49 protein-coding genes and 1 pseudogene (2 of these 50 only partly in view) are annotated in these 57,671 nt (G+C 67.5%); 9 read left to right on the forward strand and 41 right to left on the reverse strand.

Features of this window, described 5'->3' with window-relative positions; genetic code table 11:
* The 7 genes from IB230_RS08375 to IB230_RS08405 all read right to left on the reverse strand — a co-directional run.
* Positions 1-547 carry the beginning of a septal ring lytic transglycosylase RlpA family protein gene (locus tag IB230_RS08375; protein WP_192270857.1) on the reverse strand. Its footprint begins 620 nt before the window's first position, so 547 of the gene's 1,167 nt are visible here — the first part of the coding sequence; its start codon is at positions 545-547; its stop codon lies beyond the left edge, outside the window.
* Positions 544-1,683 carry a lytic murein transglycosylase B gene (mltB, locus tag IB230_RS08380; protein WP_192270859.1) on the reverse strand — a complete coding sequence of 380 codons (1,140 nt, stop codon included), beginning with the start codon at positions 1,681-1,683 and terminating at the stop codon, positions 544-546. Before mltB ends, IB230_RS08375 begins: the two co-directional genes overlap by 4 nt.
* A 72-nt stretch (positions 1,684-1,755) precedes the next feature.
* Entirely contained in the window at positions 1,756-2,892 is a 1,137-nt protein-coding gene (gene rodA / locus IB230_RS08385; RefSeq protein ID WP_192270860.1) for a rod shape-determining protein RodA, read from the reverse strand.
* On the reverse strand, positions 2,889-5,039 hold the full coding sequence (gene mrdA, locus IB230_RS08390; protein WP_192270862.1) for a penicillin-binding protein 2: 2,151 nt from the start codon (positions 5,037-5,039) through the stop codon (positions 2,889-2,891). The genes rodA and mrdA overlap by 4 nt, the downstream gene beginning before the upstream one ends.
* A 3-nt stretch (positions 5,040-5,042) precedes the next feature.
* On the reverse strand, positions 5,043-5,528 hold the full coding sequence (gene mreD / locus IB230_RS08395) for a rod shape-determining protein MreD (protein WP_192270864.1): 486 nt from the start codon (positions 5,526-5,528) through the stop codon (positions 5,043-5,045).
* Positions 5,525-6,676 carry a rod shape-determining protein MreC gene (gene mreC / locus IB230_RS08400; protein WP_192270866.1) on the reverse strand — a complete coding sequence of 384 codons (1,152 nt, stop codon included), beginning with the start codon at positions 6,674-6,676 and terminating at the stop codon, positions 5,525-5,527. The genes mreD and mreC overlap by 4 nt, the downstream gene beginning before the upstream one ends.
* A gap of 138 nt (positions 6,677-6,814) precedes the next feature.
* On the reverse strand, positions 6,815-7,861 hold the full coding sequence (locus IB230_RS08405) for a rod shape-determining protein (protein WP_192270868.1): 1,047 nt from the start codon (positions 7,859-7,861) through the stop codon (positions 6,815-6,817).
* Between the two features lie 318 nt (positions 7,862-8,179).
* Between IB230_RS08405 and IB230_RS08410 the strand changes: the two genes are divergently transcribed.
* Complete coding sequence (locus IB230_RS08410) at positions 8,180-9,112, forward strand: carbohydrate kinase family protein (protein ID WP_192270870.1); 933 nt, start codon at positions 8,180-8,182, stop codon at positions 9,110-9,112.
* Between the two features lie 133 nt (positions 9,113-9,245).
* Positions 9,246-10,691 carry a GGDEF domain-containing protein gene (locus tag IB230_RS08415; protein WP_192270875.1) on the forward strand — a complete coding sequence of 482 codons (1,446 nt, stop codon included), beginning with the start codon at positions 9,246-9,248 and terminating at the stop codon, positions 10,689-10,691.
* Between the two features lie 150 nt (positions 10,692-10,841).
* Here IB230_RS08415 and IB230_RS08420 read toward each other — a convergent pair whose 3' ends face one another.
* The 8 genes from IB230_RS08420 to IB230_RS08455 all read right to left on the reverse strand — a co-directional run bounded on the left by IB230_RS08420 (position 10,842) and on the right by IB230_RS08455 (position 21,285).
* On the reverse strand, positions 10,842-11,504 hold the full coding sequence (locus IB230_RS08420; protein ID WP_192271410.1) for an HAD family hydrolase: 663 nt from the start codon (positions 11,502-11,504) through the stop codon (positions 10,842-10,844).
* Positions 11,501-12,226 carry a hypothetical protein gene (locus IB230_RS08425; RefSeq protein ID WP_192270878.1) on the reverse strand — a complete coding sequence of 242 codons (726 nt, stop codon included), beginning with the start codon at positions 12,224-12,226 and terminating at the stop codon, positions 11,501-11,503. The genes IB230_RS08420 and IB230_RS08425 overlap by 4 nt, the downstream gene beginning before the upstream one ends.
* A gap of 11 nt (positions 12,227-12,237) precedes the next feature.
* The gene (locus tag IB230_RS08430; protein ID WP_192270879.1) at positions 12,238-13,215 is read right to left on the reverse strand and encodes an alpha/beta hydrolase; all 978 of its coding nucleotides are present in this window, start codon (positions 13,213-13,215) and stop codon (positions 12,238-12,240) included.
* Positions 13,216-13,218: 3 nt separating this feature from the next.
* A complete protein-coding gene (locus IB230_RS08435) occupies positions 13,219-15,132 on the reverse strand; it encodes a M1 family metallopeptidase (RefSeq protein ID WP_192270881.1) in 1,914 nt (637 codons plus the stop codon).
* Positions 15,133-15,193: 61 nt separating this feature from the next.
* Complete coding sequence (gene ubiE / locus IB230_RS08440; protein WP_192270884.1) at positions 15,194-15,955, reverse strand: bifunctional demethylmenaquinone methyltransferase/2-methoxy-6-polyprenyl-1,4-benzoquinol methylase UbiE; 762 nt, start codon at positions 15,953-15,955, stop codon at positions 15,194-15,196.
* Between the two features lie 37 nt (positions 15,956-15,992).
* Positions 15,993-17,603 carry a hypothetical protein gene (locus IB230_RS08445; RefSeq protein WP_192270886.1) on the reverse strand — a complete coding sequence of 537 codons (1,611 nt, stop codon included), beginning with the start codon at positions 17,601-17,603 and terminating at the stop codon, positions 15,993-15,995.
* Between the two features lie 186 nt (positions 17,604-17,789).
* Positions 17,790-19,394, reverse strand: coding sequence for a hypothetical protein (locus tag IB230_RS08450; RefSeq protein WP_192270888.1), 1,605 nt, complete (start codon positions 19,392-19,394; stop codon positions 17,790-17,792).
* Between the two features lie 334 nt (positions 19,395-19,728).
* Positions 19,729-21,285, reverse strand: a complete 1,557-nt coding sequence (locus IB230_RS08455; protein ID WP_192270900.1) for a hypothetical protein — start codon at positions 21,283-21,285, stop codon at positions 19,729-19,731.
* Between the two features lie 34 nt (positions 21,286-21,319).
* On the opposite strand from IB230_RS08455, the gene IB230_RS08460 reads away from it, so the two are divergent.
* Positions 21,320-21,610 carry a hypothetical protein gene (locus tag IB230_RS08460; RefSeq protein WP_192270901.1) on the forward strand — a complete coding sequence of 97 codons (291 nt, stop codon included), beginning with the start codon at positions 21,320-21,322 and terminating at the stop codon, positions 21,608-21,610.
* 15 nt (positions 21,611-21,625) lie between these two features.
* Here the strand turns inward: IB230_RS08460 and IB230_RS08465 are convergent, their stop codons facing one another.
* A complete protein-coding gene (locus IB230_RS08465) occupies positions 21,626-23,242 on the reverse strand; it encodes a hypothetical protein (protein WP_192270902.1) in 1,617 nt (538 codons plus the stop codon).
* A gap of 141 nt (positions 23,243-23,383) precedes the next feature.
* Between IB230_RS08465 and IB230_RS08470 the strand changes: the two genes are divergently transcribed.
* Positions 23,384-23,839, forward strand: coding sequence for a nucleoside deaminase (locus tag IB230_RS08470; RefSeq protein ID WP_192270903.1), 456 nt, complete (start codon positions 23,384-23,386; stop codon positions 23,837-23,839).
* A 13-nt stretch (positions 23,840-23,852) separates the two neighbouring features.
* On the opposite strand, the gene IB230_RS08475 is transcribed toward IB230_RS08470, so the two are convergent.
* The 13 genes and pseudogenes from IB230_RS08475 to IB230_RS08535 form a co-directional block, all read right to left on the reverse strand.
* The gene (locus tag IB230_RS08475; protein ID WP_192270904.1) at positions 23,853-24,317 is read right to left on the reverse strand and encodes a DUF2269 domain-containing protein; all 465 of its coding nucleotides are present in this window, start codon (positions 24,315-24,317) and stop codon (positions 23,853-23,855) included.
* Positions 24,317-25,633: a DoxX-like family protein gene (locus IB230_RS08480; RefSeq protein ID WP_192270906.1), complete on the reverse strand. Its 1,317-nt coding sequence runs from the start codon at positions 25,631-25,633 to the stop codon at positions 24,317-24,319. The genes IB230_RS08475 and IB230_RS08480 overlap by 1 nt, the downstream gene beginning before the upstream one ends.
* A gap of 39 nt (positions 25,634-25,672) precedes the next feature.
* Positions 25,673-26,011, reverse strand: coding sequence for a zinc ribbon domain-containing protein YjdM (locus IB230_RS08485; protein WP_192270908.1), 339 nt, complete (start codon positions 26,009-26,011; stop codon positions 25,673-25,675).
* A gap of 94 nt (positions 26,012-26,105) precedes the next feature.
* Positions 26,106-27,494, reverse strand: a complete 1,389-nt coding sequence (gene hslU / locus IB230_RS08490; RefSeq protein WP_192270909.1) for an ATP-dependent protease ATPase subunit HslU — start codon at positions 27,492-27,494, stop codon at positions 26,106-26,108.
* 46 nt (positions 27,495-27,540) lie between these two features.
* A complete protein-coding gene (hslV, locus tag IB230_RS08495; protein ID WP_192270910.1) occupies positions 27,541-28,092 on the reverse strand; it encodes an ATP-dependent protease subunit HslV in 552 nt (183 codons plus the stop codon).
* Between the two features lie 74 nt (positions 28,093-28,166).
* A pseudogene (xerC, locus tag IB230_RS08500) lies at positions 28,167-29,057 on the reverse strand (tyrosine recombinase XerC); the annotation flags it as partial.
* Positions 29,058-29,074: 17 nt separating this feature from the next.
* Positions 29,075-29,749 carry a DUF484 family protein gene (locus IB230_RS08505; protein WP_192270913.1) on the reverse strand — a complete coding sequence of 225 codons (675 nt, stop codon included), beginning with the start codon at positions 29,747-29,749 and terminating at the stop codon, positions 29,075-29,077.
* Positions 29,746-30,576 carry a diaminopimelate epimerase gene (gene dapF, locus IB230_RS08510; RefSeq protein ID WP_225589303.1) on the reverse strand — a complete coding sequence of 277 codons (831 nt, stop codon included), beginning with the start codon at positions 30,574-30,576 and terminating at the stop codon, positions 29,746-29,748. The genes IB230_RS08505 and dapF overlap by 4 nt, the downstream gene beginning before the upstream one ends.
* Positions 30,577-30,601: 25 nt before the next feature.
* Positions 30,602-30,811: a lipoprotein gene (locus tag IB230_RS08515; protein ID WP_192270916.1), complete on the reverse strand. Its 210-nt coding sequence runs from the start codon at positions 30,809-30,811 to the stop codon at positions 30,602-30,604.
* Positions 30,812-30,852: 41 nt separating this feature from the next.
* Entirely contained in the window at positions 30,853-31,314 is a 462-nt protein-coding gene (locus IB230_RS08520) for a YbaN family protein (protein WP_192270918.1), read from the reverse strand.
* Between the two features lie 194 nt (positions 31,315-31,508).
* On the reverse strand, positions 31,509-33,680 hold the full coding sequence (locus tag IB230_RS08525) for a S9 family peptidase (protein ID WP_225589309.1): 2,172 nt from the start codon (positions 33,678-33,680) through the stop codon (positions 31,509-31,511).
* A 66-nt stretch (positions 33,681-33,746) separates the two neighbouring features.
* Positions 33,747-35,852, reverse strand: coding sequence for a prolyl oligopeptidase family serine peptidase (locus tag IB230_RS08530; RefSeq protein ID WP_192270920.1), 2,106 nt, complete (start codon positions 35,850-35,852; stop codon positions 33,747-33,749).
* A gap of 76 nt (positions 35,853-35,928) precedes the next feature.
* The gene (locus IB230_RS08535; protein ID WP_192270922.1) at positions 35,929-36,243 is read right to left on the reverse strand and encodes a hypothetical protein; all 315 of its coding nucleotides are present in this window, start codon (positions 36,241-36,243) and stop codon (positions 35,929-35,931) included.
* Between the two features lie 140 nt (positions 36,244-36,383).
* On the opposite strand from IB230_RS08535, the gene IB230_RS08540 reads away from it, so the two are divergent.
* The gene (locus IB230_RS08540; protein ID WP_225589311.1) at positions 36,384-36,968 is read left to right on the forward strand and encodes a lipocalin family protein; all 585 of its coding nucleotides are present in this window, start codon (positions 36,384-36,386) and stop codon (positions 36,966-36,968) included.
* A gap of 108 nt (positions 36,969-37,076) precedes the next feature.
* Here the strand turns inward: IB230_RS08540 and IB230_RS08545 are convergent, their stop codons facing one another.
* Complete coding sequence (locus IB230_RS08545) at positions 37,077-38,048, reverse strand: YafY family protein (RefSeq protein WP_192270924.1); 972 nt, start codon at positions 38,046-38,048, stop codon at positions 37,077-37,079.
* Positions 38,049-38,371: 323 nt separating this feature from the next.
* Here IB230_RS08545 and IB230_RS08550 point away from each other — a divergent pair, with 323 nt between their 5' ends.
* Positions 38,372-38,989 (forward strand): hypothetical protein, encoded by a 618-nt coding sequence (locus IB230_RS08550; RefSeq protein WP_192270926.1) that lies wholly within the window; start codon positions 38,372-38,374, stop codon positions 38,987-38,989.
* Between the two features lie 141 nt (positions 38,990-39,130).
* Positions 39,131-40,048 carry a DUF481 domain-containing protein gene (locus IB230_RS08555; RefSeq protein WP_225589313.1) on the forward strand — a complete coding sequence of 306 codons (918 nt, stop codon included), beginning with the start codon at positions 39,131-39,133 and terminating at the stop codon, positions 40,046-40,048.
* 6 nt (positions 40,049-40,054) lie between these two features.
* Here IB230_RS08555 and hemC read toward each other — a convergent pair whose 3' ends face one another.
* The 4 genes from hemC to IB230_RS19905 all read right to left on the reverse strand — a co-directional run bounded on the left by hemC (position 40,055) and on the right by IB230_RS19905 (position 43,499).
* Entirely contained in the window at positions 40,055-40,963 is a 909-nt protein-coding gene (hemC, locus tag IB230_RS08560; protein WP_192270928.1) for a hydroxymethylbilane synthase, read from the reverse strand.
* Positions 40,964-41,000: 37 nt separating this feature from the next.
* Positions 41,001-41,732 (reverse strand): LytTR family DNA-binding domain-containing protein, encoded by a 732-nt coding sequence (locus tag IB230_RS08565; RefSeq protein ID WP_192270930.1) that lies wholly within the window; start codon positions 41,730-41,732, stop codon positions 41,001-41,003.
* A gap of 96 nt (positions 41,733-41,828) precedes the next feature.
* On the reverse strand, positions 41,829-42,515 hold the full coding sequence (locus tag IB230_RS08570; protein WP_192270932.1) for an alpha/beta hydrolase: 687 nt from the start codon (positions 42,513-42,515) through the stop codon (positions 41,829-41,831).
* Positions 42,516-42,551: 36 nt separating this feature from the next.
* Positions 42,552-43,499 carry an energy transducer TonB gene (locus tag IB230_RS19905; protein WP_192270934.1) on the reverse strand — a complete coding sequence of 316 codons (948 nt, stop codon included), beginning with the start codon at positions 43,497-43,499 and terminating at the stop codon, positions 42,552-42,554.
* Positions 43,500-43,834: 335 nt separating this feature from the next.
* Between IB230_RS19905 and IB230_RS08580 the strand changes: the two genes are divergently transcribed.
* Positions 43,835-46,039 carry an EAL domain-containing protein gene (locus IB230_RS08580; protein WP_343227273.1) on the forward strand — a complete coding sequence of 735 codons (2,205 nt, stop codon included), beginning with the start codon at positions 43,835-43,837 and terminating at the stop codon, positions 46,037-46,039.
* Here the strand turns inward: IB230_RS08580 and IB230_RS08585 are convergent.
* The 7 genes from IB230_RS08585 to IB230_RS08615 all read right to left on the reverse strand — a co-directional run bounded on the left by IB230_RS08585 (position 46,014) and on the right by IB230_RS08615 (position 56,225).
* Positions 46,014-46,874 carry an NAD-dependent protein deacetylase gene (locus IB230_RS08585; protein WP_255430488.1) on the reverse strand — a complete coding sequence of 287 codons (861 nt, stop codon included), beginning with the start codon at positions 46,872-46,874 and terminating at the stop codon, positions 46,014-46,016. The genes IB230_RS08580 and IB230_RS08585 overlap by 26 nt on opposite strands.
* A gap of 17 nt (positions 46,875-46,891) precedes the next feature.
* The gene (locus IB230_RS08590) at positions 46,892-48,400 is read right to left on the reverse strand and encodes a tryptophan halogenase family protein (RefSeq protein WP_192270936.1); all 1,509 of its coding nucleotides are present in this window, start codon (positions 48,398-48,400) and stop codon (positions 46,892-46,894) included.
* Between the two features lie 25 nt (positions 48,401-48,425).
* A complete protein-coding gene (locus IB230_RS08595; RefSeq protein ID WP_343227291.1) occupies positions 48,426-49,442 on the reverse strand; it encodes a cupin-like domain-containing protein in 1,017 nt (338 codons plus the stop codon).
* Complete coding sequence (locus IB230_RS08600) at positions 49,429-50,136, reverse strand: SapC family protein (RefSeq protein WP_192270940.1); 708 nt, start codon at positions 50,134-50,136, stop codon at positions 49,429-49,431. Before IB230_RS08600 ends, IB230_RS08595 begins: the two co-directional genes overlap by 14 nt.
* A 12-nt stretch (positions 50,137-50,148) precedes the next feature.
* Positions 50,149-51,702, reverse strand: coding sequence for a tryptophan halogenase family protein (locus IB230_RS08605; RefSeq protein ID WP_192270942.1), 1,554 nt, complete (start codon positions 51,700-51,702; stop codon positions 50,149-50,151).
* A gap of 128 nt (positions 51,703-51,830) precedes the next feature.
* Positions 51,831-54,875 (reverse strand): TonB-dependent receptor, encoded by a 3,045-nt coding sequence (locus IB230_RS08610; protein ID WP_192270944.1) that lies wholly within the window; start codon positions 54,873-54,875, stop codon positions 51,831-51,833.
* A 339-nt stretch (positions 54,876-55,214) separates the two neighbouring features.
* Positions 55,215-56,225 carry a LacI family DNA-binding transcriptional regulator gene (locus tag IB230_RS08615; protein ID WP_192270946.1) on the reverse strand — a complete coding sequence of 337 codons (1,011 nt, stop codon included), beginning with the start codon at positions 56,223-56,225 and terminating at the stop codon, positions 55,215-55,217.
* A 355-nt stretch (positions 56,226-56,580) separates the two neighbouring features.
* Here IB230_RS08615 and IB230_RS08620 point away from each other — a divergent pair, with 355 nt between their 5' ends.
* A protein-coding gene (locus IB230_RS08620; protein ID WP_225589466.1) for a glycoside hydrolase family 30 protein crosses the window boundary here: on the forward strand, positions 56,581-57,671 show its 5' portion. 301 nt of this gene lie beyond the right edge of the window; 1,091 of the gene's 1,392 nt are visible here — the first part of the coding sequence; the start codon lies at positions 56,581-56,583; the stop codon falls past the right edge of the window.

Raw genomic sequence — 57,671 nt, forward strand, 5'->3', positions numbered from 1 at the left:
GATCATTCACCCGCACGACCACGGACTGCCCGTTGTCCAGGTTGGTGACCCGCGCGAAGCTCGGCAGTGGCAGCGATTTGTGCGCGGCGCTGTAGGCGTACATGTCGTACACCTCCTGGTTGGAGGTGCGGCGGCCATGGAACTTGTTACCATAGTAGGAAGCTGTGCCCTGCTCCACGTAGCCGTCGACGCGGTCGAGCACCTTGTACTGCTTGCCCAGCACCGAATACGGCGACTTGTTGCCCACGCGCGAGCGCGCTTCGGCGGTAACGACGGGTTCGCGGATGCAGTCCAGGTCGGGCACGTGGTCCGGGGTGGTGTCGGAGACGCCCGGCTTGTAGAGGCCGCCGGCGGTGTAGTCGCCGCGCGTGGACAGGTCTTCCTGCGCGGGTGCGTAACGCGAGCAGTCCTTGCCGGCGATGCCGGGCAAAGGCGTTGCCGGCGACGGACGGGTGATGCCCCCGGTCGATGGCGACGGCGACTTCTTCGGCGCCGTGCTGCACGCGGCCAGGGCCACCGCCAGTAGCGGCAGGACCAGCCACTTCATGCCGGCGGGATCTCGCGGCCCGCGATGGCCTGCGACAGCTGGTGCACCGCCATCGCGTACATCTTGGAATTGTTGTAACGGGTGATTGCGTAGTAGTTCTGGAAGCCCAGCCAGTACTGCTTGCCGTCGGCGCCATCCAGCTGCACCAGCGTCGCCGTCGCATCGGGCGCCACCGGCTCGAGCGGCCGGTAGCCTTTCTCGGCCAGCTGCGCCAGCGTGTAGTCCGGCGTCCACGTTTCCGGATTGAACTCGGCGAAACCGTCCTGCAGCTGCGCGCGTGCGACCACCGCACCGCCCGGGACCCAGCCGCCGCGCTCGCCGCCCTTCTTGCGGAAGTAGTTGGCGATCGACGCAAAGATGTCGGGATACGTGGTGAACAGGTCGCGGCGGCCGTCGCCGTTGCCGTCCACCGCGAATTCGCGGTAGCTGGACGGCATGAACTGGCCCAGCCCCATCGCACCGGCGTAGCTGCCGGTCAGCGAGGCGATGTCCAGGTTCTCCTCGCGGCCCAGTGCGAACAACTGCGCCAGCTCGTCGCGGAAGAACTGCTCGCGGCGGTGTTCATAGGCGGCGCGTTCGGGATTGCCGGTGCGCGGATAGCGGAACGCCAGCGTGTACAGCGCATCCAGCACCTTGTGCCGGCCGGTGAAGCCGCCGTAGTTGGTTTCCACACCGATGATCGAGACGATCACCTCGGCGGGCACGCCGTACTGCTGCTCGACGCGGGTCAGTTCGTCGCGATGCGCGGCGATGAACTTGCGGCCGCCATCGATGCGCGTCTGGGTGAGGAACCCGACGCGGTACTCGCTCCACGGCTTCACGCGTTCCGCGGGGCGCGACATCGCCGCGACCACGCTGTCGAGGAACTGCGCCTTAGCCAGCGTCGCCTCGATCTCGGCCGGTGCGATGCCGTACTTCGCCGCGGTGTCCTTCACGAACTGCGCGCGCGCAGTAGGGAAGTCGACCGGCTTCAGCGCTTCCGGCGGCACGTCGGCGACGCGTTCGACCGAGGTTTCGGCGGGCGTCGTCGATGCAGGTGTGGAAGGCGTCGCCGAAGCAGCCGGCGGCGGCGGTTGCGGTGTGGCACAGGACGCAAGGCCCAGCACCAGCAGACAGGAAAGTGCGTTTCGCATCATCGGCGCGAGGGTAGCACGCACCTTTCGCGGCAGGGTGAACAGCTCACGCGATGCAGACGTGAGGCGACGGACTCAGTAGCCATGCACCGGCCGGTGCGCGCGCACCGCCATCACCAGCCCCAGTCCCGCGAGCAGCGATACCGCCGACGTGCCCCCGTAGCTCAGCAGCGGCATCGGCACGCCGACCACCGGCAGCAGGCCCGACACCATGCCGCCGTTGACGATGACGTAGACGAACAGCGCCATGCCCAGCGTGCCGGCGATCAGCCGCGAATAGGTGTCGCGCGCATCCATCGCGATCCACAGGCAGCGACCGACGACGAACAGATAGAGCAGCAGCACCACCATCACGCCCACCCAGCCGAATTCTTCCGACAGCACCGAGAAGATGAAGTCGGTGGTGTGCTCGGGCAGGTAGTCCAGGTGCGATTGCGAGCCCTCGCCCCACCCCTTGCCGCTCCAGCCGCCGCCGCCGATGGCGATCTTCGACTGCAGGATGTTCCAGCCCGCACCGAGCGGGTCGTTCTCCGGGTCGCGGAAGGTCAGGATGCGGTTCTGCTGATACTCGCGCAGGAACGAGAACCACGAGATCGGTGCGAACATCACCAGGCCCACCGCCGTGCCGCCGACCACACCGGCGGTGATGAACCACCACCAAGACAGGCCGGCGAGATACAGGCCGAACACGCCGCTCGCCGCGACCAGCATGGCCGTGCCGAAGTCCGGCTGCAGCAGGATCAGGCCGGTCGGCAGCCCGATCAGCAACGCCGACACGATCGTGGTGCGCCAGCCCGGCGGCAAGGGTTCGCGGTGCAGGTACCACGCCAGCATCATCGGCAGCGCGATCTTCAGCAGTTCCGAAGGCTGCAGGTAGAAGAACTTCAGGTCGATCCAGTGCGCACCGTGCTTGCCGGTGCCGATGAACAGCACGAGCACCAGGGGCACCAGCGCCACGGCGAAGACACCCGGCGTCCATGCGCGCAACCGCACCGGCGTCACCCGCGACAGCGCCCACATCGCCACTAGGCCGACGCAGAAGCGCACGCCCTGCGCCAGCACCAGGCGATCGCCCAGCGCCTCGCCACCGGCGCTATACAGCACCGCCAGGCCGATCCCCATCAGCGCCAGCAACGCGCCCAGCAGCAGCCAGTCCACCGTGCGCAACAGGTGGCGCAGCAGGTCGAAGCCCCAGCGCAGCAGGTCGGTCATGCCGGTGCCCCCGGTGCGCGCTTAAGCCCCTCTCCCGCCGGGAGAGGGGTTGGGGAGAGGGTCTGGAAAGGCGCGATGGCCGGCAAAGAAGAAGAGCGCGGCGCGAGCGCGGCCGAGTTGTTGGAACTCGTACCCACACGACCTTCGTTGCCCCTCACCCCAACCCCTCTCCCGGGGGGAGAGGGGCTCGTGCCCTGGCTCGGATTCGCGCCCTGCGTCGGATTCGCCTGCGGCACCGTCGTCGGCGCAGCAGGCGTCGGCGTCACACCCGCGGGCGCGGCAGGCGCGGCTTCCTCGCCTTCCTTCTCCGGCATCTTGCCCAGCAGGTAGGCATCGAAGATCTTGCGCGCCATCGGGCCGGCGGTGCTGCCGCCGTAACCGCCGCCTTCCACGGCGATGGCGATCGCGATGGTCGGGTTGTCGGCCGGCGCGAAGCCGACGAACAGCGAGCGGTGGCGCAGGTGCATCGGCAGGCTGCGCGGGTCGACCGCGGCCGTGCCGCGACGACTGATCACCTGCGCGGTGCCGGTCTTGCCCGCCATCAGGTACGGCGCACCCAGCGCGGTACGCCAGCCGGTACCGCCGGGCTGCATGGTGTCCTGCATGCCGAGCCGTACCACCTCCACGTTCGCCGGATTGGGGCTGATCGCGATCGGTGCGGGCTGCGGCATCGGTTCCCACGGGCGGTCGAAACCGACACGCGCTTCGCTGACCAGGTGCGGGCGCCGCATCTGCCCGTTGGCGATGCCGGCCGTGGCGCGCACCAGCTGCAATGGGGTGACCTTCCAGTCGCCCTGGCCGATGGCGACGTTGACGGTGTCGCCGGGATACCAGCGCTCCTTGCGCGCCTTCAGCTTGGCCGCCGGCGACGGCAGGATGCCGCCGATCTCGCCGCGCAGGTCCACGCCGGTCGGCTGGCCGAAGCCGTAATGCTCCATGTAGTCGTCGAACTGCGCGATGCCCAGGTCCAGCGCGAGCCGGTAGTAGTACGTGTTCACCGACTGCGAGATCGACTTGCGCAGGTTGGTCACGCCATGGCCGCGCCGGCTGGCGTCGCCCCAGCCGCGGCTGGTGCCCGGCAGATAGAACATGCCGGTGGAGACGACCGAGTCTTCCGGCTTACGCTTGCCGCTGTCCAGTCCGGCCAGCGCGATCAGCGGCTTCAGCGTCGAACCCGGCGCCACGCCGCCCAGCACGAGGCGATTGAACTGCGGTCGCGACGGATTGTCGTTGAGCAGCTTGAAGTCCTTGCTCGAGATGCCGTTGACGAACAGGTTGGGGTCGTAGCTCGGCAGGCTGACCATCGCCAGGATTTCGCCGGTGCGCGGATCGACGGCGATCGCCGAGCCTTCCAGCTCGCCGAAGGAATCGACGATGGCCTGCTGCAGCTTGGCGTCCACGCTCAGCCGCAGATCCGTGCCCGCCTGCGCTGGCACGCGACCGACCACGCGCAGCGCGCGGCCTTCCACGTTGGTCTCGACCTTCTCGTAGCCGATCTTCCCGCGCAGTTGTTCGTCGTAGTAGCGCTCCAAGCCGGTCTTGCCGATGTGGGTCAGCGCCGAGTTGATCTCGCCCAGCGTTTCCAGGTCCTTCTCGTCCACGCGGCCGACGTAGCCGACGATGTGCGCGAACAGTTCGCCGTACGGATAGCGGCGGGTGAGGTACGGCACCAGCTCCACGCCGGGATAGCGCCAGCGGTCGACCGCGAAACGCGCCATCTCCTCCTCGCTGACGCGCAGCTTCAGCGTGATCGGGCGGAAGCCGCGCGTGGCCTTTCGCGTGGCCTCGAAGCGTTCGATGTCCTCGGGCGAGAGGTCGATGATCTTCGCCAGGTCGGCGACCAGCTTCACCGGTTCCTTGACCTTGTCGGGGGTCACGTCGAGGCGGAACGCAGGGACGTTCTCCGCCAGCAGCAGGCCGTTGCGGTCGTAGATGGTGCCGCGGCCGGGCACGACCGGCCGCGGGCGGATGCGGTTGGCTTCCGAACGCGTGGCGTAGTCGGCATGGTCGATGACCTGCAGCTTGAAGTACCAGGCGCCCAGGCCCAGCAGGCAGAGCGCCACCACGACGAAGCCGGTCACCGCGCGGCGGCGGAACTGATCGGCTTCGGCATGCGGATTCTTGCCGCGCCGGCGGTGTCCGATCATCGCTCAGCCCCGCCGGCGGCGACCCAGCCGCAGGGCGTCCATCAGCACGAACAGCGGCGGCCAGAACAGCATGCCCAGCAGCGGCGCCCACCAGTACTGCCACGGCAGCGTGGGCTCGCCCAGCGCCAGGTGCACCACCGTGGTGACGATGCGGTCGTTGAGCAGCAGGCCGCCGATCGCCAGCGCCTGCTGCGACATCGGGAAGAAGCGCAGCCGCGCACGGAAGCGCTGCAGGATGAAGGCCATGATCAGCAGGCGCAGCGCCTGTTCGCCCAGCAGCGTGCCGAACATCAGGTCGGCGACCAGGCCGACGATCACGGCGAACCCGAGGCCCGCGCTGTCCGGCGCCTCGATCACCCAGTACGCCACCACCAACGCCAGCCAGTACGGCCGCAGCGGCTGCAGCAGGTCGGGCAGCGGCAGCAGGCCCAGCAATAGGGCCAGCAGCAGGCTCAGCGGCATCAGCCAGCCGGTGCGCGCGCGGCTCATCGTTGCGGCTCCGTTGACGGTGGCGTCGAAGCCGGTGCGTTCGGCCCCTCTCCCGCCGGGAGAGGGGTTGGGGTGAGGGTCGGGACGTTTGCAGGGCGTGGCGCTTGCGGGGAAACGGTCGCAGGCGCGGTTCCCGTTCCCGGCGTTGCACTATTCCCACCTTCGTTGCCCCTCACCCCAACCCCTCTCCCGGCGGGAGAGGGGCTCTGGGTCGTCGGCGCGGCAGGCGGCACCTGCTCACCCGGCTCCTGTACTGGAGCGGTGCTCTCAGGCAGGAACCGGCTCGGATCCGGCGGCGGCAAGGGCAGCGGCGGCGCGGACTTCAGCAGCAGCACGTCGCGGCCCCGGTCCAGGCGGGCGGCCGGGGTAACGTCGCCGACCAGGAAGGCGTGACTGTCGTCCGGCCGCAGCGCGGCGATCGTGCCGACCGGGAAGCCGGCCGGGAAACGGCCGCCCAAGCCCGAGGTCACCAGTACGTCGCCCACTTCCACGCCGCTGTTGAGCGGCACGTCGGCCAGTTCCAGCAGGTCGCTGCGGCCACGGCCGTAGACGATCAGGCGCACGCCGTTGCGCGCGACCACGACCGGGACGGCGTGGTCCGGATCGGTCAGCAGCAGCACGGTGGAATGGACTGGCGTGGTCTCGATGATCTGGCCCATCAGGCCACCGGCATCGATGACCGACTGGCCGACCAGCGCGCCGGCGCGACTACCCGCATCCAGCACCAATCGCTGGCGACCGGGCGCCAGGTCGATGTCGAGGATCGGCGCCAACTGCACGTCGAGGCCGCGCGAGGTCTTCACGCCGAGCAGCGCGCGCAGCTGGGCGTTGTCGGCCGCGGCCGTCTGCAGCCGGGCGAGCCGGGCGTTGGCGACCAGCATGTCGTTGCGCAGGCGCTGGTTCTCTTCGATCAGGCCGGTGCGGGTGGCCGCATCGTCCTGCACGCGGGTCGTCACACGGCCCGGCAGGCCCGCCACCCACCACAGCGGCTGGGTGACCACGTTGGCCTGCGCCCGCAATTGCGACAACCAGCCGCCGCGGTGGTCGAGGATCACCAGGGCGATGGTCAGCGCCAGGTAGCCCAGCAGCCGCAGCGTGCTGGCGACTTCTCCGCGGGTGGCGACAGGAGGACCGGCGTAGGAAGGCACGTCAGGGCCGAAGGGAGGTGGATCGGAAGGGAACGCCCGGCAAGGGCGCGGCGCGGAGGAGCTTCAGCGTGCCCGCAACGGCATCGGGGCGTCGGAGCGGCGTGGCCGCTCCCGTTCGCCGATGCCGGATGTCTGGCTTCATTCCGGCGCGAAGAACTCGTTGCCGTGCATGTCGACCAGCTCCAGCGCGCGGCCACCGCCACGGGCCACGCAGGTCAGCGGATCGTCCGCCACCTGCACGTGCAGGCCGGTTTCCTCGCTGATCAGGCGGTCCAGGTCGCGCAGCAGGGCGCCGCCACCGGTCAGCACGATGCCGCGCTCGGCGACGTCGGCACACAGTTCCGGCGGGGTCTGCTCCAGCGCCAGCTTGACCGCGCTGACGATGCCGGACAGCGGCTCGTGCAGCGCTTCCAGCACCTCGTTGGAGTTGATCTTGATCATCTTCGGCACGCCCTCGGCGAGGTTGCGGCCGGAGATCTCCATCTCCTGCACGTCCGCCTGCGGGTAGGCGCAGCCGATCTCCAGCTTGATGCGCTCGGCGGTGGCTTCGCCGATCAGCATGCCGTGGTTGCGGCGCACGTAGTTGGTGATGAATTCGTCGAAGCGGTCGCCACCGATGCGGACCGACTGCGAGTAGACGATGCCGTTCAGCGAGATCACGGCCACCTCGGTGGTGCCGCCGCCGATGTCGATGACCATCGAGCCGCGCGCCTCGGTCACCGGCATGCCGGCGCCGATCGCGGCCGCCATCGGCTCCTCGATCAGGTAGACGTCGCGGGCGCCGGCCTCCTCGGCCGACTCCTTGATCGCGCGGCGCTCCACCTGGGTGCTGCCAGCAGGCACGCAGACCAGCACGCGCGGGCTGGGGCGCAGGAAGCGGGACTTGTGCACCTTCTTGATGAAGTACTTCAGCATCGCCTCGGTGTAGGTGAAGTCGGCGATCACGCCGTCCTTCATCGGGCGGATGGTGGTGATGTGGCCGGGGGTACGGCCCAGCATCTGCTTGGCCTCGGCGCCGACTGCGGCGACCGAGCGCGAGCCGCCGATGGCGCGGTCCTGGCGCACCGCCACGACCGACGGCTCGTTCAGCACGATGCCCTGCCCGCGCACGTAGATCAGGGTGTTGGCCGTGCCCAGATCGATGGACAGGTCGTTGGAGAACATGCCGCGGAGCTTCTTGAACATCGGGGGACGGGTTCCTGCTGGGGGCTGGAAAATCGCGCGGGGCTGGCGATTTTTTGGGCAAAAAACAAGTCGGCTAGCCTAACAATCCGGCATGGAGCGGGCAAGGAAAAATCTCGTGAATCCGCGGGGAAAAACGCCGTTCGCAGCGCGCATGCACAACGTTCGACGGCGCCGCCCCGCAGGCGGGCGCTCCCGATCAAGACTGGCCGCCGGCCGGCCCAGCCGGTAACCTTCGCACCGGCGCGCCGGGAATGGGGCGCACGTCCCGCTTTTCCTGCGGCCCGGGACGGCCGCTTCCGTCTCCAGCCGAGTCTGCCGATGTCCGCACTGATCTGTGGTTCCCTTGCCTACGACACCATCATGGTGTTCCCGGACCAGTTCAAGAACCACATCCTGCCGGACAAGGTGCACATCCTGAACGTGTCGTTCCTGGTGCCGCGCATGCGCCGCGAGTTCGGCGGCTGCGCCGGCAACATCGCCTACAACCTGAAGCTGCTGGGCGGCGATCCGATCCCGATGGCGACCGTGGGCCAGGATTTCGGTCCTTACCGCGAGCATTTCGTCGAGCAGGGCATCAATCTCGACCAGGTGAAGGTGATCGACGAGCTGTTCACCCCGCAGGCGTTCATCACCACCGACCACGACAACAACCAGATCACCGCGTTCCATCCCGGCGCGATGATGCGCAGCTACGAGAACCATGTGAAGGACGTGCCGGGCGTGACGTTCGGCATCGTCAGCCCGGACGGACGCGAGGGCATGATCCAGAACGCCGCCGAATTCGCCGAGGCCGGCATCCCCTTCATCTTCGATCCGGGCCAGGCGATGCCGCTGTTCAACGGCGAGGAGCTGCGCCATTTCATCGAACTGGCCAACTACGTGACCGTCAACGACTACGAGTCCAACCTGCTGCAGGAACGCACGGGCTGGAGCGAGGCCGACATCGTCAAGCGCGTGAAGGCCTACATCACCACCCGCGGCCCGCACGGCTCGCAGATCCACACCCCCGAGAAGACCTACGACATCCCGCCGGCGCACGAGCGCCGCGTGACCGATCCGACCGGTTGCGGCGACGCCTTCCGCGCGGGCCTGATCTTCGGCATCGAGAAGGGCTACGACTGGCTGACCATCGGACGCATGGGCAACCTGATGGGCGCGCTGAAGGTCGAGCACCCGGGCACGCAGAACCAGCGCTTCGATTTCGACGGATTCAACGAGCAGTTCAAGCAGCAGTTCGGCTACGCGCTGTAAGCCTGCCGCGCTTCCATACGGTCCGGGCGGCCGGACACTTGCACGACGGTCATCCCCCTGGCGTAAGGTAAGTCCCGGGGGAACGGGATCCGCGATCGCGCACCCTCATGCAGTCGTACTTCGCAGGGGCAGCATGGTCGCGCAACATCGGCAATCCATTCCGCAGGACGCGCGCGTCCCGTCGCCCCCGGTGCCCACGGCTCGCCAGCTGCTCCTGCAGGCCCTGCTGGTCGTCGCCGTCGTCTTCCTTGCCTGCGGCCTCGGCATCCTGACCCGGCCAGAGCACCAGCTGGCGGCCTTCTGGCCGACCAACGCGCTGCTGCTGGGACTGTTCGCCCGTCGCCCCGCCCTCGCCTCCCCGGCCGGCTGGGCCGCCGCCGCCCTCGGGTATGTCGCGGCCGACCTGCTGACCGGCAGCTCGCTGCCGACCACCCTGCGCCTGACCGCCGCCAACCTGGCTGGCGTGGCCGCCGGCTTCCTGGTCTTCCAGCGGGTGCGCCACGAGGACCGGCAGCTGCAGCATCCGCTGTCGATGCTGTCGGTACTGGCGGTGTCCGCCGCCGCGGCCCTCGCGGCGGGACTTGCTGGCAGCCTCAGTTCTTCCATGAAGCTGGGCTTCCTGACGACCAGCGGGTTCTGGTTCTCGGCCGAGCTTGTCTGTTACGTCGCCATCCTGCCGGTGGTGTTGTTGGCCCCGGCGCCGTCGACGCTGCCGCAGGTGCTGCGCGAGCGGCTTGCCCGCCTGCGGCGGCACCCGCGTACCGTGCTGCCGCTGCTGGCGTTGTTGCTGACGATCCTGCTCGGCGTGGTGATCGGGGGCCCGGGGGCCATCGCCTTCCCCGTGCCCGCGCTGTTGTGGTGCGCGCTGGCCTACCGCCTCTTCACCACGGCCCTGGTCACCCTGCTGTTGTGCATGTGGACGCTGATCGCGATCGCCACCGGCGTCATCGACCTGCAGCTCCGGGACGACGGTCCGTTGCCGGTGATTTCACTGCGGATGGGCATGGCACTGCTGGCGGTGGCGCCCCTGACCGTGGCCAGCGTCAACGCGGCGCGCAACCGCCTGCTGGCCACGCTCAACCACGCCGCCGACCACGACGCGCTGACCGGCACGTTGAACCGGAGCGCGTTCATGCGCCGAGGCCGCGAACTGGCCGAGCATGCGCAGGCGACAGGCAGGCCCGTCGTCGCGATGATGCTGGATATCGACCACTTCAAGTCGGTCAACGATCGCCACGGACATGCCGCCGGCGATGCCGTGCTGACGATTTTCGCCCAGCGTATGCGCGAGCATCTGCGCCAGGATGGCCTGTTCGGGCGGTTCGGTGGCGAGGAGTTCGCGGTGTTGCTGCCGGACCTGGACACCGACGACGCAAGCACCGTCGCCGAGCGCCTGCGCCATCTGGCCAGCGAACCGATCCCACTGAACGATGGCCGCATGCTCGACGTCACTGTCAGTGTCGGCCTGGCTTCCCTGTCATCGCCGATGCGGGTGGACACGCTGGAGCAGTTGCTCAGCCAGGCCGACGCCGCGCTCTACCGCGCGAAGGCGATGGGTCGGAACAGGGTGATCGCCTAGCGATCGTCCACACCCTTGAGACCCGCCCGGCATGCCGGTGCCCCATGGACGAACCGCCTCGTGGGACGGTGCGGCGCCGGGCAGCCGAAGCGCCACCCCCGGCAGCCGCAGGATAGCCTGCTCGCGGGCTGCGGCGGGGTGATGCGCGCTTCACTCCACGCGGTCGCGTTGGCCGCCTTCCACCTGCGTGGGGCCGAGTCCCGCCAGGATCGTCGCGCAATCGGCCAAGCGCCACGTGGCCTGCGTCGACCACGTCTCTTCCCTGCAGTTCACCAGCACGGTCCGCGTGCCGGCAGCGATGCCGCACTCGATGTCGAAGCGGTAATCCCCGACCATCACCATCTGCGCCGGCGGCACGTTCCAGCGCGCCGCGAAGTAGTGCAGGCCGTCCGGCGCGGGCTTGGGCGCCGCTTCGTCGCGCCCGATGATGTCGGCCTCGTCGAACACGTCGGCCAGTCCGATGGTCGCCAGCGTCACCCAGGCCAGTTCGCGCGCATTGCGGGTAAGGATACCGAGACGACAGCCCCGCGCATGCAGGGCGCGCACCAGTGCGACCGCACCTGCGGCGGCCGTCGCTGCTTCGGCCAGGCCACGCTCGTGCCGCATCAGCCACGCGCGCTTGTCCTGCGCCTCACTCGCCGGCAACGCCGCCAGATGGGCCAGGATGTCGTCTTCCAGCGGGATGTCCAGCGCGCGCCGTATTAGCACGAAATCATGCACCGCTTCGGTCAGCGTGCCATCCAGATCGAACACCCAGTGGCGCAGCGCCGACAGCGACGGCGCATCGACACCCGTCGCCGACACCGCGATCAGTCCCAGCCAGGCATCTGGCTGCCATCCAGTCCACCGGTTTCGAACACCGCCTTGCGCGGGCTGCCATCCTTCACCAGGAACTCGACTTCAAGCACCTTGGTCTTGCGCACGAGGCGCCACAGGGCCTTGTTGTCGTCGATGAACATCGCCGTGGCTTCGTCGGTGTCAGGACGATGTGCGGCCATGCGCTTCGGTGCCGCCCCGTCGGCCACCACCGTCACCTGGCAGCGGCTGTAGCACGCCTTGGCGAAGTCGCTGGCCTGCAGCACCAGGTAGCTGCTGCGCTTCCACTCCGGGTGATCGCGGAACACCAGCTGCACCGGCTTGGCGCCGGTGCCGTCCACGTCCACCGGTTCCTTGCTGTAGATCATCGCCGAACGCTGGCTGCCGCCACCGATCGCCACCTGTGCATAGGCCCACAGCGCTTCCATCCTGCGCTGGTCGCGCACCGCCTCGGCCTTGCCCTTCACCTCGTCGAGCGTCGGGCCGATGCGCGTGGCCGCCGTGCTCTGCGGGTACTGGTCGAGCAGCGCGACGCCGTGGATGCGCGCCATGTCCCAGTCGCCGGAGGCCGCCGCACTGTCGTACTTCTTCGCCAGTTCATCGGCCTGCTGCTCGATGGCAGCCGCCTGGGCCGCGGCGGCGGCGGCGCGTTCGGCCTCGCGGTCGCCGCAGGCCGACACGGCCAGCGCGCAGGCGATCGCCAGCAACAGGGGTTTCATTGCGTTCTTCTTCATCGTGAGGCGCCTCGCTGGATCAACTGGGCGACCGCAGCCGCCACGTCGTCGGGTTTTTCCATGATGGACATGTGGCCGCAACCGTCCAGTGAAACCTGGATCGCCTGCGGTATCTGTTTGGCGTACAGCGCCATCGCGCTGGGGTCGATCACGCGGTCCTGCCGGCACCACAGCAGCAGCGTGGGTTGCCGGATCGAAGCGGCCCTCTCGCCGGGCAGGAAGCGCTCGTCGCTGCGGCCGATGCGGTCCAGCACCCGCTGCTCGAACGGCGCCTGTGCGATACGCCAGTCGATCACGGCCTTCGACGCTGGCCATGGAATGGCGGGCTGCGCGGCGCGATCGTGGAAGACGGTGTCGAGGTAGCGCTGCAGCGAAGTGGCATCGTGGACCGCGAACGGATTCTGCCCCTCCAGCACCTCGATGCCGAAGGCGTTGTCGTTGAAGCGCACGCCCGCGGCGTCGATCAGGGCCACGCGTGCGACCAGCTCGGGGTGCTCCGCGGCGGTGATCGCGACGATGCCGCCGCCCATAGAATGGCCAAGCAGCACGATGGGGCTGCCATCGCGGCGGATCGCGCGCAGGAAATCCGCCAGCCGTGCAGCCTGCGCCTTGAACCCATAGTCCGCCCCGTCGATGCGCTGGCTTTCGCCCCAACCGGGCAGGTCCGGGATCACCAGTCGGTAACGGTCGCGCAACCGCGCCGCCAGCGGATACCAGTTCTCCTTGCTGCCGGTGAAGCCGTGCACCATCACCACCGTCGGCGCGGTGGGATCCTTCGCCTCGCGTTCGTCGTAGGCCCAACGATGGTCATCGACGACCACGCGACGCTCCACCAGTCCCGCCCACCAGCCCTGCACCGCCATGCCGTTGCGCAGCGGCACCATCGGATCGCGCCAGATCCACACGGCCAGCACGCAAACAAGAACGGCCGCCACCAGGGCGACCGTCCGTGTGCGGGTGAGGCGCAACGCCATGCGTTACGGACTTGCCGGCGCCTTCGCCAGCAGCGCCTCGACCGATCCGGTCGTGATCGGGTGGTAGCCCGGCTTGGCGCGCGCGAAGCTTTCCTTCGCCAACGCCAGGCCTTCCGGCGTCTTCACCAGTTCCTCGTAGATCGGCATGATCAGCTTGCGGCGGCCGACGCGCTCGATGAACTTGGCGATCTCAGGCTGCGCATCGACATAGCCGCTGCGGATCGTCAGCGGATACCAGCGCATCGCGATCTCGCCGTTGGCCGTGCCGGTGAAGTGGTAGGCATCATCCAGCTGCTTAAGCTGTTCGACCGTCAGCGTCTGGCCCATGCCCTCGAGGAAATGCACCCACTGCTGGGTCACCCAGGCACTGGTCAGCTGCGCATTCGGCAGCTGGCCACTGCCCTGCCAGGCGATGCGCGCGGTATCGGTGTTGGAGAAGCCACGCGACTGCACCTGCGGCGCGTTGGCCGGGATGCCCGTGCCGTACACCCAGGCCTGGATCTCGGCGTCGGTGACCAGGTTGGGATGCTTGTCCAGCAGGTTCTTCTTCGCGTAGTCGAGGAACTGCTCGGTGGTGATGCTCTGGAAGGCGAAGTGGTCGAAGTAGCCGCGCAGGAAGGCGTCGAACTCCTGCCGGCCGAAACGCTCCTCCAGGAACTGCAGGAACCACGCGCCCTTGTCGTACGACACCGCACTCAGCGCGTCATCGGCATCCAGCTGCGTGCCCGGCTTGACCGCCAGCGACTGGGTCGCTTCCGGCATCGTGCCGATTTCCTTCTTCAGGCTGTTGCGGGCGATGGAGTACTCCATGCTCGCGGTTTCCTTGCCGTACAGCGCCTCGACGATGCGGTTCTCCACGTAACTCGTGAAGCCTTCGTTGAGCCAGCCGTGCTTGGCGCTGGAGAAGGTCACCAGGTTGCCCGACCAGCTGTGCGCCAGTTCATGCGCGATCAGCGAGACCAGCGTCTTGTCGCCGACGATCACGGTGGGCGTGATGAAGCTCAGGCGCGGGTTTTCCATGCCGCCGTACGGGAACGAGGGCGGCAGCACCAGCATGTCGTAACGGTCCCAGCGGTAGGGGCCGTACAGCTGCTCGGTGGCGGCGATCATCTTCTCGGTGTCTTCGAACTCCTTGGTCGCGCGGTCGACCATCGCCGGCTCGGCCCATACGCCGCTGCGCGCGGAGATCGGCTTGAACACCAGGTCGCCGGCGGCGATCGCCATCAGGTACGACGGGATCTTCTGCGGCATCTTGAAGCTGTAGTCGCCGTCGCGTGCGGCGGCCGGGTCGTTGTCGGCGCTCATCAGCACCATCACGTCCGGACGCGAGGTCACGTGCGCGCTGTAGGTGTAGCGCACCTGCGGCGTGTCCTGCAGCGGCACCCAGCTGCGCGCGTGGATCTGCTGCGACTGGCTGAACATGAAGGGCAGCTGCTTGCCTTCGGTCATTTCCGGCGTCAGCCACTGCAGGCCCGAGGCCTCGGGCGAGCTGGTGTAGGTGACCTTGACCTTGGCGTTGCGGGCCGGCGTCTCGATGGTCAGCTTGCTGCCCAGCACCGCGTCCTTGTCGGCCAGCGCGTACTGCAGCGGCGCCCAGGCGCCGTTGGCTTCGCCTTCGACCTTGGCGATGGTCAGATCGCGCGTGTCCAGCACCAGCTGGGTGGCGGCCTTGTCCTTCCAGTCCAGCGTGTAGGTCGCGGTGCCGCCGATGGTCTTGGCGTCGAAGTCGACCGCGATATCCAGCGCCAGGTCGTCGATGGCGACCTTGCGCGGTTCGGCGTAGGAGTGCTCGTCCTGATCGACGGGCGCTTCGACGGCGGGCGGGGGCGTGGCGGCCACGGGAGCGGGTTCGGGTTCCTTGGAACAACCGGCCGCCAGCACGGCGGCGCAGGACAACAGCAAAGCCAGAGAACGCATCAGGGGACTTCCAGCGCTACGGGGGAAGTGCCCAGTTTACCGCGCCGGGGCCCGGCCGCCCCTAGACCTTGTAGCCGGTATGGATCGCGACGATGCCGGCGGACAGGTTCTTGTAGCTGGTCCGGGCGAAGCCGGCCTCGTCCATCATGCCCTGCAGTTCGGCCTGCGGAGGATGCTGGCGGATGCTTTCGGCCAGGTACTGGTAGCTGCCGGCGTCCTGGGCGAACAGCTGGCCCAGCTTCGGCAGCACCTTGAACGAATGGAAGTCGTACACCGGCTTGAACCAGTCCACCGTGACCTCGGAGAACTCCAGCACGCGTGCCTGGCCGCCGACCTTCAGCACACGGTGCATGTCGCGCAGCGCGGCGGCCTTGTCGGTGACGTTGCGCAGGCCGAAGGCGATCGTGACCAGGTCGAAGCTGGCGTCCGGGAAGGGCAGCGCCTCGGCGTTGCACTGCACGTATTCCAGGCCCTGCACCACGCCGCGGTCGGTCATACGGTCGCGACCGACCGACAGCATGCCGGCGTTGATGTCGCCCAGCACGATCTGGCCGGTGTCGCCCACCCGATCCTTCAGCAGCGCGGCGATGTCGCCGGTGCCGCCCGCCAGATCGAGCACCCGGTCGCCGCGCTTCACCTGGCAGGTGCCGACGAAGTAGCGCTTCCAGACCCGATGGATGCCGAGGCTCATCAGGTCGTTCATCAGGTCGTACTTGCCGGCCACCGAGGTGAAGACCTCGCCGACGAGCTTCTGCTTGTCCTTGGCGGCGACGTCGCGGAAGCCGAAATGGGTGGTGCCGCGTTCGTAGGGGGATTCGCTCATGGCCGGATTATCGCACTACCCGCCGGCCGCGGTCCGTTCACCGTTCGGACGACGCGCAGGCCGCCGATGCCGGCCATCGCCGTGCCAGCAGGCCGCAGATGCTCCCCATGTGCGGACGCTTGCCCGCTGGTATGCCGGCATCCATGCGTCCCGTCGCCACAGGCGTGGCGGACAAGGCAGGCAGGCTGCGTTCCAGCGCAGGCGCGGGCGTGCTCATGACGCGTGGACGTGGCCCGATACGCACCCGGAAACCCGTGGGTGTCGAGGCCACCACCGAGACCCAGTGCCGGCCATCCGGTGTATTCCATTGCTCTCCCACCTTCAGCATCGAGCCTTCGTTGCCCGACAGGTCGGCAGGCGGTGTGTCGGTGTCGACACTGTAGGCCACACCGTTGCCGCCTACCCGATGCAGGATCACTGCATCGCCGGCCAGCGAGGACTCGTAGGCTCCGCTGCGACGCCTGGCTTCCACCGTGTAGAACTCGGCCTGGTAGGGGTCGGGCTGTGCCGCACCGGCCAGCACCACCAGCTGCACCTGGCTGGATGCCGCCACACTGCCCGCCTCCAGCACGATGTCGTGGGTCGCCTCGTTGTCCGCCGGCACGACCTGCTTGCGTGCCGCTGGAACCCATCCCAGGCGATCCCGCTGGTGCATAGCCAGGTGCTTGGGCAGCAGGCCCAACACAGGATCTGTGGTGGCATGGCGCCAGGCATCGCTCATCAGGTCCCACGGGTTGTCGTGGGTATCGGCATCGCCATCGGAGTTGTCCGAATGCGGCAACCCGTAACCGTGCCCCATCTCATGCGCCAGGCTGGCGATGTTGTCCGACGCCCACGGCGGACTCCAGGTCGCACGGGTGCAGGCATACACGCCCTCGAGCAGGCCGCAGGCCCCGCCTCCCCATGCGCGACCATCGAGTTCGCCGTTGAACACCAGATTGATGCCCTGCACGTGGCGGAAATCGACATCCGCTTCCGCCTGTGCGACGCAGTCGTTGAACAGGCGCGACAGGTCGGCGCGAGGCTTCCCCGCAATCCCGGTGATGTAGTCGGACCTCACCGCCGGCAACGTGTACCACCCGTATGCCGCGCTGCCGGCCAGATCGATGGCGCCCTGGGAGACTTCCGACCAGTAGTGGCCCAGTTGGCCCGGCGCGTTGCCGTACTGTGCCTGGAAGAACGCACGCGTTTTCGGTTCCACCGCCATGTCGGCGAACTTGCACATCAGCGTCACCCAGCGGGTGCCGCCCACCAAGGGCTCGGCCATCGCAATACGTCCACCGGCGTCGCGTGCGGTGGCGCGTTGCGGCAGGCGTCCGACCGGCACGATCGCCTCGATGGCGGGATCCGCCGCGATGCTCCCCCGCGGCCGGTAAGACACGGCCACACGCCGGTTCGACAATGCGGAAAGATCGCCCGCCGCGCGCGTGGCCTCGGCCTCGTCCAGCCGATAGCGCAGGCCCGGCCCGAGCTCCAGCCAGGCCTCAATCGTGGGTGGCACCGTCACATGGCCCTGGGGCGCAGCGCGTGCATCGCCCCACCGCAGCTGCAGCGTGCCCTGCACGATGTCGCGCGCCATGGCGTGCGTGTTCAGACAGGCACCGACCACCAGCATCACGACACCTGCGAGGGCCGGACGGACGGTCATTTTCCCAGTTCGCTGCGATCCCACGTCGGTCTCCCTGTCGTGACATCACACTCACGATCTAAGCTTTATCGCGATCCGGCGTCCAAGCAGGAAACCGGTCGCATGACCGGTGCCACCGCTTGTTCCAATCCGCGATGCAGCGCACGTTCCGACGGTTTCCGCCCACCCCACACCCCTCCAGATCCATCACCGGGTCAGCAAGGCGCACACCATCGGCATCCGCAGGAGACGTGGCATGCGCTCGCATCCGCGTGATCGTGGCGCCGAAGCGGCTGCGGTGCGCGTGACGACCGCAGACGATGCCGCAGACGGCAGCGTCCTGAGCGCCGCGCCCGTCTGCGGCTTGCCGGCGCCTTGCAGCAGGGCAGGCGTCGGGGCGCTCATCGCGCGCGGACGCGGCCCCACCCGTACCACGAAACCTTGCGCCGTCTCCGAGACCACCTGCACCCAGTGGCGCTCATCGGGGGTACTCCATTGCTCGCCCACCTTCAGCATCGAACCTTCGTTGCCGGAGAAATTCGCCGCCGGCGTGTCGGTATCGACACTGCGGGCGATGCCGTAGTCCTCGATCCGATGGATGATCACCGCATCGCCCGCCAGCGCAGACTCGTAGAGGCCATGACGACGACGCGCCTCCAGCGTGTAGATGACGGTCTTGTAGGGATCCGGTTGCGCCGGCATCGCCAGTACCAGAAGCTGCACGCCACCGGTGCCTTCCATGCCTGCCGCGTCCAGCACGATCTCGTGCGTGTCGCGGTTGTCCGAGACGAGGACGTGCTTGCGATCCGGCGCCACCCAACCCAGCCGTTCGCGCTGGTAAGCGCTCAGGTACTTCGGCAGCAAACCGTAGGTCGTATCGGTGACGGCCCCGCGCCAGGCATCGCTCATCAGGTCCCAGGGATTGTCGTAGGTGTCGTTGTCGCCGTCGGAGTTGTCCGAGTGCGGCAACCCGTAGCCGTGCCCCATCTCGTGCGCGAGCGGTGCCAGGTTGTTGAACGACCACGGCGGATTCCACGTCGCACGCGTGCAGGTGTAGCTGCCATCGAGCATCGCGCAGGCGCCTCCGCCCCATGCACGGCCATCGAGTTCGTCGTTGAACATCAGGTTGACGCCCTGCGCACCACCGAAATCGACCGCCGCATCGGCCTGTGCGGTGCAGTCGGCGAACAGCAGCGACAGGTCCGCCCGTGGCCGGCCCTCGACGATCGCGACATAGGCCGATCTCGGCTTCGGCAGCGTGTACCAGCCGTGCGCACTGCTGCCTTCCAAGTCGATCGCGCCTTGCGAAACGACGGACCAGTAGTGGCCCAGCTGGCCCGGCGCGTTGCCGTACTGGGACTGGAAATAGGCGCGTGGCTTCTGCTCGGCGGCGACATCGGCGAACTTGCACATCAGCGTGATCCAGCGCGTACGGCCGATCATCGGCGCCGCCGCCATCACCCGACCATCCTTGCCCACGGCCAACGCGCGCTGCGGCACCCGATCCGCCGGCACGATGGCGCTGATCGCCGGTGCGGGGCCGGAGACGGACATCAGCTTGTCCGCTGAGGCCGTGTTCCCGCGCGTGTCGTAGGACACCGCGACCCGGCGGTTCGCCAGCGCATACAGGTCGCCTGCCGCCCGTCGGGCCTGCGCCACGTCCAGCCGATAGCGCTTGCCGGGGCCTGCATCCAGCCATGCTTCGAACGGCGATGACGACGGCGCAACGCCTTGCGGTGCGCGCGGTGCGTCGCCCCACCGCAGTTGGAGCACGCCATGCACGACATCGTCCCGCTGCGTGTCGATCGCCATCGCCCCACCCGCAAACAGGCACGCCACGAGCGCACAGCACCGCGCGACCGCGCGCCGCGCGGCCCCATTGTTCACGCCCATCATTCACTCCGAGTTCGCGCAGTGACGCGCGACTACTCGGGACATCGCCAAGACGCGTCCAATGCGGCAAGCGGATCCGCGTTTTCGGCGGCGACATTCCGTTTCTGGAATGCACGTCGATCTTCGTCTGCGCTGCTTTGCGCATTCCGTCGGAACGCATACGAATGCGGCCGTGTCCGCTCCTCGCACGTCCTGTCACATGGGAATGCGATTACATCGACACTCTCTGCTCAAGATCGAAGCCACGCCACGCTCAGCGCTCGAGCAGCGCGCAGACAGGGGCCAGCCGCAACAGGGTCGGCAACGCATCGCAGCCGCGCCGACGCGCCACCTGCGGCCGGGCAGCCGGCGCGGGGCTGGAAGGGCGTGGCGTCGCGGGAGACGACGACGCCACCGGCGTCGGGCGCACCAGCACGGGAGCCGGGGAGCTCATGGCGCGCGGACGGGGACCGACCCGCACCACGAATCCCTGCGCGGTGGCGGACACCACTTCCACCCAGTGCAGTTCGTCCGGCGTGCTCCAGCGCCCTCCCACCTTCAGCATCGAGCCTTCGTTGCTGGAGAAGTTCGCGGCCGGCGTATCGCGGTCGACGCTGTAGGCGATGCCGTAGTCCTCGAGCCGGTGGATGATCACCGCATCGCCCGCCAGGTTCGCTTCGTACGTGCCGGTGCGGCGGCGTGCCTCCAGGGTGTAGATCACGGTCTTGTACGGATCCGGCTGCGCCGGGAGGGCGAGCACCACCAGCTGCGTGTTGGCCGTCTTCATGACGCTTCCCGCATCCAGCACGAACTCCAGCGTCTCGCGGTTGTTGGCCGCCACGATGCGCTTGCGCGACGCCGGCAGCCAGCCCAGGCGCTCGCGCTGGTACATGTTCGGATGCTTCGGGAGCAGGCCGTAGGTCGCATCGGTGGTCGCGTGGCGCCACGCATCGCTCATGACGTCCCACGGATTGTCGTAGGTATCGCTGTCGCCGTCTGAGTTGTTGGAATGCGGCAGTCCGTAGCCATGACCCATCTCGTGCGCCAGCGGTGCGAGATTGGCGAACGACCACGGCGGACTCCACGTCACCCGCGTGCACGTGTAGGTGCCGTCCAGCGTGGCGCAGGCACCGCCGCCCCACGAATTGCCGTCGAGTTCGCCGTTGAACATCAGGTTGACGCCCTGGATGCCGGCGAAGTCGACGTCGGCATCGGCGGCCGACGCGCAATCGGAGAACAGTTCCGACAGCTGCGCCTTCTGCTTGCCGTTGACGTCCGCCAGGTAGGCCGAGCGCGGCTTCGGCAACGTGTACCAGCCGTGTGCGGAACTGCCCGCCAGGTTGATCTGCCCGTAAGAAACCTCGGCCCAGTAGTGGCCCAGCTGTCCCGGTGCGTTGCCGTACTGGTCCTGGAAGAAGCTGCGCGGCTTCTGCTCGGTCGCGATGTCGGCGAACTTGCACATCAGGGTGACCCAGCGGGTCGCACCGAGTATCGGTGCCGACGACATCACGCGTCCGTCCGCACCCATCGCGAGCGCACGTTGCGGCAGCCTGTCCGTCGGCACGATGGTGCTGATCGCCGGTAGCGCGCCGGAGGCGGACATGACCTTCGACGACGTCGCGATGCTCGTGCGCGTGTCGTACGACACCGCTACGCGGCGGTTCGCCAGCGCATACAGGTCGCCCGCCGCGCGCTGCGCCTGCGCCACGTCCAGCGCCACGCGCTGCCCGGGGCCCATGTCCAGCCAGGCGTCCAGCTGCGGCTGCGCCTGCACACGCCCCGGCAGCGCGCGCGGAGGATCCGCCCACTGCAGCTGCAATGTTCCCTGCACCACCGTTTCCGCCTTCAGAGGAAGGACGGGGAGGATGCATGCCAATACCGACATTCCAGCGACGAAGAGCGCCCGAACGCTCCTGCATCGCGTGTCGGCTGATCGGTGTTTGACCACGCGCGACCCCATTTGCAGCCGGCGGGTCGAGATGACGCCGCCATGGTCGGGGTGTCGGCAGGAAGCAGGAGGTCTTGAGGGGACTTTCGCGCGAATCGCGCTGGATGTTCCGAACTGCGATGCAGGTCAGGAATCGATCGCGAACATCATCGTCTTCCGTCCCGACAACGCGCACTCACGCGATGTCGGGGCGCACCGGAACATGTAGGGACATCCCCTACAGTCAGCGTTCGCGGATCGCACATGCGATGACAGGCGAGCGCATGCCGCCCGCGGTGCAGTGCGCGACGGTCGGCGTGCGCTCGCGTGCGCCGCCGGATACCGGCTGCGCGGCCGGCAAGGCGAGGGAAGATGGCGACACGGCATCCGGCTTCAATCGCGGCGGCAACGGCGTACTCATCACCCGCGCCTGCCCGACCGTCAGCACGAAGCCGGTCGCCGTCTGCGCCTTGACGGTGACCACGTGCGAACCCTCGGGCGTAAGCCAGCGCTCGCCTACCTTGAACATCGATCCTTCGTTGTTCGAACGGTTGGCGGGCGGCACGTCGGCATCGATGCTGTAGGCCGTCCCGGACCGCTCGACCTTGTGGATGATCACCGCATTGCCCGCCAGGCTGCCTTCGTACGGCCCCTCGCGCTTTCTCGCTTCCAGGGTGTACACCACGGTGGCATAGGGATCGGCCTGCGGCGACAGCGAGAGCACCAGCATCTGCACGTTCGTCGATCCGGCAATGTGCGCGTAATCGAGGGCGACATCGCGCGGCGCCTGGTCGCCGAGCGCCACGATCTGCTGGCGCGGTGCATCGACCCAGCTCAGCCGGTGGCGCTGAAAGATGTTGATGTGCTTAGGACGCGTACCGTACGTGGTATCGCCGACCGCATTCGACCAGCTGTCGCTCATCACGTCCCACGGATTGTCGTAGGTGTCGTCGTCTCCGTCGGAATTGTCGGAGTGCGGCAGGCCGTAGCCGTGCCCCATCTCGTGCGCGAGTGGCGCGAGGTTGCCGAACGACCACGGAGGATTCCACGTGACCCGCTTGCACAGGCGCGCGCCACGCACCGTGGCGCAGCTCTGTCCGCCCCAGGCGTAACCGTCCAGATTGCCGTTGAACATCATGTTGATGCCCACCGGCGCGGTGAGGTTGACCGTGTCCGGCGCGGCCGACGCGCAGTCGGCGAACAGTTTGTTGAGGTCCGCCTTGTCCTTGCCGTCCACCGTCGTGACGTAGGTGGATCGCGGATTCGGCAGCGTGTACCAGCCATGCGCCGTGCTGCCCGTTAGGTTGATCTTGTTGTACGACACCTCTCGCCAGTAGTGGCCCAACTGGCCCACGCCCTCGCCGTACTGGGACTGGAAGAAGGCCTGGTCCTTCTGTTCGTCCGCGATGTCGCTGAACTTGCACATCAGCGTCACCCAGCGCGTGGTGCCGCTGATCGGCGCCGCCGCCATCACGCGCGCGTTGGCGGCCTGCACGGATGCGGACGACGCCACGCGATCGGCGGGCACGATCGCCTCGATGGCCGGCATGGAGGACATGATGCGTCCTGCGGGCGCGAAGGCCACGGCGACGCGGCGGTTGGCCAGCACATACAGGTCGCCCGCGGCGAGCTTCGCCTGCGCCGGGTCGAGGCGGATGCGGGTCCCGTCGTCCTTCAGCAGCGAGGCGTTGAACTGCGGCGCAAGCCGCGGCTGTCCTTTCGCCGCAGGGGGTGGATCGCCCCATTCGAGGTGCAGCAATCCCTGTTCGATGGTCTGTGCGCGTGCGGCCGACATTGCACACATGACCAGCACCGCCATCGCCCACGCGCGGCACGGCGCCGCCCTGGCATCCTTCCCCATGATCTCCGACTCCCCGGGTTCCGGTGCGCCTTCCGCACCGCGTCCTGCGTTCTAACCGCTCGCCGGCGTATCCGCCGTGAGTGGCATCACATTCTCCAAGTGTGTGATCCTGCGCGCCCGACGTCGCCGACTTTCTTCCGCATGGACCACGCCATCGACTATCGCGCCCTTCTCCAGACCGCCATCGCCGAAGCCCGGCAGGGACTCGCCGAAGGCGGCATTCCCATCGGCGCCGCTCTCTACCATCAGGATGGGCGCCTGCTCGGCTGCGGCCACAACCGGCGCGTGCAGGAAGGCGACCCCTCCGTGCATGGCGAAACCGACGCGTTCCGCAAGGCCGGCCGTCAGCGTCGCTACCGCGACACGATCATGGTCACGACGCTGGCGCCCTGCTGGTACTGCAGCGGACTGGTGCGTCAGTTCAACATCGGTACCGTGGTGGTGGGCGAATCGGTGACGTTCCGGGGCGGCATCGACTGGCTGCGCGAGTCCGGCGTCAACGTCGTCGACCTGCAGAGCCAGGAATGCATCGATCTGCTCGGCGGCTACATCCGCGCCAATCCCGAGGTGTGGAACGAGGACATCGGCGAGGACTGAGCGCCAGGTATCCTCAGGACGGTTTCGCCACCATCAGCCAGAAGATGGCGATGACACTGATGAAGGCAGGCCAGCCCAGCCAGAACCACCACCGCATCGCGCGGTGGTAAGCCGGCGGCAGCGGCGCGCCGGAGGACGCCGCCTGCGACGCGAGATCGCGCGCACGGACCTGCAGCCACAGCACCGGCAACCAGCAGGCGCCGATCACGAAGAAGAGCACCAGCGCCGTCTTCACCCAGAACACGTCCAGCGGCAGGCCAAGCAGGTGCGTCAGCCACAGGCCGGTGCCCAGTTGCACCACCACGGCGGGCGCCGTGAAGCACGCATCGGCGATCACCACCGTACGCGCCGTGGCCGCGATGACGCGGGCATCGCCGCGCAGGTGTGCCAGCCACATGAAGAAGGCGATGCCCAGGCCCGTGCCGAACAGCAGGGTCGAGGCGAGGATGTGGATCCACTTCACCCACAGGTACGTCATCAGCGGCGCTCCGTCAGGACCCACAGCACGGCCAGGGCCGGCAGCAGCACCAGGTTCTTCGCCAGTCCGCCCAGCGGGTCCCACCAGAGCGCCGGCACGGCGGTGCCGAGCACCAGCGTATAGGCGAGCAGCAACAGCAGCATCGCGGAGACCGCGGCACGGGGGCGCCAGCCGCTGGCCAGCCACAGTCCGAGCAGCAGGTCGGCCACGCCACCACCCCGGGCCAGCAGCACAGGACTCATCGCATCCAGCGGCGTGCCGGCGGACAGGCGCCGGATATCGGCCGCCGGGGTTAGGAAGCCGGCCAGCGCCGACAACAACCAGAGCGCCACCACCGACCATCGCAAGGCGGGCGCAAGGAAATAGAGCTGCGCCTGCCAACGGTCCTGCACCTGGCTCGGCGCCGATGCGAGCGCATCCTCCAGCGTGCGCGGCCGCATGCCGAAATCGGCCGCCAGCCGCTCGCCCGCATCCGGCGCCGTCGTGTTGCCACGCTGGAGCATGCGCCACATCGTGCGTCCCACCGGACCGCGCCCAAGCGCTTCCATCGCGGTGACGGCAAGCGACACCGCGGCTTCGGGCACGGCGACGACGCGCTCTCCCGGAACCCGCAACCAGCGCCGCCACTGCCCCTGGTAGTCGCGCAACGAGAGCGGTGCGGGACCGCCCACATCGTAGATGCCGGTGACGGTGCCCGACACCGCGCGCGCGACCAGTTCCCCGAGGTCTTCCGCCGCCAGCGGCTGCACCTGCCAGCGCCCATCGCCCGGAAGCCATTGGAAGCCGGGGAATCCCGCCAGCGCACGCAGCAGCGAGGTGCCGCCATACGAACCGCTGACCGAATACACCACCGAGGGACGGAGCACGACGGACGATAATGCGAGGCCGCCGAGTCGCTCGTCGAAACGATGCTTGGAGGCGATGAACGGACCGTCTTCCGGAAGGCCGAGGGCCGAGACCTGCACGAAACGGCAGACGCCGCGCGCCACGCAGGCCTGCGCGAGCGCGAGGGGCGCGTCGACGTGGATAACCTCGAATGTCTGGCCACCCTCCTCGCGCAGGATGCCGGCAGCGTTGACGACGGCATCCACGCCATCGAGCAGCGGGATCCAGTCGTCCGCCCGCACCATCGCCTGCAGGTCGCAGGCGCGTTCGTCGTCCGCGAGCGGCCGTCCTCTGGCTCGCACGGCCCGCAGCACGCGCCAGCCGTGCCGGCGGAGCGCGGCCACCAGATAGCCGCCGATGAAACCCGCGCCTCCCACCACCAGCACGGTCCGACCCGCGTTGTCCGGCGATGCCTGCGGGAGGTTTTCCATGCGGTCTTCCGTGTCCGTCGAGAGAGGGAGAAACGCGGGTCAGGCCTTGCGCACGAACTCCGACTTGAGCTTCATCGCGCCGATGCCGTCGATCTTGCAGTCGATGTCATGGTCGCCATCGACCAGGCGGATGTTCTTGACCTTGGTGCCGACCTTCACCACCAGCGACGAGCCCTTGACCTTCAGGTCCTTGATCACGGTGACGGTATCGCCGTCCTGCAGCAGGTTGCCGTTCGCATCCTTGATGACGCGTTCGTCGTCGCCGCTGCCTGGTGCCTCGGCGGACCATTCGTGTCCGCATTCCGGACAGACCAGCTGGGCGCCGTCCTCGTAGGTGTAGACGGAAGCGCACTGGGGACAAGGAGGCAACGTACTCATCGAAACCGGGAGGTAAAAACAGGTGCATCGATTGTAACCGACGGAGCGATGCCCTTCCGAAGCGAAGAACCCGCCTTGCGGCGGGTTCGTGGCATCACAGGATGTAGCGGCTCAGGTCCGGATCCTGCACCAGTTCGCCAAGATGCGCGTCGACATACGCGCGATCGATGGTGATGCTCTGGCCATCGCGATCGGGCGCCTCGTAACTCAACGTATCCAACAGGCGTTCCAGCACGGTGTGCAGGCGTCGCGCGCCGATGTTCTCCTGGCGCTCGTTGACCAGCGCCGCGATCTCGGCCAGGCGGTCGACGGCGTCGTCGGTGAAGCGCAACGCGACGCCCTCGGTCTTCATCAGCTCCACGTACTGCCTGGTCAGCGCCGCCTTGGGCTCGGTGAGGATGCGGATGAAATCCTCCTTGCTCAGCGCCGACAGCTCCACGCGGATCGGGAACCGGCCCTGCAGCTCGGGAATCAGGTCGCTGGGCTTGGCCAGGTGGAACGCGCCCGAGGCGATGAACAGGATGTGGTCGGTCTTCACCGTGCCGTACTTGGTCGACACGTTGCTGCCTTCCACCAGCGGCAGCAGGTCGCGCTGCACGCCTTCGCGGCTGACGTCGGCGCCGCTCATGTTGCCGCTGCGCTTGGCGACCTTGTCGATCTCGTCGATGAAGACGATACCGTGCTGCTCGCACGACTCGATGGCGGCGGCGCGGATATCGTCCTCGTTGACCAGCTTCGCGGCTTCTTCCTCGACCAGCTGCGGGCGCGCGGCCTTGATGGTCACCGTACGCTTGTGGGTCTTGGCGCCGCCCAGGCTGGAGAACATCTGCCGCAGTTGCTGGCCCATTTCTTCCATGCCTGGCGGGGTCATGATGTCGACACCGACGTTGGCCGCCAGCTCCAGTTCGATCTCGCGATCATCGAGATCGCCGTTGCGCAACTGACGGCGCAGCTTCTGCCGGGTTTCCGACTCCTTCGACGAAGGCTCTGCACCGATGTCGACCGTCGTGGTGCTGGCACCGAAGCCGAACCCGTTGCCACCTGCGGCATCACGTCGCGGCAGCAGCGCATCCAGGATGCGGTCTTCGGCGCGCTCCTCCGCCTGCGTGCGCATGCGCGCCTTGGCCTGCTCGCGGTACATCTTCACCGCGGTGTCGGCCAGGTCGCGGACGATCTGCTCGACGTCCTTGCCCACGTAGCCGACTTCGGTAAAGCGGGTAGCTTCCACTTTCACGAACGGCGCATTGGCCAGCGTCGCCAGCCGGCGCGCGATCTCGGTCTTGCCGACGCCCGTCGGGCCGATCAGCAGGATGTTCTTGGGCATCACTTCGTTGCGCAGCCCGGCATCGAGTTGCATGCGGCGCCAGCGGTTGCGCAGCGCGATGGCGACCGCGCGCTTGGCGGCGTGCTGGCCGACGATGTGGCGGTCGAGCTCCTGCACGATTTCGCGCGGGGTCATGGTAGAGGACGTGGTATCGGTCATGGCTTTGCGATAGGAAGAGGGGGGACGGAACGTGCGGCGTCGCGGCTCAGAGCTCTTCGACGACGACGTTGCGGTTGGTGTAGATGCAGATGTCGCCGGCGATGTTCAGCGACTCGACGGCGATGGCTTTCGCGTCCAGCTCCGTGTGCGCCAGCAACGCGCGCGCAGCGGAGAGCGCGTAGGAACCGCCGGAACCGATCGCGATGATGCCGTCCTCCGGCTCGATGACGTCGCCGGTGCCGCTGATGATCAGCGAGGTTTCCTTGTCGGCGACCGCGAGCAGCGCCTCGAGCTTGCCGAGGCGGCGCTCGGTGCGCCAGTCCTTCGCCAGTTCCACGGCCGCACGCGTCAGCTGCCCGTGCTTCTCCAGCTTGGCTTCAAACAGCTCGAACAGCGTGAATGCATCGGCTGCAGCGCCGGCGAAGCCCGCCAGCACCTGGCCGTCACGGCCGAGCCGGCGCACCTTGCGCGCATTGCCCTTCATCACGGTGTGGCCCAGCGTCACCTGGCCGTCGCCGGCGACCGCAACATGGCCGTTACGGCGGACGGAAAGAATGGTGGTGGCGTGGAAGACGTTGGGATTCTGACTGGGGTCCATGGAGGCCTCCGGGGTGTTCCCACAGAGGTGGGGACGCCGATTCCGCGTTCAAGCATGACCTTCGACGTACCGGTTCAGCCCTTCTTGCGCTTCGCCCGTGGATGCGCCGCGTCGTACACCTTGGCCAGGTGCTGGAAATCCAGGTGCGTATAGATCTGGGTGGTGGCGATGTCGGCGTGGCCCAGCAGTTCCTGCACGCCGCGCAGGTCGCCGGACGACTCCAGGATGTGGCTGGCGAAGCTGTGCCGCAGCATGTGCGGATGCACGTGCTTGAACAGGCCCTGCCGCTGCGCGAGCTGCTTGATGCGGATCTGCACGGCGCGCTGCGAGATCGGCCCGGCGCCACGGCCGGGGAACACGAAGCCCTCGTTCGCCGCTGGTCGTTCCTGGCGCCATTCGGCCAGCGCGTTGCGCGCGTGCGAGCCGACCGGCACCTTGCGCTCCTTGCTGCCCTTGCCGAGCACGATGACCATGCCGCCGGCCATGTCGAGGTCGCGCCAACGCAAGGCGCAGAGTTCGCTCAGGCGCAGACCGGAGGAGTAGAAGAGTTCGAGCAGCGCGCGATCACGCCTGCCCAGCGGCGCATCGGTCGGCACCTCCACCAGCCTGACGGCCTCGTCCGCATCCAGCACCTGCGGCAACTTGCGTGGCGCCTTGGGCGCGCGCAGCGCCGCGGCGGGACTGGCCGGGATGCGGCCATGCTTGAGCAGCCACTGGTAATAGCTGCGGCACGCGGACAACCGGCGCTGCAGGCTCTTCGGCGACAGGCCGCGCCGGTGCTCGCTGGCGACGAAGCCGCGCAGCTGTTCCGATTGCACGTCCGCAAGATCGGCGATGCCCTGGGACTGCGCCCACTCGGTCAACGCGCTGAGATCGCGGCGATAGGCATCCAGCGTGTGCGCGGACACGCGGCGCTCGACCTCGAGATGCGTAAGGAAGTCATCGACGGTGTGCATGCGCGCTTCCCGATGACGACGCGCGATCAGGCCTCGAACCGCTTCAGCGCCGTGACCAGCGTTTCGCCCATCATGCGCAGGAACAGCGTGCCCATGCCGGGATAGAAGCGGTTGCCGTCGCGGCTGCCGACGGCGACCAGGCCGATACCTGGAAGCGGCAGCAACGCCGATGACGCCACATCCTCGGCGCGCGCGCCGTACAGCAGCACGTGCTTCTCCGGCTGCAGGCGGCCACAGATCGGCTCGCCATCGCGCAGGCAGTCGCGGAACGGCGCCAGGTGCGGATTGTCCGCCGGCACCACCTGCAACCAGTCGCTTTCCTCCAGCCCGGCCACCGGCGTGAGCAGCACGATGCTGACGCGGTCGCCATTGAAGTCTTCGGCCAGCGATGCGGCCATCGCCCGCACGGTGTCGGCGGCGGAGCCCTGCTTCATCAGCGTCAATGCGAGCTGATGCGTACGGACGGCCAGGCGTTCGTTCTCCTGCGCATTGGCGAACAGATCGCCGAGGCGCCGGGACAACTCGCGGTTCTTGTCCCGCAGAACATCCAGCTGGTAGCTGGCCAGGGATGCCGTGGGGCCCTCGTCGCGCGGCACGACGAGGCTCAGCGCCAGGTCCGGGAACTGCTTCAGGAAGGTCGGGTGCCGCCGCAGCCACGCCGCGACGTCGTGGGCGCCCAGTTTTTCCAGTGTCTCGCTCATGCTTTCCATTCCCCTTCGAATACGAATGCCGCCGGCCCGGACATGATGACCGGCGCGTCGTCGGACGGCCAGCGGATGCGCAACTCGCCGCCCGGCAGCACGATGGCCACGTCGCGGTCCACCCGGCCGCGGTGGATCAGGACCGTCGCCGCGGCACAGGCGCCGCTGCCGCAGGCCAGCGTTTCGCCCACGCCACGCTCGTACACGCGCAAGCGGACGCGGTCGCGCGTCACCACCTCGGCGAAACCGACGTTGACCGACTCCGGGAAGTGCCGCGAGCGCTGCAGCAGCGGGCCGTAATGGTGGACGGGGGCGCCGTCGACGGAAGGCACCTCGATGACGGCATGGGGGTTGCCCATCGACACCGCGCCGAAACGCAGGCGCAGGCCTTCGTCCACATCGATGTCGTACTCCGCGCGCGCGTGCTCGAACCCCTGCAACGGGATGCGGGCCGGCACGAACTCGGGCACACCCATCGCGATGGCATAGCGGTGTGCGCCGATGCGCTCCACGGCATGCGTGGCCAGCGGACTGTCGACCTCGAACGTGTCGCCGTTCGCCGCGCCATCACGCACCAGCCAGGCCGCCACGCAGCGCGCGCCGTTGCCGCACTGCTGCGACGGCGAGCCATCGGAGTTCCAGATGCGGTACGCCGCGACCGAACCGGCGCTGCGCGGCGGCTCGATGGTCAGGATCTGGTCGCAGCCTATGCCCCGGTGACGGTCGGCGAGCGCCGCGGCAAGCGCGGCATCCGGTGGTGGCAGGCCGTCGCGCAGGTCCAGCACGACGAAATCGTTGCCGGCCCCGTGCATCTTGGTGAACCGCATCGCCGTGGACCGCGTGTGCGAGGGATCAGCCATTCCCGTCGGTGGCAGGCACCGTGGCGGGATCGATCGGGGGTTCCGGAGGCAGCGTGTCGCTGCTTGCCGGTGCGGCCTCGGCGGGCGCGGCAGGCGCCTCTTCGACCGGCTTCTCCGGCATGAACAGCGGGCCCTTGGCACCGCAGGCGGACAGGACCGCCATCAGGGCGGCGGCGAGGACAAGACGGGCATTCCGATTCATGCCGCGAGTATAGCCACAGCGCGATGAACGCCGATGGCCGTTTACCCGGCGCGCGGCGGCTCGGGACGCAGCCACAGCCAGGTACCCACGGCGGCCATGCACGCGATCGGCAGCGCCACCATCCACCAGCGGTGCGAACCCAGCCACAGCATCGCCACGAGCAGGACCGCGGTACTCGCCAGCATCGTCCATGTGGCGGCCCACTTGGCGCGACGCGAGACCGCACGATGCCGGTGCCAGTCGTGGATCATCGGACCGAAGCGCGGGTGCGTGACCAGATAGCGGTGCAGGCGCTCGGAGCCGCGCGACGCGGCATAGGCGGCGATCAGGATGAAGACCGTGGTCGGCAGCCCGGGGACGAACACGCCCAGGATGCCCATGCCGAGGCTGGCGTAGGCCAACAACCACCATGCCCAGCGGAAGCGCACCGGACGGGCGTCGGGCAGGTCACGCGGCGGCGGGGGAGAAGCATCGTGCACGGCGACCTTGTACCCCAAATCCATGGCGGACGGCGCAAATACGATTTGCGCGGATCGGACCACCGCGCCCCACCTTGCCATGACCTGCCACCCTCTCCCGACGACTCACCGGGTTATCGGTCGTGGCGGGGCAGACCTGAAGCCTCCTGTCCCGGCCAGCCCTGCCAGAACGCGAAGAGCCGGGTTGCCCCGGCTCTTCCTGTTCCCGACCGGCGCCGTTACTTCGACGCCACGCCCAGCTGGTCCAGCATGAAGGCGTACATCTCGGCCCGCTCGCGGTACTGGCGGAATCGGCCCGACTTGCCGCCGTGGCCTGCTTCCATGTTGGTGCGGAACACGACGGTTTCCTTGCTCGTGTTCAGGTCACGCAGGCGGGCGACGTACTTGGCCGGCTCCCAGTACTGCACCTGCGAATCCCACAGGCCGGTGCCGACGAACATCGCCGGGTAGGCCTTGGCCTGCAGGTTGTCGTACGGCGAGTACTTCAGGATGTAGTCGTAGTAACCCTTCTCTTCCGGGTTACCCCACTCGTCGTACTCGTTGGTGGTCAGCGGGATGCTGGGGTCCAGCATCGTGGTGACCACGTCGACGAAGGGCACCAGGGTCAGGATGACCTTGTACTTCTCCGGCGCCATGTTCGACACCGCGCCCATCAGCAGGCCGCCGGCGCTACCGCCCATCGCGGCGACGCGGTCCTTGGCCGCATAGCCTTCCTTCACCAGGTAGTCGGTGACGTCGATGAAGTCGGTGAAGGTGTTGATCTTGTTGTACAGCTTGCCGTCGTCGTACCAGGTACGGCCCATTTCCTGGCCGCCACGGATGTGCGCCAGCGCGTAGACCACGCCGCGGTCGAGCAGGCTGATGTTGGTGATGCTGAAGTTCGGATCCATCGACGAGCCGTAGCTGCCGTAGGCGTACTGCAGCATCGGCGCCTTGCCGTCGCGTGCCACGTCCTTGCGGTACACCAGCGTCACCGGGATCTTGGTCTTGCCGTCGCGGGCCGGCGCCCATACCCGTTCGGTCACGTACTTCGACGCGTCGTAGCCCGGCACGGGCTGCTGCTTCAGCTGGCGGCGTTCACCCGTCTTCGTATTGATCTCGTAGGTGGTCGCCGGCGTGGTCATCGACGTGTAGCTGTAGCGCAGCCAGTCGGTGCCGGTCTCCGTATTGGCCGACAGGCCCATCGAGTAGGCGGACTCGTCGGCCTTGACGTAATCGCTGCTGCCGTCGGCCTTGATCACGCGCAGGCTCTCCAGCGCATTGGCGCGCTCGGACACCACGCTGAAACCGTCGAACAGTTCGATGCCCTCGACGAACACGTCGTCGCGGTGCGCGATCCAGTCCTTCCAGTCCTTGCGCGAGGTCGAACCGGTCGGCGCGGTAACCACCTTGAAGTTGGTCGCGCCATCGGCGTTCGTGCGGATGACCCAGCGGTCGCCCAAGTGGTCGGCCTGGTACTCGACGTCGCGCTCGCGCGGCGCCAGCACGGTGAACACGCCAGGGCTGGCGGCCGGCGTGCAGCGCATTTCCGAGGACACGGTGCTTTCCACGCCGATGCAGATGAACTGATCGTCGCGCGTGCGGCCGATGCCCATGTAGAAGCTGTCGTCTTCCTCTTCGTACACCAGCTTGTCGTCGCTGAACGGCGTGCCCAGCACGTGCGACTTCACCCGCTTGCTGAGCAGGGTCTCCGGATCCTTGTCCACGTAGAAAAGCGTGCTGCCGTCGTTGGACCAGACCAGGTTCGGCTCGGCGTTGGTCACGGTGTCCGGCAGGATCTCGCCGGTGTCCAGGTCCTTGAAGCGGATCGTGTACTGGCGACGGCCGTTGGTGTCGTCGGCGTAGGCGAGCAGGCGGTTGTCCTGGCTGACCTCGTAGTCGCCGACGCTGTAATAGTCCTTGCCTTCGCCCAGCGCATTGACGTCCAGCAGCACCTGCTCACCGGCAAAGTCGCCGGCCGCGTTGGCCGCCTGGATCGACACCGCATCCACGCCCGGAGCGTCCTTGCGGCGCGCATGCACGGGGTAGTCCTTGCCGGTCACGAAGCGCGCGTAGTACCACCAGCCGCGCTCGCGGTACGGCACGCTGGCGTCGTCCTGCTTGATGCGCGCGACGACCTCGTTGTAAAGCTTGTCCTCCAGCGGCTTCAACGGCGCCATCACCGTGTCGGTGTAGGCGTTCTCGGCATTGAGGTAGGCGAGCATCTCCTTGTTCTCGCGCTTGTCGTCGCGCAGCCAGTAGTACTCGTCGTTGCGCTCGGCGCCGTGCGGCGCCTTGACCACGTGCGGCTTCTTGGCCACGTCGGGCGGGGTGGCGCTGGCGGCCAGGGCGGAGGTGATCGGGGTGCTCATCAGGACGGTCGCGGCAAGCAGGAAGGAGGTCGTCTTCATGGATGGGGTCCGGGAATGCGGGATGCAATGGCAGCGCCCCTCCGCAAGGGAGGGGCGCTGGGGGACTTACTTGGCCAGTTGTTGCCAGAGGAAGGTGTAGGCCAGTGCGCTCATGTGCGCGGCCTGGGCATTGTTCGCCGCGCCACCATGGCCGCCCTCGATGTTCTCGTAGTAGCGCACGTCCTTGCCGGCGTCGAGCATCATCGCCGCCATCTTGCGGGCATGGCCGGGATGCACGCGGTCGTCGCGCGTCGAGGTCATGAACAGGGTCGGCGGATAGTCCTTCTTCGCATCGAACAGGTGGTACGGCGAGAAGGTCTGGATGAATTCCCAGTCGGCCGTGTCGGGATTGCCGTACTCGGCCATCCACGACGCGCCGGCCAGCAGGTGGCTGTAGCGCTTCATGTCCAGCAAAGGCACCTGCACCACGACCGCACCGAACAGTTCCGGATACTGCGTCAGCATGTTGCCGGTCAGCAGGCCGCCGTTGCTGCCGCCCTGGATGCCCAGGTGCTTCGGCGAGGTGATCTTGCGCGCGATCAGGTCCTGCGCGACCGCGGCGAAGTCCTCATAGGCCTTGTGGCGGTTGGCCTTCAGCGCCGCCTGGTGCCAGCGCGGACCGTACTCACCGCCACCGCGGATATTGGCCACGGCGTACACGCCGCCCTTCTCCAGCCAGCCCTTGCCGACGCCACCGGAATAGCCCGGCGTCATCGAGATTTCGAAACCGCCATACCCGTACAGCAGGGTCGGCGTGCTGCCGTCGTACTTCAGGCCCTCGGGGCGCACGAGGAAGTACGGGATCTTGGTGCCGTCCTTGGAGGTGGCGAAGTGCTGCTCGATCTTCTTGCCGGAGGCGTCGAAGAACGCCGGCATCGACTTCAGCTGTTCCGGCTGCTTGCCCAGCTCGACCAGCGACAGCGTGGTCGGGGTCAGGTAGTCGGTGACGGTCATCCACACCGCATCGCTGTCGTCGCCGTCCACCGCGCTGACACTGACGGTGCCGAAGGACGGCGCGCCGACGAACTCGCTGCGCTTCCAGCCGGTCGCCGACGGCGTCAGCACGCTGAGCTTGTTCTTGACGTCGTCCAGCACGTTCAGCACGACGTGGTTCTTGGTGACGGACATGCCGGCGAGCGACGTGGTCATGGTCGGCTCGAACAGCACATCGAACGAGCGCTTGCCCGCCATGAAATCGTCGAACTTCGCCGCCAGCAGCGAGCCCGCGGCGTAGGTCTTGCCCTCGACGGTCCATGGCTCGCGCAGTTCCAGCGTCAGCCATTCGCGGAACGCGCCCTTGTTGGCCGAGTTCGGCGCATCGATCTTGGTGAGCGTGCCGTCCTTGCCGCGCAGGTACATCTCGTCGTTGTAGAAGGCCAGCGTGCGACTGACGAAATCGCGCTGGAACCCCGGCGTGTCGTCGTGGTACGCCGCGATGTACATGTCGTCCGGCTTGCCTTCGTAGACCACCTTGGCGCTGTCCAGCGGCGTGCCGCGCTTCCATTCCTTGACGATGCGCGGGTAACCGGAACTGGTCATGCTGCCGGCGCCGAAATCGGTGTACACGTAGACCGTGTCGGCATCCTTCCAGCCCAGGCCGCCCTTGGCCTCGGGACGATAGAAGCCGTCGGTCAGGAACTTCTTGTTGACCAGGTCGAACTCGCGGGTCTCGTCGGCATCCGCTCCGCCGCGCGACAGCGCGATCAGGCAGCGCGTGTAGTCGGGCTTGCGGCAGTCGGCGCCGTGCCAGACCCAGTTCTTGCCCTCGGCCTTGTTCAGCGCATCCAGGTCGAGCACGGTCTCCCACTGCGGCTGGGCCTTGCGGTACTCCGCCAGCGTGGTGCGGCGCCACAGGCCGCGCTCGTGCTGCTTGTCCTTCCAGAAGTTGTAATAGTGGTCGCCGATCTTCTGCACGCCGGGGATCTTGGCGTCGGAATCCAGGATGGCGCGGATGTCGGCTTCCAGCTCGCGGAACGCCGGCGTCGTGGCGATCTCGGCCTCGGCCTTGGCGTTGACCCCCTTCACCCAGTCGAGCTGTTTCTGGCCCTCGACGTCTTCCAGCCAGGCATACGGGTCGTTGGACACGTCAGCCTCCTTGGCGTGGGCAGGGGCGGACAGCGCGCCCGCAACAGCAAGGCCGGCGGCCAGGCAGGCATGGGTGAGTCTGGGCATCGGGAGTGGCTCCGGAGGTGCAGTTCATGAACATGTCACGCTAGCACAAGGCCCGGAGGCCACCCCCTGCCGAAGGTCAGGCCGCCCGCGGCAGGGCTGTCGTGCGGGCCCGGATCCGCCGCGCCTGCGGGCTGCGTCGGCGTCGCGCCGCCCCCGTCAGGCGAGTGCCGGTCGGCAGCCGGAAGCGGTGCAGCGCCCACCACGCCACGGCCGGCATGCCGACCAGCCACAGCGGCAACCAGCCCAGCCAGTCCGTGCTGGCCCGCGCCAGCGGCACCAGCAGCACCAGTGCCACGCCCGCCAGCACTGCCCGGCGCAGGACACGATCAAGATGAACATCGGGGCGGTCCGGGCGGACGGCATGCGGATCCTGGATCGAGAACGTGGCCATGGCGAAAGACTCCCTTGTGTGATGTCAGTACGCCGTCACACTCGCGCATGCGCATCTCATGGATTGCGACGTCACCGGTTACCATCTGCTCGCACCCTGATGACGCGCGTGTCGGTAAGACGGGGAGGAAGGAGTTCCACATGTCCATCGCGTTCCACTACCGCACGTTCCATCTCGCCCTGATGGTGCTGCTCCTGTGCCTCACGGCGGGTTGCGCCAGCCGTGGCGGCGCGCAGGCATCCCCCGATGCCATCGACCTGCCGCGCCTCATGGGCACCTGGCACGTGGTCGCGCACATCCCCTACTTCGCCGAGCGCGGACACGTGGCGGCACGCTACGAGTACGCGCTGCGCGATGCCGACAAGGTGGGCGTGACCTATCACTACCGTGAAGGTTTCGCGGCGCCCGAAGAACAGCGCGAGGCACGCGCCTCGGTCAAGGGCGACTCGGGCAACCGCGAATGGACGTTGTGGTTCGTCGGGGTGGTGCCGGCGAAGTGGCGCATCGTCGAGGTGGCCCCGGACTATTCGTGGGTGCTGGTCGACTACCCGGGGCGCGACATGGGCTGGATCCTCGCCCGCGACACCGTGATGGAGGATGCGCAGTACCAGGACCTGGTGAAGCGCGCCCGCGACCACGGCATCAACGCGCGCCAGCTGGTTCGTGTGCCGCAGGTGCCGGAACAGGTGGGCAAGCCCGGATTCGGCGAACCGAAGGGGCCGTGACGGCAACGGCAGAGGACAGCGTCCTGTGGGAGCGACGTCAGTCGCGATGACAGGTGGGGCGAACCGCAAAGCTTTGCGACTTATGTCGCCCCCACAACGACCACGGCGTTACTTCTTCTCGTAGTTCGACAGCGCCAGCTCCAGCAGCGCTTTCGCCTGTTCGCGCAACACCGCGGGCTCCACGATCTCGGCGTCGGCACCGTAGTGCAGGATGTCCATCAGCAGCTCGCGCGAGACGCTGTAAGGGATTTTCAGTTCGTAGCGGCCATCGGGCAGATGGCGGCCCTGCTGCTTGGAGTGCCATTGCTCGTCGGCGACCCAGCGCGCGGCCTTGGCACTGAACAGGATGGTCGCCCAGCCTTTCGGTTCGCCCGAGAAGATGCCGTAGCTCGAGGCCAGGTGCTGGTTCAGTTCTTCGTTGGGCAGGTCGCGCGCCGGCTCTTCGCCCAGTCGTGCATTGCCGACGCGATCGACGGCGAAGCTGCGTAGCCCGTTGCGTTCGTGGTCCCAGGCATCCAGGTACCAGTTGTCGCGGTAGTGGGTGATGCGTTGCGGCGACACCGTGCGCCGTGTGCGCTCGTCGGTGGAGCGCGCGCGATATTCGAACTGCAGTTGCTTGCGCTCCAGCACGGCGGAGGCGACGGTACGGAAGCTGGCTTCGTCGAGCTTGCGTCCGCGGTGCGGAATCACCCGCACGCGGTCGACCGGCCACTGGTCCACGCCGGCATGATCGGCCAGCAGGCCTTCGATGCGTTTCTGCAGCGGCGCCAGCGCGCCCGACAGCACGCCGCCCCCGGTACGCACCAGCAGCTGCTGCGCGGCGAGCAGCGCATACAGTTCCTCCGAACTCAGCCACAGGCCCGGCAGTTCGAAGCGGTCGCTTTCGGCGGCGTGGTAGCGGAAGCCCGCCTCGCCATCGCCCTCGATCGGTGCCATCAGTGCATCGCGCAGGTAGGCCAGGTCGCGATAGACGGTGGCGCGCGAGCAGCCCAGTTCCTCCTGCAGGCGCTTCACGGTGACCGGATAGCGTGCCGCTTTCAGGATGCGGTGCAGGGCGGTGATGCGTTCGATCTTGTCCATGGGTGGCACGGCAGGGGGCGTGCGCGGATTATCACCGACGGGTGGCCGTTTTCATCGCCTGCCCGCCGTTGGAACGGGTACAGGGGACATGCGCCGATGGCGCCTTGGGCCCGTGCGGTGCCTGGTGCCGCGGCGTGTCCTCGCCGCCGTGGCGCCCTCAACGCACGGACCCAAGGCGCCCTCGCCCGGGAGCACCGGCACGGGCGCCCCGTGCGAGCTCCAACCGGCAGGACGCCCGGGCCACGCTATCAGCGCGTGGACGGATAACTCCACATTCATCTCCGGCTCGACAGACTCCGCGCACGCGATGCGGAGATGACAGGATGTCAGCGGAGGGCCGGAGCCGTGCCATTGCGGCGGTGATCGTACTGGTGATCCATGGATCGGTGGCCTGGGTGCTGTTGCGAGCACCCGCCCGACATGCCGACGGGCGCGATGATCGATCCGTGCTGCGGGTGCGCTGGATCGAGTTGGCGCAGCCCGCGCCGCAACCATCCCTTCCGCCAGCGCGCGCGACAACGCCCCCACCCGACAACCATCCATCGCCGCCATCCGAGCGGGTGCCGCCATCGCAGGTGGCCACGGAACCGTCTCCCGAGGCGACGGTATCCCCCCGCGCGTCCGACTACCTGGCGCAAGGCGCGGCCTGGGCGGCGCAAACAGCAACGGCGGTGGATTTCCAGCCCGGACTGACGGCCAGCCGCACACCAGCACTTCCCGGAGGCGCAAACGGCGGCCGGTTCCGCATGCGCGAACCGACATCCCCCAAACGGACCGTCGAAAAAAGGATTGGATTGCTCTTCGGCGGACCCCACTACACCACCGATCCCTGCCCCCGGATGCATGAGAATGTGTACGGCCTGCTGCCCGATGCCAGCGATGAGGGCCGGCGACGGCTGGCATGGGAACTCCGCGAGTACCGGGAGCGCTGCCGACCGTGATGGCGATCCTGATCCAGGTCCGCTCGCATGGCAGAATGCATGTCGCAAACCTGAATCGGAACAAGCACTTGGGTTGTCGCACCGATGGGGCTTCCCTACCATGTAACCGGTTTCAGTCATTTCCCTCCCCCGAGATTCGCCATGCCTGCCCGGATGTCCCCTTCCCTGCTCGCCCTTGCCCTCATGATGGCGGGCGGCACGATCGAGGCGCACGCCGCCGACGTCCTTCTGCCGCGCAACGACAAGGCCACCGTGCCCCACTCCGGCAAGGGGTTCGGCAAGCAGGACGGCATGGCCGTGCCGGTCGTCGCCATGGCGGTACGCCCGATCCCGGAAGAGGTGCCGCCCCCACCGCCGCCCGCCCCGCCCACCCCGACGCTGACCGGTGGCGGCGAACTGGGCTTCGCGGCCGCGAGTGGCAACAGCAACAACGAAAGCTTCAACGGGCGGCTGGACCTCACCTACAACGACGGCGGCGCCTGGCGCCACAGCGCCAGCCTGTTCGGCCTGCACTCGCGCTCCGAATACACGCGCACACAAGAGGACGGCAGCGTTGTCCGCGACCGCCGCACCACCGCCAACCGCTACACGGTGACCGGCAACAGCGCCTACATGATGGATGACCGCGGGACGCTCAACACCTCGGTGCGCCACGAGCAGGACGACTTCGGCACCTATAGCCGGCAGCAGTCGGTCAGCCTCAGCTACGGCAACCGCGTGATCGAGAACGAGCGCGCGCACCTCGACCTGCAGGTCGGTCCGGGTTACCGGCGTGCCCACGACACCGTGGACGGACGCACCGAAGCCAGCTTCATCGGCCGTGGCCTGATCGACATGCGCTATGCCCTCAGCGAGAACACCGAGATCGTCAACAAGCTGCTGGTGGAGTCGGGCGAGTACAACACGTTCGCGCAGAACGACCTGGGCGTCTCGGTGACGATGAACTCGCACCTCGCATTGAAGGCCGGCTGGCAGGCCCGCCACAACAGCGACGTGGCGCCCGACATCAAGAAGACCGACACGCTGACCACCATGAACGTGGTCTACCGCTTCAAGTAAGGGCTGTCAGGCGAGGAACGCGCCCGCGCCCTGTTCGAGCAATTGCGCGGCGACGCGGCGCCCGAGCGCGTCGGGGTCGGCCGCCGGACCGCGCGCTTCGGCGCGGAGCACCTGGCCATCGGCGGCGGATCCCACCAGCCCCGACAGCACGAGATCGTCACCGACGCGCTGCGCGAATGCAGCGACGGGAACATGGCAGCTGCCATGCAGCGCGCGGTTCATCGCCCGCTCCGCCTCCACGCAGAGGCGGGTGGCGGCATCGTCCAGCACGGCGAACAACGCATGCGTGTCCGGGTCTTCGGCGCGGCACTCGACCGCGACCGCACCCTGCGCAGGCGCCGGCAGCCAGTCCGGCGCATCCAGCCGGGCACGGATGCGCGATGCGAAGCCGAGCCGCTGCAGGCCGGCACAGGCCAGGACGATGGCGTCGTATTCGCCCGCATCCAGCTTGGCCAGGCGCGTGTTGACGTTGCCACGCAGGTCGCGCAGTTCCAGGTCCGGGCGCAGCGCGCGCAACTGCGCCTGCCGGCGCAGCGACGACGTGCCTACGCGGGCGCCCTGCGGCAGTGCGGCGACATCGGCGTAGAGGGTGGAGACGAACGCATCGGCGGGATCGGCGCGGGTCAGGATGGCCGGCAGGGCGAACGGCCCCTCCAGTTCCATCGGCACGTCCTTGAGCGAATGCACCGCGCAATCGGCCTCGCCGCGCAACATGGCCAGCTCCAGTTCCTTCAGGAACAGGCCCTTGCCACCGATCGCCGCCAGCGACCGGTCCAGCACTTCGTCGCCACGCGTGCTCATCGGCACCAGTTCGACGACCAGACCAGGGTGCGCGGCGCGCAGGCGGTCGGCGACGTGTTCGCTCTGCCAGAGGGCGAGCGGGCTCTTGCGGGTGGCGATGCGCAGCGTGGTCATGCGGGCATTATCCCGCATGGGGCGGCGTCCGCGGCGGTCAGAGCGCCTTGACCGTCTCGCGCAGACCGGCCACGCAACGGCGGCTGACCTCGAGAGGCACCTTGCCGTGGCGCAGGATGGCCTGCACGTGGCCGTCGCCGACGCGCTTGATCTCGACCAGTTCATGCCGCGCCACGAGGCAATTGCGATGGATGCGCACGAAGCGTCCACCGAACTCTTCCTCCAGCGACTTCAGCGATTCCTCGATCAGGTCCTCGCCGCGGGCGTGGTGCACCACCACGTACTTCTCCTCGGCCTGCAGGTAGTGCACTTCATCGACCGGGATCAGTCGCAGGCTGCCACGCAGGCGCGCGCACAGATGGGTGCGCGGCTGGCTGCTCGAAGCCGCAGGCGGATGGTTCTCACGCCCGGCGATGAAGGTGCGCGCACGCTCCAGTGCCGCCGCCAGCCGCTCGGGCCGGATCGGCTTCATCAGATAATCGATGGCCGCCGCCTCGAACGCGGACAGCGCATGTTCGTCGTAGGCCGTGCAGAACACCACCGCCGGGCGGGGATCGAAGGCCGCCAGGTGGCGGGCCGCTTCCAGTCCATCCACGCCGGGCATGGCGATGTCGAGCAGCACCATGTCGGGGCGATGTTGCGAACACGCCTGCAGCGCATCGAGCCCGTTCTCGGCCTCGGCCACCACGTCGATGCCGGGATGCTCGGCGAGCAGCGCGCGCAACCGCTCGCGGGCCAGGGATTCGTCGTCGGCGATGACCACTTTCACGGCAAAGGCGTCCTCGGTGAACGTTGGCGTGATCCCCCGAGTCCTAGGGTACCCATGGCGACGCCATGCGTCATCCACCGGGGGGGCGCGTGGGAATTACAACGCAAAACGCCGCGCCATCCAGTCACCCAGGTCACGGATTTCCTCCGCGCACACCTGGTGCGCCATCGGATAGCGGTGCCACTGGACGTCGAAACCCAGGTCGCCCAGGACACGGGCGCTATGTTCGGCATGGACGAGCGGAATCACCGGATCGCCCGTTCCGTGCGCCATGAAAACGGGCTGCGCGGTCGCCGCCTGGGCGAGATGGGCCCCGGCCTGCGCCACACCGGGCAAGTAGGTCGACAACGCGATCAGTCCTGCCAGCGGCACCTGCCTGCGCAGGCCGGCCGCCAGGGTCACCGCACCGCCCTGCGAGAATCCTGCCAGCAGGAGGCGCTCCGGCGCGATGCCGCGGGCCTGCTCGCGTGCGATCAGCGCCTCCACCTGGACGATGGACTCCTCGATGCCGGCACTGTCCGCGCGGGTGGGGAAATCCATGCCAACGATGTCGTACCACGCGCGCATGCGCACGCCGTTGTTGATCGTCACCGCGCGCACCGGTGCGTGCGGGAACACGAAGCGCAAGGCCGGCCACCCCGGCCGTACGAGCTCTGGCACGAGCGGCGCGAAGTCATGGCCATCGGCGCCCAGCCCGTGCAACCACAGCACGGACCATTGCGGCTCGGGGCCTGTTTCCTGTTCGACGGTGTCGAGCACGGCGGAAGCGGAAGAAGTCGTCATGCCGCCATTCTCGCCGCAGATGCTTGCCGACACCACTCAGCCGCCGCCGGCATCTCCGGCAGGCAGACGGAACCGCACCGTGCGGCTGGATGCATGCGCCTGGCCCGTGGCCTCGAAACGCCACCGTTGCGCGACCGCGAGCGCCGAGGCATCGAACATGCCGCCCGGGGTCGAGGACAGCAGGCGCACGTCCCTGACGCTGCCGTCCGGCTGTACGGTAAAGGCCACTTCCGCCTGGCCCTCGATGCGCGCGCGCAGCGCGGGCAACGGATAGCGTGGCTGCGCATCCTGGAGCAACCTCGGTGCGCGGGCGCCCTGCGCGACGCGAGGTGCCACGGCAGGCGCGCCGGCTGGTATCGGCGCGTCCTGCGCCACGACCGCGGGTGCGGGCGATGGCGCTGCGGCAGGCACAGGCTCGGTCACGACCGGCGTGATGGTCGCCGGCGCCGCGACGGACGTTCCCGCGCCGCGCGCGGGCGCGGGCACTGCCGCTGTCGGCACCACGACGGCCGGCGGCGCCACCGCGGCAGGGGCGACCTGCGCAGCCTGCTCGCGCGCCAGCGCGGCGACCTCCATCGCCAACCGTGGCAGTGCAGGCGCGCGCGCATCGATGCGTTCGATCAGGCCCTGCAAGCGCGAGGCTTCCTGCGCATCGCCGCGTGCGATGGCCTGCTCCGCAGCGATCAGCACGTAGGGCTGCAGTTCGGCCAGTGCCGCCTGCGCGCGCGCATGCTCCGTCGCCTCCGCGCGGGCGGCGAGATAGTGCTCCACCGCGTTGTCGCCGGCGGGCGACAGCATCCGGCGCTGGGACAGGGCGCGCGTGGCGCGCTCATACGAGGTCGCCGGCACGGGTCCGGCGCTGGTATCCGCCGCACCTGCGGACGATGCCTGCCCCTCCGAACCGGCCGCGGGCGGCGAACCGGCCCCGCATGCCGTCATGCACAGCACGCTCCCCACCCACATCCATTTCCACATCGCTTTCATGCTCGCCCCTGTCTTGCGGGCGGCAAGCCTAGGCGGTGTTCATGACGGCGGTGCGTCAGGGGTCTTGCCTCCTGCCGGTGCATCCTCGGGGTCTTCGCCCCTGGAACGGGCATCGCGGGCCCGTGGCCGCCGGCACGCGGGTGCCCCATGCCGGCGAAAACCTGGAAGCGTTTGCACACGCGCCCATCACCCGCGCGACGGAGGACTTCAGGTAAAGTGCGGCGATCATGGGCAATACCGCAACGTATTGCCCTGTCTCGGGGGCGGCTAGCAGGGAATGCCGTGGCGAACCCGGTCCATCTGGCGGCAACCGTTCTTTTGGGGAAGAACCGACCGTGAGGCCTACTGCCATCGCCATGCCTTCGTATATCGCCGATGGCGAGCCCGACGTGTCATGGGTCATCGATCACAGCGACAACGCCATCGTCGTCTGCGACGACGCCGCGCGCATCACCTGGATCAACCAAGGCTTCACGCGCATGTTCGGCTACACGCTGGAAGACGCGCTCGGCCACCGGCCCAGCGATTTCCTCGCGGGCCCGCACACCGACCCCGAAACGGTCGAATGGGTACGCGGGCAGCTGCACACCCAGCAGGGCTACCGCACGGAGCTGCTGGTGTACGCCAAGAACGGCGTGCCGCTGTGGATCTCGGCGGTGGTGAACCCGGTCTTCGATCCCGAGCGCAACGTCCGCTACCTGCTCGGCGTATACACCGACATCACCCACAGCAAGCTGCACGAGGAAATGCACCGCAAGGTGCTGAGCGCGATCGTCCGCGAGCAGCCGCTGCAGGACGTGCTGACGCTGATCTGCCGTGAAGTCGAAAAGGTCATGCCGGAAGCCGTGGCCTCGGTGATCGGCGTCGACGACTATGGCCGCCTGCGTCCGCTGGCATCGCCCAGCCTTCCCGACCACATCGCCTCCCTGATCGACGGCGAGCTGGCCGGGCCGATGGTCGGTGCCTGTGGCTCCGCCGCATGGAGCGGGCAGCCGGTCGAATGCCGGGATATCGAGCGCGACCCACGCTGGCAGTCGCACAACGCGCCGTTCCTCGCCCTTGGCATCCGTGCCTGCTGGTCCAGCCCGGTCAAGGGCAACGATGGCCGCGTGCTCGGCACGTTCGCGCTGTACTACTGGGAAAACCGCGCGCCGGACGAGTTCCACCTGCGGGTGGTCGATGTCTGCCTGCATCTGTGCGCCCTGGCGATGGAGCGCGAGCGCGCCCGCGCCCGCATGCACCAGCTGTCGTTCTTCGACACACTGACCGGCCTGCCCAATCGGGCGCTGTTCAACAGCAAGGTCGAGCAGATGCTGCTGGGTGCGGCGCGACGCGACAGCCAGGTGGCGTTGCTGTTCGTCGACATCGACCGCTTCAAGATCGTCAACGACACCCAGGGGCACACCGCAGGCGATGCACTGCTGCGCGAGCTGGCGAAGCGCCTGGGCAACGAACTGCGCGAGGGCGACGTGGTGGCGCGGCTGGCGGGCGACGAATTCGTGCTCGCGGTCCCCGACCGCACGGCGGAGGAAGCCGCCAACCTCGCCGACCGCCTGATGGCCCGCCTGTCGGAGCCGGTCAACGCCGGCCGGATGATGCTGACCCCGCAGGCCAGCGTGGGCGTGGCGATGTTCCCCGCCGATGGGTGGGACGTCGATTCGCTGGTCAGGCACGCCGACATCGCGATGTACCGCGCCAAATCCGAAGGTGGCGGGCGCATCGTGTTCTACAGCCTGGAAATGAACCAGGCGATGCAGGAGCGCCTGGCGCTGGAGAATGCGCTGCGCGAGGCCGTGCGCAGCGGCCAGCTGCGGCTGCACTACCAACCGCAGGTCGCGCTGGACGAGGATGCAAGCCTGCATGGTGTCGAGGCGCTGCTGCGCTGGCGGCACCCGGAGATCGGCGAGATTTCGCCGGCGACCTTCGTTCCGATGGCCGAGGAATGCGGCCTGATCGACGAACTGGGCCGCTGGACGCTGGAGGAAGCCTGCACGCAGATGGCCGACTGGCGCCGCCGCGGCGTCCCCGTGCCGCGCGTGTCGGTCAACCTGTCGGCGATCAATTTCGAACAGCAGGACCTGCCTACCTTCATCGGCAACGTACTGGGCAAGTGCGGCCTGTCGCCCGACGAACTGATGGTCGAAGTGACCGAAAGCGTCATGCTGGCGCAGAAGCCGGAAGTGCTCGCCAACATCGATGCGATCCACCGGATGGGCGTGAGCCTGTCGATCGACGATTTCGGCACCGGCTATTCCAGCCTCAGCCATCTGCATCGCCTGCCGATCAGCGAGCTGAAGCTGGACATGAGCTTCGTCCGCGATCTCGAACACAGCGAATCCGCACGCGCACTGACGACGTCCATCCTGCGCATCGGCGAAAGCCTGTCGTTGAAGGTGGTTGCCGAAGGCGTGGAGAATGCGGCGCAACGCGCCGTGCTGGCCTCGCTCAACTGCGACCTGCTGCAGGGTTACTACGTTTCGCGCCCGCTGTCGCCGCACTCGCTGGAGCGCTGGGTCAGCCTGCAACCGCCGGCGGAGTGAGTACCTCGCGTTCGAGCAGGAAGGCGAGCGCATCGCCGCACGGCGCGGCCACCCGGAACCTCAGCAGATCGTCCCCACGCGTGCGTCCCAGGCTGACCGCGGCCACGGGCAGACCGAGCCGCACCGCGGCATGCACGAAACGCAGCCCCGAGTAGACCATCAGCGACGAGCCGACCACCAGCATCGCGTCGGAATGGGCCAGCCTTGCCATCGCCGTCTCGACCCGCACGCGAGGCACGTTCTCGCCGAAAAACACCACGTCCGGCTTGAGCATGCCCCCGCAGGCTTCGCAGGCCGGCACCTGGAACGCGCCGAAGTCGCTCGCTTCAAGGTCGGCGTCACCATCCGGCGCGGTCCCCGCATCCAGATGCAGCCAGTCCGGGTTGGCCTCGGCGAGCCGGAACTGGAGCCGCGCGCGCGCGGACGTGGCGCCACACGCCAGGCAGACCACGCCGTCGAGGCGGCCGTGCAGATCGATCACCGCCTCGCTGCCGGCCGCCTGATGCAAGCCGTCGACATTCTGGGTCAGCAGCAACTCGCTGCGACCCTGCGCCTCCAGTGCCGCCAGCGCGCGATGCGCCGCATTCGGTCGCGCCCCGGCGATGCGTGGCCAACCGAGCAGACTGCGCGCCCAGTACCGCTGCCGCGTGGTGGGATCGCCGACGAAGGCCTGGTACGTGACCGGCGGCGTGCGCTTCCACGCGCCCTGTTCGTCCCGGTAGTCCGGAATGCCGGACGCCGTGCTGCATCCCGCGCCGGTCAGCACGAACAGGCGGCGATGCGTCGCCACGAAATCCTCGAGCCTTGCGTCTCTCATGCCGTCAGCATAGGCCATGCCGGCGGCGGCGCGGGTCAGGGTTTGGGCGCGGGGCAATAACTGCGCAGGTAATCCATGTGTGCCGGCATCCTCTGCACGTTCGCGAGCACGTCGTGGCGGATGCCGTCGAGGAACCGTTTCAGGTCGTCCGGCGACAACACGTCCGCCGTCGGGTGGTAGCGCTTCGGCAGGACGCCCTGACCCATCATCACCTGGACCCACGAGTTGGCGCCGAACAACTCGCCCGGCACATGGAATACGTTGCCGGTCTCTCTGAACAGGTCGATGCGATGTTGCAGGCTGGGCGGCAGTTCCATGTTTGCCATGTACTCCCAGTACGGCGTATCCCGGCGGTTGCTCAACGCGTAATGCAGCACCACGAAATCACGCACGTGCTGCAACTCCGAGTCCAGCTGCGCGTTGTACTGCGCGATCGCGCCAGGCGTGACGACCTGCGGGAAGTTCTGCAGCAGATGGGTGATGCCACGCTGGATCAGGTGGATCGTGGTCGATTCGAGCGGCTCGACGAAACTGCCGGCCAGCCCCAGCGCCACGCAGTTCTTTTCCCAGCAGCGTTCACGCCGGCCCGGCTGGAAGCGCACGGGCCAGGGCTGCTTGATGACCTCGCCTTCTATGGTCGACAGAAAGTGGGCGCGGGCGTCCTCATCGGTGGTGAAACGACTGGCGTAAACGATGCCATTGCCCACCCGGTGCTGCAGCGGAATGCGCCATTGCCAGCCTGCGGTCCACGCGATCGCGCGCGTGTACGGCACCGCATCGCGCACCGCGGTGGTCTGCGTGGCCAGCGCGCTGTCATTGACCAACCAGTGCGACCAGTCCTCGAACCCCACGCCCAGGGTCTTGCCGATCAGCAGCGCGCGGAACCCCGTGCAGTCGATGAAGAAGTCGCCTTCGATGCTTGTGCCGTCTTCCATCTTCAGTGCCGCGATGTCGCCCGACTCCGCATCCATGACGACATCGGCGATCTTGCCTTCCATGCGCCGCGCGCCATGGCGTTCACTCATCTGCCTCAGAAACTTCGCGTACAGGCTGGCATCCATGTGGTACGCGTAATTCATGCCGCTACGCGGCAGGTGTGCGAAACGATCCGCCAGCGCGGCCTTCAGCTCAAGGCAGTAATCCTCGTAGCCACTGGCAACACACTCCTTGCGCCCGCGCAGCCAGAAGTGCTGGAAGCCGGCGGTTCGCTGGTCATTGCTGGTCGTGTTGAACGAGTGGACGTAGCGATCGCCGATGTCCAGCCAGTTCTCGAATGAGATACCCAGCTTGATCGTGCCCTGCACCGCCGCCATGAACTCCTGTTCGTTGATGCCGATCATCTGATGGAAGCTCTGCAGGGTCGGCACGGTGGCTTCGCCCACGCCCACCGTGCCGATCTCTTCGGACTCCACCAGGGTGATATCGAGCGTGCCGCCCAGCACCTTGGAGATCGCGGCTGCGGCCATCCATCCGGCCGTGCCGCCGCCAGCGATGACGACGCGTTTCACAGGTCGGCCGGGGATGTCGTGGGTGGAATTGCTCACGTGCGGGGTCCTCGGCGTTCTGTAATCAGCGGTTGATGCGTTTGAGCAGGCGCGCGCGAAGATCGCGGGCGCGCGTTTCGTCGAGCGGCGAGAGCAGACCGCGCGTCTGTTCGGGGATGTGGGCGGCCGTATCGGCGTCGGCTTCGAACACGTAATGGCGGAACACGTCCTTCCAGGTCTCGCGCTCGTGCGGCGGAAGATCGCGGAGGGTCATCAGCGCGTACATGAGCACGTTCATCGGCGTGTCCATCCAGTCCGGCACGTCGCGCCACCAGTAGTTGACCAGCACGTTGAACGGTTCCAGCCCTTCCATGTGGTGCCACCACATGCTGGGGATCAGCACCGCGTCTCCGGGTTCGAGTTCGGCCACCTGCGCGTGTCGCATCGCCTCGGCGAAGCGCGGGAAACGGTCCAGGTCGGGGGCGGCGAAATCGACCAGGCTGATCGCCTGCCCGGCCGGCGTGAAATCCAGCGGTCCGATGTACAGGTTGCGCAACTGGTCCGGCGGAAACAGGGTGACGCGGCGACGCCCCGCCACCACGCAGGCGATGTTGTCGGGGACATCCTGGTGCGCGGCAATGCGAGTACGGTTGCCGATCCAGATGCTGGCCAGCGGATCGCGCTCGCCCAGGGACAGGCCGTTGTCGTCGCTGAAGCCCGGCAGCCAGGTATCGATGGTCGTCGACGCGACGTAGATCATGGGGGGCGAGGGATGCCCCGCGTATTTGAGCAGCGTGTCCAGCACCGTGCGCAGGGGAATCTGTTCCTGGCGGAAGTTGAAACCGCTCATGTCGCCGGTGTAGAACACCCGGCCGCCGGCCTCGGGCGCTGCGACCGTCGCGACGACCGGCGGCGCGTCCGCCCGCACGAGGTCATGCAGATAGGCGACGGCGGCGTGCATCGATTCGCGCGCCGCCGCGACCATGGGCCAATGCCCGACCAGACCGCGAAGCACCGTCGGTCCTGATGATGCCTGCAACGCCGCTGCCAGCGCGCCGGGCACATCGCCGCGCTGCTCCCGGATTGGCTTAGCGCCCGCCAGCACGGCTCCGGTTCATCCTGTCGATCAGGGCACGGAAATTCGAGATCGATGCCACGGCCATGAAGACCGGTTCCAGATGGCCCGCGGCGTGCAGTCGACCCAATGCCGCGGCATCGAGGCCACGCAGACGGTCTTCGTTGATCGTGTAGTAGCCAGCCAGTCGGTTGAGCGAGCCGTCGTCGAGCTCCACGTCGAGCGCGAAGGATTCCAGCAGGTCGAGCTCAAGCAGGGCGCCGACGAACGCGGGCACGCGCTCCAGTCCGTTGTGCAGGGTGAGAAGCACCGAGGCGGTACGGTCAAGGTACTCGGTGTTGCCGCCGTGCTCGCGGAACAATGGCTCGCCATCGGTGCGGCCTACCCGGGGGTGGTCCAGATCGATATGCACCGTCAGCTCGTCGCCGTTCCTCCCGATCAGGAAGGGCTGCCGCTCGATCGCAAGCGGCAGGTAGTGCGCATCCCAGCGCTCGCCGTCGAGGAAGAGGTTGCGTCCTTCCTCGAACCCGAGCAGGGCGATCGGAGACAGCACCCCATGGGCATCCTTGCGGAACACGATGGGATAGCAGGCCTGCAGGTCGCGGAACTCGGCCGGGAACGTGGCGGCAAAGCCGACATCATCACCCAGCGCAGCGCTGCGCCGGGTGTCGACTTTCAGGTCCTTGTGGTCGATGTTGTTGACCTGGGCGTGTCGGGGCATCGTTGGGTTGTCCTAGATGCGCGGCATTCCGCGCGTCATCACATGATCGAGCATCTCGCGATGCCCGGGCAATGCCGCCAGCATCTTCCTTGCGATGTCTGCGGATTGGCGGAAGTATTCTTCGGCGTGGCGGACGTTATCCATACGCCGTGTGGTCGGCCGGGTGTCCGGCGTGAACCCCATTCCGTAGAGGATGAACTGGTAGCTCGCCGAAGGGAACACTTCCTCGACCCGGTTGAGGTCGTAGCGCGAAGGCGGCTGGTGGCGCCAGAACGCGAGCAGATCGCGCAATCGCTCCGGTATCGTTTCCGGCCTGCGGTTGTCGCGCCAGTACGCGCTGTCGTCGCGCTTGCTCAGTACGTAATGCAACTTCAGGAAGTCGACGATGCGATCCCAGCGGTAGCTGAACGTGTCGTTGTAGCGTTTGGCGACGATGTCCACGGCCGCGCGCGTGGCGGGCATCTGGTCGGCGAGCATGCCCGCCGCGAGTTCCACCATGACCAGCGACGAAGCCTCCAGCGGCTCCATGAAGCCGCTGGACAATCCGATGGCCACGCAGTTCCGGTGCCAGGCTCCCCGCCGGAAACCGGGACGGATCACGATCTTCGGCAGCGACTCGATGTCCTGTTCGCGTCCGCCCGTCGCCACGATGTAGCGGCGCAATGCGGCCTCCGCGGCCTCGTCGGTCGTATGCGTGCTGGAGTAGACATGGCCGATGCCGCGCCGGCTCTGCAGCCCGATGTCCCAGATCCAGCCGGCCTCCTGCGCCGTCGAGATCGTCTGGCAGGCGATCTCCACGCTGGGATCGACGTAGGGCACACGCGTGGCGATGGCGCGGTCGTTGAACAGCACGTCCTTCTGCGACTCGATTTCGACGCCGTAGTGCTGGCCGATCAGCAGCGCGCGCATGCCACTGCAGTCCACGAACAGATCGCCTTCGATCGCCGCGTGCTCGCGCGTCCGCAGGGCCGCGATGTCACCGTTCTCGTGCGTTTCCACGCCGACCATGTGGTCGGCCACATGGCGTACGCCGAGCTTCTCGACGCAATGCCTGCGCAGGAACACCCCGAGCTTCGCGGCATCCAGGTGGTAGGCGTAGTTGGCCACGGAAGCCCATTCGGGCGTGGCGAACTGCTTGGGTGATTTGCCCGCTTCGCACAGGTGCGCCTGGAAGCAGGTCAGCATGCTGAAGGGCACGTCGCGGTGCGCCATCCAGCCGGTGGCCAGATGGGTCTCCAGGAAACCCGGCGGCAGCACGAACGGATGGTGGTAGTAGTCGCCGTCGACCTCTTCGCGCCAGCGGACGAACTTGGAGCCCTGCTTGAAGGCCGCATCGCACTCGCGGATGAAGTCGGTCTCGCTGACACCCGTCCTGCGCAAGGTATCGCGCATCGTCGGCCACGTGCCTTCGCCCACGCCCACCGTCGCCACTTCTGGCGATTCGATCAGCGTGATCCGCAATCCGGTATCCAACGCCGTCTGGTGCTCGGCCGCCAGCACGGCCGCCGTGAGCCAACCTGCGGAACCGCCGCCGAGGATGACTACATGCCTGACAGGATGATCCATGCCGCCACCTCGCTTCTACGCTCGCTCCGGCGGGCTCCGCGGAACCCGCTCCAAAACCAAAGCCGCTGGAGACCAGCGGCTTTGGCGATGCTGCCCGGATCCTGGCGGATCTGGCAAGCCGTCGAACGTCAGCGGAAGTTGTAGCGGAAACCGAGCATGTAGCGCGGGCCGGTCTGCGTGCCGTAGAACAGGATGTTCTTGTTGCGCTCGCTGAGCCGCATGGTCTCATCCGTGAGGTTGACACCCTCGAACTGCACCGTGAAGTTGTCGCTGAACTTGTAGCCGACACTCAGGTCCCACTGGCCGTATTCCTCGACGTACACGGGATTCCGCTTGGCCATATCCGCCGCGTCGCCGTCGTACTGGGAGTTCAGGAACTGATCGCGCCAGTTGTACGCCAGACGCACCTGCCACGGCCCCTTGTCGTAGAAACCCACCAGGTTGGCCGAGTCGCTCAGGCCGACAAGCACCTGCTGCGGCCCCTTGGCATTGTTGTCGTACGACAGGCTGTCGCTGTCGACGATGGTGTAGTTGGCCGCCAGACCGAAACCGCTGTCGCCGAACATGTGCTGCACGCTCAGCTCGAAACCGTTGAGCTTGTGCGAACCCGCGTTGCCCGGGATGGTGACGTTGTAGACCACCAGCGGATCGCCGGCGATGCCAGTGATCTCGCCGTTCGACCCCGCCGTGCTGTCCACGCCCGGTTGGCCATCGAAGTTGTCGAAGATGTACTGGCGGATGCAGCCCACGTCCGCGGCACCGCAGCCACCGGCGCCGAGGGCGGCGTTCCAGTACGCACCACCCACCGGCGTGGGCAGGCTGAACAACGTGTCCTGGAAGGAGCCTGCACCGGGATCGATGTAGTTGGAGATGTTCTTGCGGTAGTACCCGACCGAGAAGTAGCTGGCCTCGCTGTAGTACCACTCGTACGACAGGTCGATGTTCTTGGACAGCAGCGGCTTCAGGTTCGGATTACCCGAGTTGCCACTGCCGCCGTTGACGCGCAACAGCGGGCTGACGGTCTGTCCGCCCTGGATATCCTGCCAGCCGGGACGGCCCAGCGAGTGGCCATAGCTCGCGCGCAGCACCATGTCTTCGGTCAGTTCGAAGCTGGCGTCGACGTTCGGCAACCAGTAGTCGTACTCGCCCGTCATGGTGGTGAACGACTTGGCGCCCATGTCGGTGAAGAACTCGTTGTCCGCCACCCAGCGCACGAGGACCGGGGTATCCACCTGCGCGCCGGACTCGATCTCGGTCTTCTCGTAGCGCACGCCCACGGCGAGGTTGATCGGGATGCGCGTCTGCCAGCTGGTGCTGTACTGCAGGTAGGCGCTGCGCGTCTTCTCGGTGGTGCGCAGGTCGGCACGGTTGTAGTCGTCGGGGCGACGGGCCAGGTCCGGCCTGCCCGTGAAGTTGCCCACGGCCTGGCGCATGCGCTCGTAGTCGAAGACGAGGAACTGGCTGCTGAAGCGCGGATCGTTGTAGCCGGGGAACGCATCGAAGTAGCGCGCCATGTCGTCGACCTGCCAGAGGCTGTCGTCGAAGTCGGACGCAAGGCCGATTCCGCCCCAGTCCGCATTTTCGTTGATACCCCATGCGGTCCGGTTCTTGACCTCGGTATTGGCCACGCCGAACTTCAGGTCGGAGTAATCGCCGAACTTGAAGGTACCGCTCAGCTGGCCCTGATCGACCTCGCCGCGCGAATAGCCGTTCACGAACTGGCGGCCGGTCGGGCGGGCCTGCGACGGGTGGATGCCGGTGACGCCTGGCGCCAGCTCGTAGCTGAGGATCGGCAGTTCGCCGTCGAAGTAGACCGTCGTGTCGCCACGGACCCACGATGCAGTGCCGATGTTGCCCTGCGAACCCCACTCGCTGTCCGGCGTGAGCTCGGCGGTGGAGCGGTGGTAATCGAACGCCAGGTCCAGCGCATCCGACACTTCCCACTCCACGTTGAAGCCGACCGACTCGTTCTCGGCCTTGGTCGCGCTGATACCGCCCGCCATGGCCAGGTCGCTGCATCCCTCGTAGGTGCCGTTGGCGTTCTGTACGCCCGTGCACGGGATGTTTTCACGATAGAAGATCGGGCCGGCAGCCGGACCATTGGTCCACTCGCTCTCCTGGCCGACGAAGTTGAACCACACCGACATCTCGTTGCGGCGCTGTTGGATCTTGTTCTCGGAGTACGTGTAATCCAGCGTCGTGGTGATGCGGTCCGTCGGCGCCCACTGCAGGGTCACCTGCCCGTTGGTGCGCTGGCGTGAGATGCCATTGACGCTGTAGTTGAGATTCTGCGGCACCGAGTACAGATCGTTCGGGCCCGGCAGGTTGGCATTGCCCGGCGTCCCCGGCGCGATGGCACCCCAGCCACCCTCGCCACCGAAGTGGGTACGCCAGCCAGCCGTCACACCGACCTGGCTGAAGCCGCTGTCGCGTTCCTGGTAGCTGCCGTTGACAGCGATACCGAACTTCCCGTCCGCGAACGTCTGGCTGAAGATGCCCGACATTTCGCCGGTCCAGTCGTCGCCCTGCATGATCTTGGGCAGGTTGCCGTTGGACGTGTCATGGACGGTCTTGACGCCCACGTTCGCCAGCGGTCCGCTCTCCAGCGGTCGCGCCGTCTTGATGTTGATGGTCGCGCCGATGCCGCCGGTCGGATTGGAGGCCAAGCCGGTCTTGTAGACCTCGATGGCCGACACCGCTTCCGACGCAAGGTTGGCGAAATCGAACGCGCGCGAGTTGGAAGCGGAGAAGCCGTTCAACAGCGCGCCAGGCATCTGGCGGCCGTTCAGGAGCACCAGATTGTGGTCGGGACCGATGCCACGCACCGTGACCTTCGAGCCTTCACCGCTGGGCGTGCGGTCGATGGACACGCCGCTGATGCGCTGCAGCGATTCGGCGAGGTTGGTGTCCGGGAACTTGCCGATGTCCTCGGCGACGATGCCATCGACGACACCTTGCGCATCGCGCTTGAGGTTCATCGACGACTCGAGGCTGGCCCGGATACCGGTGACGACGATGGTGTCGAGTTCGGTGGGATCCGATTGCTCGGCGGCGGCCGGTGCCGGACTTGCACTCTGCGGCTCTGCTTGCTGCGCCCAGGCGGGGCCGGCGAGCGCCAGCAACAATGCGGATGTCAGCACCCGCTTCCTTGGAACGGATTGCACTTGCTTCATGGACTTTCCCCTCTCCGGAAATTCACGAATGGCGTTGGTGTACGTGTGCGAGGACCCCTTCGCCTCTCGCATTGGGGCGCATTGGACGCGCGATTGACAGCGTTGTCAACTTTTTGTGATTCGGCTCTCGATCGACCGAAAACCCCTTGTTTTAAGCTGTGAAACCGATGCTGCGACGCAGCTGAAACCGTTTTCTCGACTATCGCCGCGTTACGACTTCACGAGAAATTTTTCGGCCGACCACACGTAAGGTTTTCTATTGGTATGGAATCCGTCACGACGGAAATCGCCCTGCGCGATGCCGGCGCGCATGCACCCCAGCGGTGGAACGCCCGCGAATCAGCGACCTTTCGGGGCCTGGGTCGATTCGCGGAACACCACTTCGTGCTCTACCTGCACCATGCTGCCGGCGTCGGCGGTCCGGATGCGTGCGAGCAGCTGCAAGGTCGCGAGCTTGCCCATCTCCGAGGTGGGCTGGCGCACCGTGGTGAGTGCGGGATAGATGTGGCGGGCGATCGGCGTATCGTCGAATCCGCACACCGAGATGTCGCGCGGCACCGCCAGCCCGCGCTCGCACGCCGCGCGGATCACGCCGGCGGCCATGTCGTCGTTGGCCGCAAAAATGGCGGTGGGCGGCTTGGGCAGGGCGAGCAGCCGGTCCCCGGCCTCGATGCCGGACTCGAACGAGAACGCCCCCTGCACCACCAGGTCCGCGTCGTAGTCCAGGCCCGCCGCGCGCAGGGCATCCTTGTAGCCCCTGTAACGCCACTGGCATGCGCCATGGGCGGGGGGACCCTTGATGTGCGCGATGCGGCGATGCCCTTGCGCGACCAATCCCGCCATCAGCTCCAGGACCGCCGCCGTCTCGTCCATCATCACGCCGATCCGGTCATCGGGATGCTTCGGCGCGATGCAGGCGAACGGCACCTCGTGCTCGTCCAAGAACTCCAGCACGGCCGGATCGTCGGTCAGCGGCGGGATCAGCACGACGCCATCGGGCGCGAAATGCTCGAACACCACCTTCAGGTCTTCGGCCTTGCGCTGCTTGGGCGAACCCACCGGTGCCAGCACCAGGTTGTAGTGGTGGTCGCGACAGGCATCCAGCATGCCGCTCTGGATTTCCATCAGGTAGTTGCGCGACGGATTGTTGTAGACCAGCGCGATGACGTACGAACGTTGCCCAGCCAGGCTGCGCGCCGACAGGTTCGGACGGTACTGCAGCTTCTCGACCGCGGCCATGACACGCTGGCGCATCTCGTCGCGCACGTTGGGCTCGTTGTTGAGCACGCGCGACACGGTCTTCATCGAAACGCCGGCCGCGGCGGCCACATCCTCGATCCGACTACGCATAAGACGGTTCCCGCTCCACTTCGTCCATCCCTTCCGGCAACGAGGCCGGATTCTGACAGCGCCGCGCATCACTGGGTATCGTTTCCTCTCTCCACGAAGCGGGATCGACGACGCACCCGTCATGCTGCAAGGCAACACACCACGCCGCGCACAGCGCGGAAATACCTGCGGGAAGAAGCCTTCGCAGGAGCGCCGCGCCCGGTCGGTTGACAGCATGGTGTAGCAACTGTATGACAGCGCTGTCAACAACGCCGCTTCGACATCGCCCGCGCACCACGCGGGACGCCCTGTCGCGCCCAAGAGGATCCCGCCGATGCGCCATACCCCCCTGTTCGCCGCCCTGCTGGGCCTGTCGATGATGAGCGGCTTGCCCGCCGCGCATGCGGCCGACACCGTCGCCATCTACACCACCGCGCAGGACAGCGCGCAGCGGCTCGCGCGCACCGGCAGCATCACACTGCACGCCGGCCACAAGCTCACCGAGGTCGAGAATTCCGTGTTCGTCGACCCTTCGAAAAAGCACCAGGCCCTGCTCGGCATCGGCGGTGCGATCACCGACTCCACCGCCGAGGTGTACGCCACGTTGTCGCCGGAGAAGCGCGCCGAGTTCATGCGCGCCTACTACGACCAGCAGGATGGCATCGGCTATTCGATCGCGCGCACCACCATCCACAGCTCCGACTTCAGCTCCGCCAGCTACACCTACATCGAGGAAGGCGACAAGGATCTCGCCACCTTCTCCATCGAGCACGACCGCACGGCGCGCATTCCGATGATCAAGCAGGCCATCGCGGCGGCAGGCGGAGCGTTGCCGCTGTACGCCAGCCCGTGGAGCGCGCCGGCCTTCATGAAGACCAACAAGCACATGCTGAAGGGTGGCGCGCTGCTGCCCGAGTACCGCGACGCGTGGGCGAACTACTACGTGAAGTTCATCCAGGCCTACGAGAAGGAAGGCATTCCGATCTGGGGCATCACCGTGCAGAACGAGCCCATGGCCACGCAGACCTGGGAATCGATGCTGTATACGGCCGAAGAGGAGCGCGACTTCCTCAAGCTGCACCTGGGCCCAACCATGCACGCGGCCGGCTACGCCGACAAGAAGATCATCGTGTGGGACCACAACCGCGACATGATGCTGTACCGCGCGCAGGTGATCCTGGGCGATCCGGAGGCGGCGAAGTACGCGTGGGGCCTCGGCTTCCACTGGTATGAGACCTGGGCAGGCTTCGACCCCATGTTCCGCAACGTGGCGGCGGTGACGGAAGCGTTCCCCGACAAGCCCGTGCTGCTGACCGAAGCAGCGGTGGAGAAGTTCGACCCGGCGCGTTACCAGCACTGGCCGAATGCCGAGCGCTACGGCACTTCGATGATCAACGATTTCAACAACGGCGCCGTGGGCTGGACCGACTGGAACATGCTGCTCGACCAGACAGGGGGCCCCAACCA

This window comes from Pseudoxanthomonas sp. PXM01 (genome assembly GCF_014851815.1).
GTDB lineage: Bacteria > Pseudomonadota > Gammaproteobacteria > Xanthomonadales > Xanthomonadaceae > Pseudoxanthomonas_A.

What these genes read in the sequence shown, in the direction of transcription:
- IB230_RS08460 (WP_192270901.1), top strand. Translation starts at nt 21,320, where the DNA reads ATGCATGCCAATACCGACATTCCAGCGACGAAGAGCGCCCGAACGCTC.
- IB230_RS08545 (WP_192270924.1), bottom strand. Translation starts at nt 38,048, where the DNA reads ATGGACAAGATCGAACGCATCACCGCCCTGCACCGCATCCTGAAAGCG.
- IB230_RS08610 (WP_192270944.1), bottom strand. Translation starts at nt 54,875, where the DNA reads ATGAAGCAAGTGCAATCCGTTCCAAGGAAGCGGGTGCTGACATCCGCA.
- IB230_RS08515 (WP_192270916.1), bottom strand. Translation starts at nt 30,811, where the DNA reads ATGAATCGGAATGCCCGTCTTGTCCTCGCCGCCGCCCTGATGGCGGTC.
- hslV (WP_192270910.1), bottom strand. Translation starts at nt 28,092, where the DNA reads ATGGACCCCAGTCAGAATCCCAACGTCTTCCACGCCACCACCATTCTT.
- IB230_RS08605 (WP_192270942.1), bottom strand. Translation starts at nt 51,702, where the DNA reads ATGGATCATCCTGTCAGGCATGTAGTCATCCTCGGCGGCGGTTCCGCA.
- IB230_RS08535 (WP_192270922.1), bottom strand. Translation starts at nt 36,243, where the DNA reads ATGGCCACGTTCTCGATCCAGGATCCGCATGCCGTCCGCCCGGACCGC.
- IB230_RS08505 (WP_192270913.1), bottom strand. Translation starts at nt 29,749, where the DNA reads ATGAGCGAGACACTGGAAAAACTGGGCGCCCACGACGTCGCGGCGTGG.
- mreD (WP_192270864.1), bottom strand. Translation starts at nt 5,528, where the DNA reads ATGAGCCGCGCGCGCACCGGCTGGCTGATGCCGCTGAGCCTGCTGCTG.
- hslU (WP_192270909.1), bottom strand. Translation starts at nt 27,494, where the DNA reads ATGACCGATACCACGTCCTCTACCATGACCCCGCGCGAAATCGTGCAG.
- IB230_RS08415 (WP_192270875.1), top strand. Translation starts at nt 9,246, where the DNA reads ATGGTCGCGCAACATCGGCAATCCATTCCGCAGGACGCGCGCGTCCCG.
- mltB (WP_192270859.1), bottom strand. Translation starts at nt 1,683, where the DNA reads ATGATGCGAAACGCACTTTCCTGTCTGCTGGTGCTGGGCCTTGCGTCC.
- IB230_RS08470 (WP_192270903.1), top strand. Translation starts at nt 23,384, where the DNA reads ATGGACCACGCCATCGACTATCGCGCCCTTCTCCAGACCGCCATCGCC.
- IB230_RS08550 (WP_192270926.1), top strand. Translation starts at nt 38,372, where the DNA reads ATGTCAGCGGAGGGCCGGAGCCGTGCCATTGCGGCGGTGATCGTACTG.
- IB230_RS08540 (WP_225589311.1), top strand. Translation starts at nt 36,384, where the DNA reads ATGTCCATCGCGTTCCACTACCGCACGTTCCATCTCGCCCTGATGGTG.
- IB230_RS08585 (WP_255430488.1), bottom strand. Translation starts at nt 46,874, where the DNA reads ATGGCCTATGCTGACGGCATGAGAGACGCAAGGCTCGAGGATTTCGTG.
- IB230_RS08615 (WP_192270946.1), bottom strand. Translation starts at nt 56,225, where the DNA reads ATGCGTAGTCGGATCGAGGATGTGGCCGCCGCGGCCGGCGTTTCGATG.
- IB230_RS08425 (WP_192270878.1), bottom strand. Translation starts at nt 12,226, where the DNA reads ATGAAACCCCTGTTGCTGGCGATCGCCTGCGCGCTGGCCGTGTCGGCC.
- IB230_RS08555 (WP_225589313.1), top strand. Translation starts at nt 39,131, where the DNA reads ATGCCTGCCCGGATGTCCCCTTCCCTGCTCGCCCTTGCCCTCATGATG.
- IB230_RS08450 (WP_192270888.1), bottom strand. Translation starts at nt 19,394, where the DNA reads ATGGCGATCGACACGCAGCGGGACGATGTCGTGCATGGCGTGCTCCAA.
- hemC (WP_192270928.1), bottom strand. Translation starts at nt 40,963, where the DNA reads ATGACCACGCTGCGCATCGCCACCCGCAAGAGCCCGCTCGCCCTCTGG.
- dapF (WP_225589303.1), bottom strand. Translation starts at nt 30,576, where the DNA reads ATGCGGTTCACCAAGATGCACGGGGCCGGCAACGATTTCGTCGTGCTG.
- IB230_RS08410 (WP_192270870.1), top strand. Translation starts at nt 8,180, where the DNA reads ATGTCCGCACTGATCTGTGGTTCCCTTGCCTACGACACCATCATGGTG.
- IB230_RS08525 (WP_225589309.1), bottom strand. Translation starts at nt 33,680, where the DNA reads ATGAAGACGACCTCCTTCCTGCTTGCCGCGACCGTCCTGATGAGCACC.
- IB230_RS08435 (WP_192270881.1), bottom strand. Translation starts at nt 15,132, where the DNA reads ATGCGTTCTCTGGCTTTGCTGTTGTCCTGCGCCGCCGTGCTGGCGGCC.
- rodA (WP_192270860.1), bottom strand. Translation starts at nt 2,892, where the DNA reads ATGACCGACCTGCTGCGCTGGGGCTTCGACCTGCTGCGCCACCTGTTG.
- mrdA (WP_192270862.1), bottom strand. Translation starts at nt 5,039, where the DNA reads ATGATCGGACACCGCCGGCGCGGCAAGAATCCGCATGCCGAAGCCGAT.
- IB230_RS08520 (WP_192270918.1), bottom strand. Translation starts at nt 31,314, where the DNA reads ATGGATTTGGGGTACAAGGTCGCCGTGCACGATGCTTCTCCCCCGCCG.
- IB230_RS08570 (WP_192270932.1), bottom strand. Translation starts at nt 42,515, where the DNA reads ATGACGACTTCTTCCGCTTCCGCCGTGCTCGACACCGTCGAACAGGAA.
- IB230_RS08430 (WP_192270879.1), bottom strand. Translation starts at nt 13,215, where the DNA reads ATGGCGTTGCGCCTCACCCGCACACGGACGGTCGCCCTGGTGGCGGCC.
- IB230_RS08465 (WP_192270902.1), bottom strand. Translation starts at nt 23,242, where the DNA reads ATGGGGAAGGATGCCAGGGCGGCGCCGTGCCGCGCGTGGGCGATGGCG.
- IB230_RS08600 (WP_192270940.1), bottom strand. Translation starts at nt 50,136, where the DNA reads ATGCCCCGACACGCCCAGGTCAACAACATCGACCACAAGGACCTGAAA.
- IB230_RS19905 (WP_192270934.1), bottom strand. Translation starts at nt 43,499, where the DNA reads ATGAAAGCGATGTGGAAATGGATGTGGGTGGGGAGCGTGCTGTGCATG.
- IB230_RS08485 (WP_192270908.1), bottom strand. Translation starts at nt 26,011, where the DNA reads ATGAGTACGTTGCCTCCTTGTCCCCAGTGCGCTTCCGTCTACACCTAC.
- ubiE (WP_192270884.1), bottom strand. Translation starts at nt 15,955, where the DNA reads ATGAGCGAATCCCCCTACGAACGCGGCACCACCCATTTCGGCTTCCGC.
- IB230_RS08445 (WP_192270886.1), bottom strand. Translation starts at nt 17,603, where the DNA reads ATGACCGTCCGTCCGGCCCTCGCAGGTGTCGTGATGCTGGTGGTCGGT.
- IB230_RS08530 (WP_192270920.1), bottom strand. Translation starts at nt 35,852, where the DNA reads ATGCCCAGACTCACCCATGCCTGCCTGGCCGCCGGCCTTGCTGTTGCG.
- IB230_RS08405 (WP_192270868.1), bottom strand. Translation starts at nt 7,861, where the DNA reads ATGTTCAAGAAGCTCCGCGGCATGTTCTCCAACGACCTGTCCATCGAT.
- IB230_RS08480 (WP_192270906.1), bottom strand. Translation starts at nt 25,633, where the DNA reads ATGGAAAACCTCCCGCAGGCATCGCCGGACAACGCGGGTCGGACCGTG.
- IB230_RS08475 (WP_192270904.1), bottom strand. Translation starts at nt 24,317, where the DNA reads ATGACGTACCTGTGGGTGAAGTGGATCCACATCCTCGCCTCGACCCTG.